This is a genomic window from Curtobacterium sp. MCPF17_051, assembly GCF_003234595.1.
Taxonomy (GTDB): Bacteria; Actinomycetota; Actinomycetes; order Actinomycetales; family Microbacteriaceae; genus Curtobacterium; species Curtobacterium flaccumfaciens.
Window position 1 is genome coordinate 1 of sequence record NZ_QKSE01000015.1, and the last position, 56,147, is coordinate 56,147.

A 56,147-nucleotide genomic window follows, 5' to 3' on the forward strand; every position below is an offset into this window, starting at 1 on the left:
ACCGCCAGCCGCCCCACCGCCAGCCCGGCCACCGCCAGCCGCCCCGCACGCACGACGGCCCGCCCCGGCAGAACCGGAACGGGCCGAAGGAGCGGAGCGAACCGCCGGCGTCAGTGCGCCGCGGCGGGGATGCTCCCGGTCGTGGCGGATCCGGCACGTGCGAGCCGCTCGACCCGCACCGACTGCCGGTTGATGAGCAGGCCGCCGGCGAGGGCGACGAGCACGAGCACCCCCGCCGAGATGCCGAACGCCGCGTGGTAGCCGTCGAGCGTCGCCTGGGCCTGCTGCAGCTTGGTCGGGGCGGCGGACAGCCCGGACAGGCTGTTCGACACCACGTCGGCGAAGATCGTCGACAGCAGTGCCGTGCCGATCGAGCCACCGATCTGCTGCATGGTGTTGACCGTCGCCGAGGCCACACCGGCGTCGGCCCGTGCGACCCCGGTCGTCGCGGTGTTCATCGCGGACGAGAAGATCGTGCCCATGCCGAGGCCGATCACGATCAGCGCCGGCAGGACGGTGCCCGCGTAGGAGCTGTCCAGGTCGGTGCGGAGCAGCAGGAGGAGCCCGGTCGCGGCGACCAGGCCACCGGCGAAGATGAGCACCTTCGGCCCGACGCGCGGCAGCAGGCGGCCACCGATCTGCGTCGCCGAGATCATGATCGACAGCGGCATCGGCAGGAACGCGAGACCGGTCTGCAGCGAGCTGAACCCGAGGGTCTGCTCCAGGTAGTAGGTCAGGAACAGGAAGATGCCGAACATGCCGATCGCGACCAGGCCGATCGCGATGAACGAGCCGCCGCGGTCACGGTCGAGCACGACGCGCAGGGGCAGCAGCGGGTGGGCGACGCGGGTCTCGATGAACACGAACGCGGCGATCAGCACGACGCCGCCAGCGAGCATGGCGATCGTGACGGGGGAGTCCCAGCCGTTCGTCTCGGCGTTCGAGAAGCCGTAGACGACGCCGACCAGCCCGAGCGTGATGGTGATGACCCCGAGGACGTCGATGCGCGGACGCTCGACCTTCGGCGGGCGCTCCATGAAGACCAGGGCGCCGATCACACCGAGCACGGCGAAGACGACGTTGACGTAGAGGCACCAGCGCCACGAGGCGTACTCGGTCAGCACGCCGCCGAGCAGCAGGCCGATGGCCGCACCCGAGCCGGCGATGGACCCGAAGATGCCGAACGCGCGACCGCGCTCCTTGGGGTCGCGGAACGTGGTGGTCAGCATGCCGAGTGCGGACGGGGCGAGCAGTGCGCCGAAGACACCCTGCAGCGCGCGGGCCGCGACGAGCAGGCCGAACGAGTCGGCCAGGCCACCGAGCACCGAGGCGACGGCGAAGCCGACGAGCCCGATGATGAAGGTGTTCTTGCGGCCGAACAGGTCGCCGAGACGACCACCGAGCAGCAGCAGCGAGCCGAACGCCAGCGAGTACGCGGTGACGATCCACTGTCGCTGGTCGGTGCCGAAGTCCAGGTCGGCCTGGGCGGAGGGCAGGGCGATGTTCACGATGGTCGCGTCGAGCACGACCATCAGCTGTGCGAGGGCGATGACCGCCAGGGCGATCCAGCGGTGGTTGCTCTTGGCGGGGGTGGTGCCCGGAGTCGTGGGTGCTGTCCCGGTGGGGGTCGGCACGGTGTGTTCTGCCGTCACGGCAGCCTCCTTCGAGAAGGTTGGAGGGTGGGGTGGAGGTGCGCGCCGTCGGGCACTCCGGAGATGTGGTGGTGACGAAACCGGATGCGGGGCATCCGTTTGTGGTCAGTGTAGACCGAAACGGAAGGAGTGCATCCACTTGTTCCCAGAAAGTGCAACTACGGTCGGATCGTGAGCACCACCGACTCTGCGTCCGACCTCGAGCGACCGCTGCGCGCCGACGCAGCGCGCAACCGCGAGCTGATCCTGCAGACGGCGCGCAAGTGCTTCGCGGAGCGCGGGCTCTCCGTCACGTTGAACGACATCGCGCACGAGGCCGGCGTCGGGGTCGGCACCGTCTACCGACGCTTCGCCGACAAGGACTCCCTGATCGAGGCGCTGCTCGCCACCAAGTTCGAGGCCATGAACGACGCCGCAGCGCGTGCCGCGGACGTGTCCGACCCGCGTGAGGCGCTCCGGGTGTACCTGATGGGCGTCTTCGCGTTCCGTGCACGCGACCGTGCCCTCGCCGACGCCATCGTCCGTGCCGGCAAGGCCCGTCCGTCCATCGTGCAGGAGCGCGACCGGCTCGAACGTCAGGTCGCCGCGATCATCGGCCGTGCCGAGACCGCCGGCGTCGTCCGCCCCGGCTTCGACTCCCGGGACCTGCCGATGCTCACCGCGATGGTCGGTGCGGTCGCCGACGCCACCCGCGAGCACGACCCGGACGCCTGGCGCCGCTACGCGGAACTCCTGATCCAGGGCGTCCTGCCGGGCACGGGCGACACCGCGCCGATGCTCGGCGACCCGCTGGACCGCGAGTCGATCGAGCGCGCGCTGCACGCGCAGTCCTGACCAGGGACCCACCGGAGGCCCGTGGCGGCGCCGCCACGGGCCTCCAGTCCGGCGGCGGTCGCCACCAGAGCGGCCAGCGCGACGGGCGCGGCCGGACCGGCCGGACCCGCGGGACCGGCTACAGCCAGCTGGGGATCCAGTAGTGCGACCGGACGAAGTCCCACGGCACCTGCATCGCCGTCCACATCGGGTACCAGTAGACCGAGGCCAGCACGACGACGCCCAGGTACACGCCGACCCACAGGATCGCCCGTGACCGGCGTGACCGTTCGTCGCTCCGCCTGCCGAGCACCAACCCGATCGCGGCGGCCAGCGCCATCACCATGTAGGGCTCGAAGGCGATCGTGTAGAACTGGAACACCGTCCGGTCGACGTACATCAGCCAGGGCAGGTACCCCGCCGCGACGCCGAGCAGGACGAAGCCGTACTCCCACTTCCGGCGCAGGACCCAGAGCACGAGCAGCGCCACCGTGGCGATGACCGAGGCGTACCAGATGAACGGGTTCGCGATGCCGGTGATCGCCTCGCCGCAGCGGTTCGCCCAGCAGCCGTCCTGCCCGGCGTCCGTGCCGACGTAGAACATCGACGTCGGGCGCTGCATCACGAGCCAGAGCAGCGGGTTCGCCTGGTACGAGTGCGGGGTGTGCAGTCCGATGTTGAAGGCGTAGATCTCCGACTGGTAGTGCCACCAGTTCTGCAGGCTGTCCGGCACCCAGGCGAGCATCCCGGTCCAGCGTTCGCCGCCCGAGGACAGCCAGTTGCGGTCCCAGCCGTCCTTCGACACGAACCAGCCCGTCCACGACGCCACGTAGGTCACCGCGGCGATCGGCACGGTCAGCAGGAACGACACCGGTGCCTGCTGCAGCAGCGCGCTCGACGACCAGAACTCGACCCCGGCGCGGCGGCGCATCATCATCTCGCTCAGCACGGAGTACACGGCGAAGAACGCCAGGAAGTACACCCCCGACCACTTCGTCGCCGCTGCCAGCCCCAGGGCCAGGCCCATCGCGAACAACCACGGCCGCCACCAGAGCACCGGACCCCACAGGGTGGTCCGGCCGGCGGCGGCGCGGGCGGCGACCCACTCGTCGAGTCGCCGTTGACCCTGCCGACGGTCGAGCAGCAGCGCCCCGAACCCGAGGATGACGAAGAAGGTCAGGATGCCGTCGAGGAGCGTCACCCGCGACATCACGATCGCCTGCCCGTCGATCGCGAGCAGGAAGCCGGCGAGCGTGCCGATCATCGTCGAACGGAACAGCGACCGGGCGATCACCGCGGTGAGGAACACCGTCGCGATGCCGAGCACGGCCACCGTGAAGCGCCAGCCGAACGAGTTGTCGGCCCCGAACAGCAGCATCCCGAGGCCGATGAGGTACTTGCCGAGCGGCGGGTGCGCGATGAACTCCGCGGCGCTCGTGAAGATGTCCGTCTCGCCGCGAACGAACCGGTCGTCGGTCGTCGGGGCGGTGTCACCGCTCGGGTTCGCGGGCCAGGTGCCCTCGTACCCGAGGTGCACGATCGACCAGCCGTCCTTGACGTAGTAGGTCTCGTCGAACACGAGCGAGTGGGGGGTGCCGAGGTTCACCAGCCGCAGCACGGCGGCGAGCAGCGTCACCGCGAGCGGACCCGTCCACCGCCACACGGCGACCCGCTGCGACGTGGAGAGCACCCGCCCCCACCAGTCGTCCAGGCGCGAGCCGACCGGCCGGTCGGGCACGGCCGTGCGGTCGTCGGTCAGCTCGCTGGTCATCGCTGAGCATCCTACGGATCGACCGCACGTCCCCGCTGCGACGGCGGTGCTCGCGCCGCGCGGCCGCGCCGGAGTCGCCGTGCGGGGACAATGGGTGCGTGATCGTCCTCGCAGCAACGCCCATCGGCAACCTCGGGGACGCCTCGCGCCGTCTCGTCGAGACCCTCTCCAACGCCACGGTCGTCGCGGCGGAGGACACCAGGACCGCCATCCACCTGATGCGCGCCCTGGGCATCGAGAACCGTCCGCGGCTCATCGCCCTGCACGAGCACAACGAGCGGGCGAAGGCGTCCGAGGTCGTCGAACTCGCCCGCGACGAGGACGTCGTCGTCCTCACCGACGCCGGCATGCCCGCGATCAGCGACCCCGGTTTCCCGCTCGTCGAGGCCGCCGCGGCCGCCGGGGTCACCGTCACAGCCCTGCCCGGGCCGTCGGCCGTGCTCATGGCGCTCGCCGTGTCCGGGCTGCCCACCGACCGCTTCACGTTCGAGGGGTTCCCGACCCGCAAGGCCGGGGAGCGCCGCCGGGCGTTCCAGGCGCTGGCGGGGGAGCAGCGGACGATGGTGTTCTTCGAGTCGCCGCACCGGCTGGCCGAGACCCTGGCGGACATGGCCTCCGGGTTCGGGGGTGACCGCCGCGCCGCGGTCTGCCGCGAGCTCACGAAGCTGTACGAAGAGGTCCGTCGCGGGCCGCTGGACGAACTCGTCGCGTGGGCGTCCGAGGGTGTGCGTGGCGAGATCTGCATCGTCGTCGCCGGCGCCGCGGAGGCCACCGAAGAAGCCACGCTCGACGACGGGGTGCGCTTGGTGCTCGAGCGGGTGGCCGCCGGCATGCGCATGAAGGAGGCCGCCGCGGCGGTCGCGGACGCGACCGGGCTGTCGAAGCGGGACCTCTACGAAGGGGCGCTCGCGGCGCGCTGAGCGGGCACGTCACGTTCGCGTCCGCCGGTCTGGAGGCGCGGGGCGGGCCCGTCACGGGCCTCCACGACCCGGTTCTCCACAGTCCACCGCCGCACGCGTCATCGGGGTTCCGTGCGCCCGTAGGATGGTCCGCATGTCCGCCGGGTCCTCGTTCAGCATCACCACGCCGATCTTCTACGTGAACGACGTGCCCCACATCGGGCACGCCTACACCGAGGTCGCCGCGGACTTCCTCGCGCGCTGGCACCGGCAGCGCGGTGACGACACCTGGCTGCTCACCGGCACCGACGAGCACGGGCAGAAGATCCTGCGCACCGCCTCGGCGAACGACGTCTCACCCAAGGAATGGGCCGACCGCCTGGTCAACGACGCCTGGAAGCCACTGCTCGACACGGTCGACGTCGCGAACGACGACTTCATCCGCACCACCGACGAACGGCACGAGCGTGGCGTGACGGCGTTCCTGCAGAAGCTCTACGACGACGGCTTCATCTACGCCGGCGAGTTCGAGGGCTTCTACTGCGTGGGCTGCGAGGAGTACAAGCAGCCGAGCGACCTGGTCGCCGGGACCGGTGCCTACGAGGGCCAGCAGGTCTGCGCGATCCACTCGATCCCGGTCGAGGTACTGGCCGAGCGCAACTACTTCTTCCGGATGTCCGACTTCGAGCAGCGCCTGCTCGACCTGTACGAGTCGAACCCGCTGTTCATCCAGCCCGAGAGCGTCCGCAACGAGATCATCTCGTTCGTCAAGCAGGGGCTCCGCGACCTGTCGATCTCGCGCTCCAGCTTCGACTGGGGCATCAAGATCCCGTGGGACAGCGACCACGTGCTGTACGTGTGGTTCGACGCCCTGCTCAACTACGTCACGGCGCTCGGCTACGGCACCGACGACGACGAGGCCTTCCGGCGCCTCTGGCCGAGCGTGCACATCGTCGGCAAGGACATCGCCCGCTTCCACGCCGTCATCTGGCCGGCGATGCTCATGGCCGCCGGGCTGCCCGTGCCGGAGCGCGTCTTCGGCCACGGCTGGCTGCTCGTCGGCGGCGAGAAGATGTCCAAGTCGAAGCTGACCGGCATCGCGCCGTCGGAGATCACCGACACGTTCGGGTCCGACGCCTTCCGCTACTACTTCCTGCGCGCCATCACCTTCGGGCAGGACGGCAACTTCAGCTGGGAAGACATCTCGGCGCGCTACCAGGCCGAGCTCGCGAACGGCTACGGCAACCTGGCGTCACGCCTGGTCGCCATGCTGCAGAAGTACTGCGACGGCGAGGTCCCCGCGCGCGGTGCGCTGACCGAGTCCGACCAGGCGATCGATGCCCTGGCCGTCTCGGTCACCGAGCGTGCCGACGCCGCCATCGCCGCCTTCGCCCCGCACGAGGCCATCGCGAGCGTGTGGGAGCTCGTAGACGCCCTGAACGGGTACATCACCGAGCAGGCGCCGTGGGCCCTGGCGAAGGACGATGCCAACCGCGAGCGCCTCGGGACCGTCCTGACCACCGCGCTCCGCGGCCTCGGCATCGTCACCGTCCTGCTGTCCCCGGTCATGCCGAAGGCGACCGAGAAGCTCTGGGCCTCGATCGGCGCCGGCGGGTCCGTCGCCGAGCAGCGGGTCGACCGTGCGTTCGAGTGGCAGGGTGCGTCGCACGTGGTGCCGCTCGAGAGCGGGCTCTTCCCGCGGATCGAGCAGGTCTCCGCGTGACCGACGCCGAGTCGCACGTCCGGTCCCGCGGTGACGGGGCGTCCGGTGGGTCGAAGCGCGACCTGACGTACCCGCCGCTGCCGCAGGCGCTCGTCGTGCCGGTGTACGACAACCACACCCACATGGAGATCGCCGACGGTGTCGGCGACGGGGGTGACGGTCCGCTCGAGTACCGCGAGCACCTGGACCGTGCCTCGAGCGTCGGCGTGCGTGGAGTCGTGCAGGTCGGCACGGACCTCGCCACCTCGGAGTGGTCCGCGTCGATCGCCGCTCGGGAGCCCCGGGTCCTGGCAGCCGTCGCGTTGCACCCGAACGAAGCGCCCGTGCTGCAGGAACAGGGGCTGCTCGACGAGCACCTCGCCGGCATCGAACGGCTCGCCGCGCTGCCGCGGGTCCGGGCGATCGGTGAGACCGGCCTCGACTTCTTCCGCACCGGCGAGGACGGCCGCGACGCCCAGGTCCGTTCGTTCGAGGAGCACATCCGCATCGCGAAGGAGCACGACCTCGCGCTGACGATCCACGACCGCGACGCACACGACGCCGTGGTCGAGGTCCTCGACCGCGTGGGTGCCCCGGAGCGGACCGTCTTCCACTGCTTCTCCGGCGGCCCGGACCTCGCCCGGCTCTGCGCCGAGCGCGGCTGGTACATGTCCTTCGCCGGCACCGTGACGTTCAAGAACGCCGCACTGCTGCGTGAAGCCCTGGTCGTCGCCCCGCGGCACCTGATCATGATCGAGACGGACGCGCCGTTCCTGACGCCCACCCCGTTCCGCGGTCGCCCGAACGCGCCGTACCTCATCCCGCTCACCCTGCGGTCGATGGCGGAGACGCTCGGCACGGACGCCTCGATGCTCGCGGCCCAGATCGCCTCGAACACCGAGCTCGTCTACGGCGCGTGGGACGCCGAGCCCGTGACGGTGGACGAGTAGTCGTGGGCGCACTGCTCGGCCCGGCGGAGATCCGGGAGCTCGCGGCCGAACTCGACGTCACCCCGACGAAGAAGCTCGGCCAGAACTTCGTGCACGACGCCAACACCGTGCGGCGGATCGTGTCGGTCGCCGGTGTGACCCCGTCGGCTCAGGTGCTCGAGATCGGTCCGGGGCTCGGGTCGTTGACGCTCGGGCTCACCGAGACCGGCGCCCCCGTCACGGCCGTCGAGATCGACAAGCGCCTGGCTGCCAAGCTGCCGTCGACGGTGTCGTCGATGCAGCCGGAAGCGTCGCTGACGGTCGTGCAGCAGGACGCCATGACCGTCGCCGCCACGGACCTCGACATCGAGCCGACGCACCTCGTCGCGAACCTGCCCTACAACATCTCCGTGCCCGTGCTGCTGCACCTGCTCGCGACCTTCCCGTCGATCGAGCGGTCGCTCGTGATGGTGCAGGCCGAGGTCGGGTACCGGCTCGCCGCCGGCCCCGGCAGCAAGGTCTACGGGTCGCCGAGCGTCAAGGCCGCCTGGTACGGGTCGTGGAGCACCGCCGGGTTGGTCAGCCGTCAGGTCTTCTGGCCGGTGCCGAACGTCGACAGTGTCCTGGTGGCGTTCGACCGGCACGAGCCACCGGGTGACGAGCTCCTGCGGTCGCGGGTGTTCACGCTGGTGGACGCGGCGTTCCAGCAGCGACGCAAGATGCTGCGGCAGAGCCTGTCCGGCGTGCTCGGCGGCAGCGCGCACGCGTCCGAGGTCCTGGCAGCGGCGGGCATCGACCCGACCGCTCGGGGCGAGGCGATCGGTGTCGACGACTTCGTGCGGCTCGGGCGGACGGTCCTCGCTGCTGCCGAGTGACATCTGGCCAACGGACAGGCAGCGAAATACGGAATGTTCGGTTGCGTCCGCTCGGCGCTCCTACGGTTGACTCCATCGACCAAGGAGGCACCGTGCGACCAGCCGAATCACCCCGCCCGCTCCACCGTGTCCCGACCGAGGCGCAGGCCGCAGAGGGACGTCCTCGAGCGCTTCGGCGAGCTGACCTCGACCATCAGCGAGCAACGAGCATCTCCACTGCGGCGGAACGTCGAGCCCTCTTCGCCGGCACCCCGCGACCGGAGGGCACGTTCGAAGAACGTCGCGAGCGCCGGCGGCGAGCGTCCGAGTTGATCGATCCGGACTTCTGGGTCGAGCCGACCGCGGCGTTCCACAGTCGACTCTGACCGTGTTCGATCGACTCGAGCCGCATCAGTTCGACGAGCACCGGGTCCTCGAGTTCAACGACTGCGCCGCCCGGCCGGACGTCGTCCTCGTCGACTCCAGTTTCGTCCGGAGCGCCCTGCGCCGATGCGAGCGTCAGGATGCCGAGGTGGTCACGTTCCTCGATCACCTCGACCTGGTCGGCACGGAGATCCTGTACAGCGCCTACACGGAGTTCGAGGTGCTGCAGGCTGCTCACGGGATGGGTGCGGAAGCCGCTGGTCGCCACGTCGCTGCGTGGAGGGAATTGCTGCGGTCGACTCAAATGCACTGGGTCGGGATCGATGCTGTCAGCGACGAGGTCCCGCACCTCATGGAGCAGTTCGGACTGACCGTCTCGGGTGCCGTGCACGTCGCAACAGCGGCGAACTGGGAGGTCGACGGCTTCGTGACGGTCGATCCGGCATTCGGGGCGGTCGACAAGGAGCGCCTGCCGCTGCTCATCGACGCCGGGGGCGCGAGGCAGGCCCGTCGCTTGCGGGCGCGATCCGGTCCTGACCTGACCTGACTTGGCGGTGCTCCGCACGCCATGCGCTCTACGATGACGGCATGACCGACGGAACGGTTCGCTCGCACGCACAGGGGATGGCGCCCGACCGTGTCCTCGCCGCGACGGGCAGGTCACCGGACGAGTGGCACGCCCTGATCGACGGCGCAGACGGAACCACCATCGGGCACGCGGCGATCGCGTCCTGGTTGATCGGTCAGGGCGTCGAGCCGTGGTGGGCGCAGGGCATCACCATCGGGTACGAACAGGCCCGCGGGCTCCGCATCCCCGGTCAGCGCACGGACGGCACCTTCGCGGTGTCGGCCTCACGGCAGGTCCCGGGTGGACGAGAGGCCGTGCTCGACTGGATCGTGCCGGTGTTCACGGCGGCACTCGGATCCACGCCGACGTCCGAGCGCCGCGGCGGCAAGCGCCCCTCGGCCCGCTGGACCTTCGCCGACCGCGAATCCGTGCTGCTCAACACCGAGGACGGTCCGAAGCCGGACACCGTCCGCATCTCGGTGCAGCGGGAACGGCTCACCGGCCCCGAGCGGATGCCCGACGCGAAGGCCGAACTGCAGCGGCTCCTCGCCGCCCTCTGACACCGCGAACGGGAGAGCGCGAGCCGCGCGCGCACGCCCCTACGATCGACTCCGTGCCCCGTCGACCCGTCAGCCGCCTCGCCCTTGCCATCACCCTGATCGCCGTCCTCGGTGGCATCGCGATCATCGTGCTCTCGGTGCGTGACCTCGGGCAGCGTCCGACCGACGACGTGGTCTGGGTGCGGCTGCTGGCAGGTGCAGCGATCATCGGCTGGGGCGTCGCCTTCGGCATGCTCGGCCGAGATGACGCGGACGCCGACGGCGCCGCCGCCGCCGATGCCGCCGACGTCGACGCAGACCGCACCGACGCCGTGCTCGCCTCCACGTCCGTCTCTCCGGTCCAGCGAGCGACCACGGTGTTCATGTGGACCGCACTCGGGGCGTGGGCCTACGAGGTTCTCCGGTCGTGGTTCGGATGGACCGTGTGGGAATCGGCGCTCGGCCTCGTCGTGGTGTGCGGCCTCCCCGTGCTCAACCAGTTCCTCGATCGGGTCATCGCCGGACGCGAGGCCGGCGACGCCTCCGATCCGGAGAACGCCGCCGGCTGAACCTGCTCGCCGGGCTCAGTGTCCCGCGCCGGCCATCATCTCGAGGATCTGCTGGTGGTTGCCGTTCCGCTCGGCGAAGCGCAGCGGGTGCACGTTCTGCACCAGGATCTCCGGGGCAGCGCCGGACTCGATGAGCGCCATGACCTCGTCGGCGAAGGCGTCGAGCGGCATCCCGCCGAAGTCGGCACCGCCCATCAGGTCGGTCGACACCGCCGGGGGAGCGAGCTCGAGCACCTCGACGGACGAACCGACGAGCTGCTGACGGAGGGCCTGGGTGTACGAGTGCACCCCGGCCTTCGTGGCGTTGTAGGTCGGCGTCGCGGTCAGTGGGACGAACGCGAGGCCGGAGGTGACGGTCATCAGCGTCGCGGCGGGCTGCTCGAGCAGGTGCGGCAGGAACGCGTCGATGAGCCGGATCGTGCCGACCAGGTTCGTCTGGATGGTCTCGATCGCGTCGTCCATGTGGTCGGAGGAGCGCAGGTCCTCGTTCCGCATGATCCCGGACATGGTGATCAGGGTGTTCAGCGAGGGGTACGCCTCGAGCACGGTGGAAGCGGCCGACGCGATCGAGTCAGCATCGCTGACGTCGATCTGCACGGTGCCGAAGCCGTGCGCGGCGGCGAGGGAGTCGAGGAGCGCCTGGCGGCGCCCGCCGATGACGACGGTGCTGCCGGCGGCCTGCAGACGCTGGGCGAGGGCGAGACCGATGCCCGAGGTCGCGCCGGGGATGAAGACGGTGGAGTTCGTGATGTCCATGACCACCACGATGCTCCGTGGACAGGGTCGCAACCAGAGCGCGGTCATCGGGGGATCGGCGATCCCTGGCACCCGGGCAGGAAGCGGACGATGATCGACCCATGGACCGTGCCGCGCTCGCCGACTTCCTCCGCCGTCGCCGTGAGCTGCTGCGCCCCGAGGACGTCGGCCTCGGGCAGGGGCCACGACGCCGGACCCCGGGGCTCCGCCGTGAAGAGGTCGCTGCCCTCGCCGGCATGTCCGTCGACTACTACACGCGACTCGAGCAGCAGCGCGGACCGCAGCCGTCCGAGCAGATGATCGCCGCGATCGCCCGGGCTCTGCGCTGCAGCCTCGACGAGCGCGACCACCTGTTCCACCTGGCCGGGCAGAACGCCCCGACGCGCATGCACCGCGCCGACCACGTCGACCCGGCGATCCTGCGGGTGCTCGACCGGCTCGAGGACACCCCGGCGATCGTCGTCAGCCACCTGGGCGAGACCCTGGTCGAGAACCGGCTCGCGGCGGCGCTCCTCAGCAGCTCGGTCGACCTGCCGGGCAACCGGCGGTACCAGGCGTGGCGGTGGTTCGTGACGGGTGAGGAGCTCGCGAAGTACGCACCCGAGCAGCACGAGCGGCTGGGGCGGGTGGTGGTCGCGTCGCTCCGGGCGACCGTCGGGCTCGCGGGCCCGGGAGACCGCCGGGCGACCGAACTCATCGCCGAGTTGCAGGCGCGCAGCCCCGAGTTCCGCGACCTCTGGGCCAAGCACGAGGTGGCCACACGCTGGTCGGACAACAAGACGATCGTGCAGCCGGAACTCGGGCGCATCACCGTCGACTGCCAGGTCTTGCACACCGACGACCAGGCGCAGGCACTGCTGCTGTTCACCGCGCCTCCAGGATCGGAGGACGCGCAGAAGCTCGAGCTCCTCGGCGTCGTCGGACAGCAGACCTTCGCCGGCTGACGACCTCGCACCGTGCGAACAGCGCCCCGAGAAGCAACGCCACGTCACACACTTCGCCGCGTGCGGTATACCGTGCCTAGGGTGGGGGCGTGAGCACTCCGCGCGTGTACGTCATCCACGAGAACCCCGAGTGGTTCCCCCCGCTCGCCGCCGCCTTCGAGGCCGAGGGCGTCCCGGTCGAGGAGATCCTGCTGACCGAGGGGCAGATCGACCTCGCGACCGAGCCGGCACCCGGCGTCTACTGGAGCCGCATGTCCGCGAGCTCCCACACCCGTGGCCACGAGCACAGCAAGGAGTACACCCGCGCGGTCCTCGGCTGGCTCGAGCGTGCCGGCCGCCAGGTGGTCGGCGGCAGCCACGTGCTCGAGCTCGAGGTGTCGAAGGTCGCCCAGCACGGTCTCCTGCAGCAGGCCGGGTTCGACGTGCCGCGGACGACCGCCGTGTTCGGCACGACGACACTCAAGGACGCCGCCCGCACCTTCACCGACGGGCAGGACGTCCCCTTCATCACGAAGCACAACCAGGGCGGCAAGGGCCTGGGCGTCCGGCGGTTCGACTCGCTCGCCGAGTTCGACGCCTACGTCGACAGCCCCGAGTTCGAGGCTCCGGTCGACGGCATCACCCTGCTGCAGGAGTACCTGACGGCCCGCGAGCCCTTCATCACCCGCGTCGAGTTCGTCGGTGGCGAGTTCGTGTACGCCGTCCGCGTCGACACCAGCGCCGGCAGCTTCGAGCTCTGCCCCGCCGACGCGTGCGAGGTGCCCCAGGTCATCGCGGGTGCCGTCTGCGACGTCCCCGGCACCGAGACCGTCGGCGCGCCCCCGGCGTTCGCCGTCCGGACCGAGATCACCGCCGAGCACCCGCTGGTCCAGCAGCTCCGCACGTTCCTCGCCGACCAGCGCATCACCATCGCGGGCGTCGAGTTCATGGAGACGACGGACGGCCGCACCGTCGTCTACGACATCAACACGAACACGAACTACAACCCCGCGGTCGAGGAGTCCGCGCCGGCCTCCGGCCCGCGCTCCATCGCGAAGTACCTCGGTGGGCTGCTGGAGACGCAGTACGCGGCGCAGCTCACGGCCTGAGAACGCAAGAACCACCGGACAGGAGGCCCGTGGCGGGCCCGCCACGGGCCTCCCGTCCGCCTTTCCCACACCCCCAAGGAACCAACGTGCGATTCGGATACTGGACCCCGCTCTTCGGCGGCTGGCTGCGCAACGTCGACAACGAGAACATGCCGGTCACCTTCGACTACGTGAAGCGCCTGGCGCAGCGCGCCGAGCGGATCGGCTTCGACCTGACGCTCGTGCCGGAGCTCAACCTCAACGACATCAAGGGCACGGCGGCGCCCTCGCTCGAGGCGTGGTCGCTCGCGGCGGCCATCGCGGCGACGACCGAGCGCCTGGAGATCATGGCGGCGATGCGTCCCGGGTACCACCTGCCCGCGGTGACGGCGAAGCAGGCAGCGACGATCGATGACATCTCGTGCGGCCGGTTCACCTTCAACGTCGTGAGCGCCTGGTGGGCGGAAGAGGCGAAGCAGTACGGCGGGATCTTCTCGGAGCACGACGACCGGTACAAGCGCACCGCGGAGTTCGTCGAGGTCATGAAGGGCCTGTGGCGCGAGACCCCGTACTCGTTCTCGGGCGAGTACTACGACATCGAGAACGCACACCTCGAGCCGAAGCCCCGCGTGACGCCGCGCATCTACGCCGGTGGTGAGAGCGAGGCCGGCAAGGCCGCGATCACCGGGTACGCCGACGCCTACGTCACGCACGGCGGCACGGTCGAGGAGCTCCGCGCGAAGATCGACGAGATGAAGCAGCGCCGCGTCGACGCCGGCCTGCCGCCGTTCGAGGCGTTCGGCATGGCCGCGTACGTCATCGTGCGCGAGACCGAGGAAGAGGCGCAGGCCGAACTCGCACGGATCACCGACGTGCAGCACGGCAAGGCGTACGAGTCCTACCAGGACTTCATCTCGAAGTCGCAGCTCGAGCACGTGCCCTCGCTCGAGGACTACTCGGTGTCGAACCGCGGCCTGCGCCCCGGTTTCGTGGGGACGCCGTCGCAGGTGGCGGACCGCATCCGGGAGTTCGAGGACGCCGGCGTCGACACGCTCCTGCTGCAGTTCTCGCCGCAGCTCGAGGAGATGGACCGGTTCGGCGAGCAGGTCATCCCGCTCGTCCGGCAGTCGGTCGGGGCGCAGTCCTGATGGGTGCCACGCCGACCGACGCGGAGGACGGCTGGGCGTTCGAGACCCGCCAGATCCGCGCCGGCTTCAAGGCCGACCCGGGCTGGGGCGCGAACGTGCCGCCGATCGCACAGAGCGCCGCGTACGTCTACCCGTCGGGCGAGGACGCCGCCGCGCGCTTCATGCTCGACGCCCCCGGCCACACCTACACGCGGGTGAACAACCCGTCGGCGGCAGCCCTCGAACGCCGGATCGCCGACCTCGAGGGCGGGATCGGTGCGCTGGCGTTGGCCTCCGGGCAGGCGGCGACGTCGCTGGCCGTGCTCGGTGTCGCACGCGCCGGTGACCACGTGGTGTCGAGCGCCTCGCTCTACGGCGCGACCTACACGTTGTTCGCGTCGACCCTGCGGGACCTCGGCATCACCTTCACGTTCGTGCAGGACCCGACCGACCTGTCCGAGTGGGCGGCGGCGGTGCGTCCGGAGACGAAGGCGTTCTTCGGCGAGTCCATCCCGAACCCCCGCGGGGACGTCCTGGACTTCGCCGGAGTGGCCGGGGTCGCGCACGGGGCCGGTGTGCCGCTCATCGTCGACAACACCATCGCGACGCCGTACCTGGTGCGCCCGATCGAGCACGGCGCCGACATCGTCGTGCACTCCGCGACGAAGTACCTGGCCGGACACGGCAGCGCCATCGCCGGGCTCATCGTCGACAGCGGGAACTTCGACTGGGCGGCCCACGCCGACGCCTACCCGCAGCTGGCCACGACCGAGCAGTCCGGCTTCGCGAACACGAACTTCGCCGAGAAGTTCGGGCGACGGGCGTTCATCCAGCGCACCCGCTCGAAGCTGTCCGCCGACCTCGGGCCCGCGATCGCACCGTTCAACGCGTTCCTGGTGCTGCAGGGCATCCAGACGCTGTCGCTCCGGATGGACCGGCACGTGTCGAACGCCGCCACCGTGGCGACCTGGCTCGACGCACACGACCAGGTCGAGCACGTGCACTACGCCGGCCTGCCGGACTCGCCGTGGCACCACCTGCAGCAGCGCTACGTGCCGAAGGGGCCGTCGGCGGTGCTGTCGTTCGACCTCGCCGGCGGGGTCGCCGCGGGTCGACGGTTCGTGGCGGCGCTCGAGCTGTTCGACCACGTCTCGAACCTCGGTGACGTCCGCTCGCTCGTCGTGCACCCGGCATCGACCACCCACGTGCAGATGACCGCTGCCGAGCGGGCGGCCGCCGGGGTGGGGGACGGTCTCATCCGCCTGTCGATCGGCCTCGAGCACATCGACGACATCACCGCGGACCTGGCGCGGGGGTTCACGGCAGCCGCAGCGGGATAGGTTGGGCGCATGACCACGTTGGCCGCACCGACCCGCGTGCGGACGCGCGCCCCCGGCAAGATCAACGTGTTCCTGTCCGTCGGGGCGTTGCAGGACGACGGCTACCACGACGTCGCCACGGCGTACCAGGCGGTGTCCCTGTACGAGGACGTCACCGCCGAGGCCGCCGACGACTTCTCGGTCACCTTCACGGGGCCGATCGACACGAGCACCGTGCCGGTCGACGAGTCGAACCTGGCCATCCGTGCGGCCCGGCTCGTGGCCGACGCGGCCGGACACCGCGGTGGGGTGCGGCTGACCATCGACAAGCAGGTGCCCGTCGCCGGCGGCATGGGCGGTGGGTCCGCGGACGCCGCGGCGACCCTGCTCGCCGTCGACACGCTCTGGGGCACCGCGCTCGGTCGCGAAGAGCTGCTCCGGCTCGCCGCGCAGCTCGGCGCCGACGTGCCGTTCGCCTTCGCCGGCGGCACCGCCGTGGGCACCGGCCGCGGTGACGAGCTGAGCCCCGCGCTGGCCAAGGGTGAGTTCCACTGGGTCCTCGCCCTGAGCGACGACGGGCTGAGCACCCCCGCCGTCTACCGTGCGCTCGACGAGCACCGGGAGCGGTACCGAGCCGACATCTCCCCGGCGCCGTCGCACCCCGTGGTCGAGGCCAACGTGCTGCAGGCCCTGCGCGCGGGCGACCCCGACCTGCTCGCCGACTGCGTCCACAACGACCTGCAGGCACCGGCCATGCGGCTGCAGCCCCGGCTCGCGGCGACCCTGGAACTCGGTGAGAAGTCCGGTGCCCTGGCCGGCCTGGTGTCCGGAAGCGGACCGACGGTGGCGTTCCTGGTGGGTGACCGCGACGCCGCGCTCGAACTGCAGGTCGAGCTCAGCGCCGCCGGGCTCGTCGCACTCCGTGCCACCGGCCCGGTGCACGGCGCACGCCTGGTGCACTGACCCGACGCCCCGGCGCAGCCGTCGGCGGCTGGACCGCCACCGTCAGCGGTTGGACCGCCACCGTCAGCGGCTGTACTTCCAGAGGATGACCGTCCCGGTGTGCCAGTAGCGCACGACGTGGAAGCCCTCGGCCACGAGGGTCTCGGTGACCTGCGGGCGGATGTTCCGCGACTTGCCGCCGACGAACCACACGGTGTCGATGCCGGAGATCCGCTCGGGCACGGTCGTGGCCACGTCGCCGTTGACGTTCCAGAGCTGTCCGCGTTCGGCACCGGTCTCGGCGACGGCGAGGTCGCGCATCCCGGTGAAGGCTTCGGGGTAGGAGTCGGCGATGACCTGCGCGGTGGTGCCCGGGTGCTCCCAGACGCTGCCGAAGACGACGCCCTCGTTCCGGTCGGTGCGCCGGTCCCGCTCGCGCTCGATGATGGCCGCCGCGTTCGCCCAGTGCGAGTCCTGCTTGGCGTGGGGCAGCCGGACGATCGTGCTCGTCGGTGCCGACACGAGCAGCATCCCGACGACCGCGAGCGCCAGCCACCGCCGGGGTCGGATCGCCGTGATCGCCAAGCCGATGAGCAGCGCGACGAACGGCAGGCTCAGGCTGGCGTACTTCGGGGAGTACAGGTGCTCCCCGGCCGCGGTCGCACCGACGAGCAGTGCGGTGGGCAGGATCGTCAGGGGGACGGCGACGCGCACGGCCTGCAGCCGCAGCAGGTCGCGGGCGGCCGGGGCAGGACGTCGGGCGGCACGCACGGCGAGCACGACGCCGATGATCATCAGCACCCACCCGAGCACCGCGTACGGCCAGACGGCACCGAACCAGGCGGTCGCGACGACCTGGCGCAGGGTGGCCCACCCGACTCCGGTGATCCAGCCGACCTGCTTGGCCTGCCCGGCGGCGAGGACGATGAACGGCGACACCACGAGCGCGGCCCCGACGGCGGCGACGCCCCAGCGCACGAACGCGGCGCGGTCGACCATCGGCGCAGCCACCGGACCGCTGCGCTGCGAGAGCACGGCGTCGCGCCGTGCGGCACGGTCGGCGACGGCGGTCCAGAGGAGCACGACCCCGTGCGCGACGACGGCCAGGGCCAGGTAGACGTTGAACAGCACGGCGACCACGGCGAGCAGGCCGTAGACGACCCACCACCGGGTCGCGTGGTGCCGGATCCGGGTGCGCCGGACCGCGGTGATCCCCACGAGGGTCAGCGCGACGGCGAAGGTCGTGACGGTGGCGTACGGTCGCCCCTCGGTGCCGGCCCACGCGACGCGCGGCAGGACCAGGAACACGATCCCGGAGACGACGCCGAGCCGCACGCCGCCGAGACGACGGCCGAGGGCGACGACGAGCCCGGCGGAGACCCCGATGGCCAGCGCACTCGGGAACCGCAGCGTGAACGGCGAGTACCCGACGAGCGTGAACCAGACGTGCATCACGGCGTAGTACAGGCCGTGGACGGCGTCGACGTTCTGCAGTTCGGCCCAGAGCGCCGGCCAGCTCCGCTGTGCGCTCGCGATGGTCGCGGCCTCGTCGTACCAGACCGACGGCACCCAGTTGAAGGCCGCTGCGACGACGACGCCGAGCGCACCGACGGTGATCTCGGGGGTCCGTGCGAGGGCCCGGACGGCGGCCGCGACGAGCCCCAGCGAGCGCGCGCGCGCCGACGCGTCCGACGTCGTGCGTCGGACCGGGACGGTACCGGTACGCGGGGAACTCACGCCCGCGACCGTACCGATCGGCTCTGGGGATCCGCCGCGTCCGGGCGCTGAACTCTCACATGCAGGAGTTCGGTGCGACGGGCCAGAATGACGGGATGGAACCCCTCGTCGCCCCCGCCGCCGCGCTCTCCCCGGGCCGGACGCAGCTCGGTTCGCGGACCGCCGCGCTCGCCGACGTCGGGGTCACCGGGCTGCGACGCCTGGCCACTTCGCGCGTCCTCGTCGTCGGGGCCGGCGGGCTCGGGGCCCCGGTGGTCGCGTACCTCGCCGGGATCGGTCGGCTCACGGTGGTCGACCCCGACGTGGTCGACGCCTCGAACCTGGCCAGGCAGACGCTCTTCACGGCCGCGGACGTCGGCTCGCCGAAGGCGCAGGTCGCGGTCGCCCGAGCCGTCGCGGTCGACCCCGAACTCGACGCGGTCGCCGTGGTCGCGTCGTTCACGCCGGACCTGGTCGCCGGACACGACGTCGTGGTCGACGCCGCCGACTCGGTCGTGGTCACCCGGGCCGTCTCGGACGCCTGTGCCGCGGCCGGCGTGCCGTTCGTGTGGGGCACCGTGCTCGGCCACGACGGGCAGGTCAGCGTCTTCCGCGACGCCGGGCCGGACGGCGTCGACTTCCACGACCTGCACCCCGACGCCCTGCCCGACGAGGGCTCGTGCGCCCTCGACGGCGTCGTCCCCGCACTGTGCGGCGCGGTCGGTGCGGTCATGGCGGGACAGGTCTTCGCGTTGGTCACCGGCACGGGCGACCCGCTGCTCGGACGCGTCCTGACCGTCGACGCCCGCCGGTGGCGCTGGACCGAGAGCCCCGTCCGTCGCGGGCCCGCCTCGCGTCGACCGGCACCCGCATCCGCCGTCACGACGCGGCGCATCGCGCCGTCCGCCCTGGCCGCCAGGGTGGCGGACCCGTCGGACCCGCTGGTCGTCGTCGACGTCCGGACCGACGAGGAACGCGCAGCCGGCTTGGTCGCCGGTGCCGTCACCGACGACACCGGTGCGGACGAGGTCGTCGTCTACTGCGCACGCGGGCCCCGTGCGGACGCGTGGGCGGCGCGGCAGCCGGCCGGGAGGCGCGTGGCGGTCCTCGACGGCGGCTTCGAGGCCTGGCGTCGCGAGGGGCTGCCCGTGGCGATCGAGCACCGGTCCTGACCCAGCCCACTCACCCTCACCGGGTCTGGCACCGCATCCGCGGATAGGATCGGGGGATCATGACGCAACTGCGGGTACGGGACGCTGCGGCCTTCCTCGGGATCAGTGACGACACCGTTCGACGGCTCGTCGACGGGGGCACCTTCACCCGGGCCACGGACGACGCGGGGCGAGCCGTGGTCGACGGTCGCGAGGTCGCCGCGTACGCACGGGATCGCAGCTCCGAGCTGACCGACCCTGCGTCCGCGGTGAAGAGCTCGGCGCGCAACCGCTTCGTCGGGATCGTCACCGCCCTGGTCGTCGACACCGTGATGGCGCAGGTCGAGCTGCAGTGCGGCCCGCACCGCGTGGTGTCCCTGATGAGCGCCGAGGCCGTCCGCGACCTGGGGCTCGAGGTCGGGTCCGTCGCGGTGGCGTCCGTCAAGGCCACGATGGTCGCCGTCGAGGCCGCCGCCCATCAGGAGGACCCCCGGTGATCCGTCTCCGGCCGTTCGCGGCGCTGGCCCTCGCCGCCACCGTCGCCCTCGGGCTCGCTGCGTGCACGGCTCCGGACACGGGCTCGGGGGCGTCGACCCCGGCGGGCTCCGACACCGAGGGGCCGACCGGTTCGATCACCGTCTTCGCCGCCGCGTCCCTGCAGCAGACCTTCACGACCCTGGGCAAGCAGTACGAGACCGCGCACCCCGGCGCCTCCGTCGAGTTCTCGTTCGCCGGCTCCAGCGACCTCGTCACCCAGATCCAGAACGGCGCTCCCGCCGACGTGTTCGCCGCGGCGGACCAGGCCAACATGGCGAAGCTGACCTCCGATGACCTGGTGACCGGGTCGCCGCGGGCCTTCGCCACGAACACGCTCGAGATCGCGGTCGCCCCGGGCAACCCGCGGGGCATCGGTGGCCTCGACGACCTGACGGCTCCGGGCATCCAGCTCGTCACGTGCGCCGCCCCGGTGCCGTGCGGTGCCGCGACGGCGAAGGTCGAGTCCGCATCGGGCATCGATCTCGAGCCGGTCAGCGAGGAGCAGTCCGTCACCGACGTGCTCGGCAAGGTCGAGTCCGGTCAGGCCGATGCCGGACTCGTCTACGTGACGGACGTCCGAGGGGCCGGCGGCAAGGTCGACGGCGTCCCGTTCGACGAGTCGAGCAAGGCCGTCAACACGTACCCGATCGGCGTGCTCCGGGAATCCGGGGACCCGGAGCTCGCGCAGGCGTTCTCGGAGTACGTCCGCTCCGCCGCCGGGCAGCGCGTGCTCTCCGACGCGGGCTTCGGGAAGCCCTGACCCGTGGCTCCGCGCGCTGACGGACGCCCACCGGTCGCGTGGTGGCTCCCGCTGCCCGCGGTGCTCGGCGGGCTGTTCGTCGTCGTGCCGGTGCTCGCGATGCTCGGCCGGGTGGACTGGTCGTCGTTCGTCGGGCTCGTGACCTCGGCCGCGTCACTGACCGCGCTCGGGCTCAGCCTCGGCACGGCGCTCGCGGCCACCGGCGTCGCGTTCGTCCTCGGGTACCCGCTCGCCGTGCTGTTCGCGCGGTCGGCGTCGCGCTGGGTCGGCGTCGCACGAGCCGTCGTGCTCCTGCCGCTCGTGCTGCCGCCGGTGGTCGGCGGCCTCGCGCTGCTCGCGGCCTTCGGTCGGCTCGGCGTCGTCGGGGCCTTCCTCGACGACCACGGGCTGCGCATCGCGTTCACCACGACAGCGGTGGTCATCGCGCAGACCTTCGTCGCGATGCCGTTCCTGGTGTCCTCGGTCGAGGGGGCGCTCCGCGTCGAGGGCGACCGCTACGAGCGGGTCGCCGCGACCCTGGGGGCCGGGCCGACCCGGACGTTCCTGACCGTCACGACGCCGCGGGTGCTGCCGGGGATCGTGTCGGGGCTCGTGCTCTGCTTCGCCCGGGCGCTCGGCGAGTTCGGAGCCACCCTGACCTTCGCCGGCAGTCTGCAGGGGGTCACGCGGACCTTGCCGCTCGAGGTCTACCTGCAGCGCGAGGTCGACCCGGACACCGCGGTGGCCCTGGCGGTCGTGCTCGTCGTGGTGGCCGTCGTCGTCATCGGGGCCTCGTCGTTCCGGACCCGCGGAGCCCTGACATGACGGCCGAGGGCGCGGCGGGTGTCCGGGCGCGCGTCGTCGTCGGGTCGCGGGACGTCGACGTCGCGATCGAGGTCCGCGCGGGGGAGTGCCTGGCGGTCATCGGGCCGAACGGTGCGGGCAAGTCGACGGTGCTCGAGGCCCTGGCCGGACTGCTGCCGATCGAGTCCGGGCGGATCGAACTCGACGGGGTCCAGGTCTCGAGCCCACGGCACACCGTGCCCGCGCACCGTCGTCGGATCGGACTCGTCGCGCAGCGGTCCGACCTGTTCCCGTTCCTCGACGTCGTCGGGAACGTCGCCTTCGGACCCCGAGCCGCCGGAGCCGGTCGCGCCGCGGCCCGGCAGCTCGCCCGCCACGCGCTCGACGCCGTCGGGGCCGCCGAACTGGCCACCCGCGACCCCGGAACACTCTCGGGCGGTCAGGCGCAGCGCGTCGCGATCGCCCGCGCGCTCGCCACCGACCCGGCGGTCCTGCTGCTCGACGAACCGACCTCGGCGCTCGACGTCGGCGCGCAGGACGAGGTCCGCGCGGCACTCCGGACCGCGGTCGCCGGCCGGCCCGCGGTGCTCGTCACCCACGACCCGGTCGAGGTCGTCGCCCTGGCCGACCGCGTCGTCGTGCTCGAGGGTGGACGGGTGGTCGAGCAGGGCACCCCCGCCTCCGTGCTCGGTCGTCCGACGAGTGCGTTCGCCGCGACGTTCTCCGGACTCGCGCTGGTACACGGGACCGCCACCGGGGGTGGGATCGCGATCGACGGCGTTGGCGAGCTGGCGTCGGGGGCGCACGCCGTGCCTCCCGGCCGGCCCGCCCTGGCCGCCTTCCACCCGTCGGCCGCCGTGCTGACGCGGGACGGTGCGGGAGCTGCGCGCACCGTGTCTTCGCTCGAGCCGCGCGACGGACTGGTGCGGGTGCGGGCCGGTGACCTGGTGGCGGACCTGACGCTCGCGCGGCTGACCGCGCTCGGGATCGCCCCCGGCGACGCGGTGCGCATCGACGTCCCCGCAGCCGAGGTGGCGGTCTACGCTCCCCGCGGTTGAGGAACGGGCGCCGAATCGGGCGTACCTGGTCGGATCGGGCGTACCTGGTCGGATCGGGCGTACCTGGTCGGAAGTTCGCATCAGGTATGCCCGAAAGCACCAGGCATCGCGGGCGTCCTGGGAAGGAACGTGCGCCGCTCAGCCGCCGGCGAAGGGCGGCATGACGTCGACGATCTCGACCCCGTCGAGCGAGGTCGCCCGCTCGCGCGTGGTCACGCCGTCGACCAGGTACGAGCAGCGCTCCTGCAACGCACTCCAGCGTGCCGGGTCGGCCGCGTCGATCGCGCCGAGGGCGGCCTCGATGGTGGGGCCTGTCGTGGTCAGCGAGTCGGCGCCCACGGCGGCGCGGGCAGCGGCGAAGAACCGGATCGTGGTCATGCCTCAGCCGCCGATCGCACTCATGCCACGCGTCGGGTGCACGAGCTCGTCGCTGTCGTCACCGTGGTCGCGCGGCTTCGCCCACATCGCGAGCCGCCAGAGCTCGGCGACCTGGTCGTCGTCCGCCCCGGAGCGCATCGGTCCGAGCACGTCGGTCTCCTCGTCGGAGAACAGGCAGCTGCGCACGTGGCCGTCGGCGGTCAGCCGGGTGCGGGTGCAGTCGGCGCAGAACGACTCGGTGATGCTCGCGATGATCCCGACGGTGCCGAGCGGCTCACCGGTGACGGCGTCGTGCACGCGGTACCGCTCGGCGGGGGCACCGTCGCGCGGCGCGTCGTCCGGCGTGAGCGCGAACGACGTCGCCAGCAGCGCGCGGGTCTCAGCGGCGGTGATCATCGAGGTGCGGTCCCAGGCGTGGTCGGGGTCCAGGGGCATCTGCTCGATGAACCGCAGCTCGTAGCCGCGCTCCAGACACCAGCGGAGGAGCTCCGGGGCGGCCTCGTCGTTGATGCCGCGCAGCAGCACCGCGTTCACCTTGATGTCGAGGCCGGCGTCGTGTGCGGCCGACAGCCCGGCGATCACCTTGTCGAGGAACGGGCGTCGGGTCACGGTGGTGAAGACGTCGGGGTCGACGGTGTCGAGCGACACGTTCACGCGCCGCAGTCCGGCGTCGTACAGCCCCTGGGCGCGGTGGGCGAGACCGATCGCGTTCGTGGTGAGCGAGAGCTCCGGGGCGTCGGGCAGCGCGGCGCACCGGGCGATCACGTCGACCAGGTCGTGCCGGAGCATCGGCTCGCCGCCGGTGAACCGGACCTTGCGGACGCCGAACCGCGATGAGCCGATCCGGACCAGGCGCTCGATCTCGGTCGCCGTCATCAGGGCCTCGTCGGGCGCGAACGGCAGTCCGGCCGCGGGCATGCAGTAGGTGCAGCGCAGGTTGCAGCGCTCGGTCAGCGAGACCCGCAGGTCGACGGCGCGACGCCCGAAGCGGTCGACGAGCCCAGCGGGAGCCGGGTCCACGGAGCCGGTCGTGCCGAGCAGGATCGCGGGTGCCATGGTCGTCAGCGTACGTGTTCCACACGCCGGAACGACAGCCGCTCCCACCACCGCCGCCACTCCGACCGCTCCGTGCGCAGCAGCGTGACGACCACGATGACGGCCACGGCCGCGAGCAACCACCACCGGTAGGCATCCGCTGACGGCCACACTCCGCGCAGCGCGATGGCGAGCCCGATCGAGAGCCACTCCCACCGGCCGGACAACACCACGAACGGGATGAGCAGCAGCGCGTACCAGGGGTAGCGCGGGGTCACTGCGAGGAAGGTCACGCCGATCATCAGGACCTCGCCGGACCACGGCCGTGACGGGTCGGACAGCCGCCACGCCACGAACGCGGCGGCCAGCACCAGGAGCCCGACCACCACCGTCCCCGCGTCGCCCTTGACCACGAGCGACACCAGCGCGAACCGGGAGCCGTCCTCGTAGCCCTCTTCGCTCAGGTAGCCGGGCAGGTACCCGAGCACGTCGAGCCCGGTCGTCAGCACGTAGGGCACGTAGAGCAACCCGAACACCGCGATGCCGATCGGGATCGCCCACCACGCCCGACCGCGGCCGAGCAACGGCGGGTACACGATCGCCGGGATGAGCTTCGTCGCGGTCGCGGCCCCGAGCGCGATGCCGCCCCAGATCGGTCGCCCGAACGCGACGAGCACGACACCGGCCGTGGCGAGTGCGGCTCCGACGACGTCGACGTGCGAGTTGGTGACCGCCTCGGACGCGACGAGCGGCGACCAGGCCCAGAGCGTCGCCCACCAGGTCGGCCGGCCGATCCGGCGGAGCACCAGGACGAGCCCGACGGTCACACCGAGCGACACGAGCAGCCCGGCGACCTGGAACGGCAGGTACTGCGCGCTCGCCGGCACGAAGAACCGCACGGCGGCGAACCAGAGCTGGGCCATCGGCGGGTAGATCGTCGTCACGTCGGGCCGGTTGATCGCGGTGCAGTGTCCGTCCGCACCGTCGCCGAGCCCGCGGAACCGGGGCTTGATGTCGTCGCACGTGCCGTTGACCTTCTCGGGGAACAACCAGTCGGGTCGGAGACCGGACAGTGCCGTGGACTGGGGGGTGTGCGCGTAGGGGGAGACACCGGCATGCTGGACGATGCCGTCCCACGCGTACCGAGCGGAGTCGGTGCTCGTGTTCGGCGGGCCGACCAGCGCGGCGATGCCGATCACCACCGCTCCGCCGATGACCATGGTGGTCATCCACCGGACGGGCACGAAACGCACCGCGAGCACGGCGATGACGAAGACGGTCCAAGCGATCAGCGTCCACGCAACGAATGCAGAACGATGGCCCGATCGGAGGAACCCCAGATGCGTGACGCCGACGGCGATGACGCCCGACAGGGCGAGTACCCCCACGACGGCCAGCACCGTGCCGATGCGGGCGGCGGTGCCGTCGGCCAAGGACGGTCGGAAGGCACGCAGTCGGTCGCTCATGGTCCGTCGAGGCTATCCGGCGTCCAGCGCCTGCTGCACGACGGACGAGCAGCTCTGGCGTCCCCCAACCGCAACGCCCGCTCGGCGGTGGTGCTCGGGCGCCTGCTCGGCATCGCGTTCCTGATCTGCTTCGGCACCGGGATCTACAGCCACCTGCTGCAGGAACCGCTCGGCTGGATGCGGTTCCCGACCCGTCCGACGCAGCTGTACCAGTTCACGCAGGGCCTGCACATCACGACCGGCATCGCGATCATCCCGCTGCTGCTCGCCAAGCTCAACACCGTCATGCCCGCCCTGGTGCAGGTGCCGCCGGTGCGCGGTGTGCTGCACCTGCTCGAGCGGCTGTCGATCGCGGTGCTCGTGTCCGCGTCGATCATCCAGGTCGTCACCGGACTGCTCAACACCTACCAGTGGTACCCGTGGCCGTTCCCGTTCCGGCAGGTGCACAACGCGATGGCCTACGTGATCATCGGGTCGCTGGTCATCCACATCGCCGCGAAGCTGCCGGTGATCGCCCGCTACTGGCGGAAGCGCGACTCCTACGACGCGCACGGCCGGTTCGTCGCGGATCCCGCTTCCGGCAGTGAACTGCTCCCACCAGGCCGGGAGGCCCGACATGGGGCTGCCCCGAGCGCTGCGGTCTCCGAGACCGCCGGGTCCACCGCCCCCGGCCTGCTGGGCCGCGTGTTCCGCTGGATCGACGGCGTCGACGCCGCCCCGAGCGGCGGCGCCGAGTCTCGGCCCACCGGACCGGAATCGGCCCCGGAAACCCGCGAGGTGGCCGAGGAGCCGAGTCTCGGCCAGCCGGAGGCCGATGCGGCGGAGCCGAGCGGGGCCTCCAGGCGGACGCCGGACGCAGCTGTCGGACGACGTGAGCGGATCGCCCGACGCGGGTTCTTCGCCGGCGTGACGGCGGCGACCGTGGGTGTCGTCGCGCTCACGGCGGGACAGTCCTCGAAACTCGCCGAACCGTTGAACGTCTTCGGCGCCCGCGGCCGCGGCATCGGTTCGCACGGTCTGCCGGTCAACCGCACCGCGCGTGCCGCCGGCGTGCTCGCCAGCGCGACCGCCGCCGACTGGACGCTCACCGTCGTCGGCCACGACGTGAGCCGCACCTTCGTGCGAGCCGAACTCGTCGCGCTCGGCACCGCGCAGGTCGACCTGCCGATCTCGTGCGTCGAGGGGTGGAGCCAGATGGCCACCTGGAAGGGCGTGCGGATGCGCGACCTGCTCGACGCCGTGCAGGCGCCACAGGGGTCGCACGTGCGGGTGACGAGCCTGGAGCGGCACGGCGGCTACCGGATCATGGACATGGGTCCGGAGTACGCCGAGGACCCGACGACGCTCATCGCCCTCGAGCTGAACGGTGCGACGCTCGACCTGGACCACGGGTTCCCGGCGCGGATCATCGCTCCGGGGCGGCCCGGTGTGCTGCAGACCAAGTGGATCGAGAAGATCGAGGTGCTCCGGTGAAGGCCGCGCGGATCGTGCTCGTGGTGATCGGCGTGCTGGTCATCGCGTTCGGGGCGTCCGTGCTCGTGACGTCCGTCAAGCCGAACCGCATCGGCGGGCTCGGGGTGTGGCTGCTGGCGGCGGTGGTGCTGCACGACGCGGTCCTGTCGCCGTTCGTGGTCGGTGCCGGGCTGCTGCTGCGTCGGGCCGGACGCTCGCTGCGGGCCTGGGTGCTCGTCGTCGTGCAGGCGGCGATCGTGCTCGGCAGCGTGCTCGCCCTGGTGGTCCTGCCGGAGATCGCGGCCAAGGACCACGGGCAGAAGAACCCCACCGTGCTGCCGTTCGACTACGGTACGCGGCTGCTGCTCGTCGAGGGGGCGTTGCTCGTCGTCGTGGTGGTGGTGCTCGTGGTCGGGGTGGTGCTGGCCCGTCGGCGTCCGTCCGGTCCGTCTGGTTCGTCCGGTCCGTCTGGTTCGTCCGGTCCGTCCGGTCCGTCCCGTCCGTCTGGTCCGTCCGGTCCGTCTGGTTCGTCCGCCGTGCGCACCACTGGTTGACGGGACAACCTTTCGGTATGATCAGGTCATGACCGACGAGACCCCGTGGCTCACCCGCGAGCAACTGCGCGCGTGGATGAAGCTCGTCGCCGTCATGGAACTCCTGCCGGCGGCGCTCGACCAGCAGCTGCAGCGCGACGCCGACCTGACGCACTTCGACTACATGGTCATCGCGATGCTCTCCGAGACCGACACCCGGACCCTGCGGATGTCGGCGCTCGCCTCGGCCACGAACGCCTCGTTGCCGCGGCTGTCGCACGTGGTGTCCCGCCTCGAGAAGCGGGGGCTCGTGACCCGGTGCCCGTCGACCTCCGACCGCCGGGCCACCGACGTCCGCCTGACCGACGCCGGCTACGCCACCATCGTCGAGGCTGCTCCGGACCACGTCCGCACCGCCCGCCGGGTGGTCATCGACGCGCTCTCCGACGAGCAGGTCGCGCAGCTCGACGGCATCGCGGCCTCGCTCCTGACACGGCTCGACCCCGAGGGGCGCTTCGCGGCGCTCACCTACCCGCGCGAGGACGACGACACCGCGATCTGCGAGGCTCGGTTGACGGGAACGGCGTCCGACTGACGCCGGTCGTGGCCCTCGTCACGCTCGCTCGGCTGTGCCCGTCACTGCAATAGGCTCGCCGCATGACCGACCCCGCCGCGCCGTCCGACACGTACTCCTACCTCGGACCCGCCGGCACCTTCACCGAGGCGGCCCTGAAGCTCGTCGAGGCCGCCGCCGGCAAGCCCTGGCGGAGCGTCAACAACGTCGGTGAGGCCCTGGACGACGTCATGTCCGGCCGGTCGATCGGGGCCGTCATCGCGATCGAGAACAGCGTCGACGGCGGGGTCAGCGCCACGCAGGACGCCCTGGCCAGGATCCCCGGCGTGCGGATCGTGGGGGAGTACCTGGTCCCCGTCGACTTCGTGCTCGTCGCCCGACCCGGCACGACCCTGGCCGACGTCCGCACGGTGAACGCACACCCCGTCGCCTACGCGCAGACCCACAACTGGCTCGAGACCAACCTGCCCGGCCACGGCCACATCCCGGCGTCGTCGAACGTCGCCGCGGCGCTCGCCCTGCTCGAAGCGAACCCGACCGCCGACGCCGCCGTCGCGCCGCCCGGCATCACCGACCACCACGACGTCGTCGTGCTCGCATCGTCGATCGGTGACAACGCCTCGGCGGTCACCCGGTTCGTCCTGGTGTCCAAGACCCTCGCCCTGCCCGAGCCGACCGGCGCCGACAAGACCAGTGTCATCGTCGAGCTGCCCGCCGACCACCCCGGCGCCCTGGTCGACATGCTCGAGCAGTTCGCGACGCGGGGCATCAACATGGGGCTGCTGTCGTCGCGCCCGATCGGGGACGAGCTCGGCCGCTACCGGTTCGTCATCGACCTCGACGGGCACGTGCGCGACGAGCGGGTGGCGGACGCGCTGCTCGGCCTGCGTCGGTTCAGCCCGCGCGTGACGTTCCTCGGGTCGTACCCGCGTGCCGACGGTGCCCGCCCCGAGGTGCCCGCGCGCTACTCGGACGCCGCGTTCGTCGAGGCGCGCGACTGGCTGCGGGCCATCGTGTCGGGCGAGCCCGGGGCGCGGTAGCGCGGCGCGGTGGGGCGCGGCGCGGCGCGGTGCGGCGCGGCGCGGTGAAGCCGTGTGATGCGAGGTTCCGTAGTCCGTGGGAGCCCGCGGCCATCGCACGGACTACGGAACCTCGCACGGGGCGTCCGGAGCCCGAGCGACAGGGTCAGGGCACCTGGCGCGAGCCGTGGCGGTCGTCCGCCGGGTCCGGCACGCGCACGGAGAGTCCCATCGGGTCGATCCGCGAGCGGAAGGCGATGACCTCGCCCACCGGGTCGCCGTCGATCTCGAACTCGTCGGGTCGCTCGAGCCGTGCCGTGAACTCCTGCCCGCGCAGGTAGCGCAAGGGGCGTTCCTCGCGGGACTTCGAGACGATCTTCTGGCCGACGGCGGTCTTGCCGAGGGTCGAACGACGGAAGGCCCGCAGGATCCCGTTCTCCCAGAACACCCGGGCGCCGATCCGAACCCAGCCGAAGAACCCGCGCGGACGCATGACGGCGATGTCGAACACGCCGTCGTCGATCTCGGCGTCCGGTAGCAGGATCGCGCCGGCCTGCAGCATGCCGCAGTTGCCGACGATCAGGGAGTGCGCCCGGAGCGAGCGGTTGCCGTCGTCGTCGAGCTGGTACCGGAACTCGAACGCGTTCGCGTCGCGGACCGACCGGAACAGGGAGTCGACGTACGCCAGCCAGCCCACCTTCTTCTTCAGCTCGGGACGGGTGTTCACGAGCATCCGGGCGTCGAGCCCGAGGCCCGCCATCACCAGGAAGCCGAAGCGTTCGCGCTCACCGCCGGGGCGCTCGACCTTGAGCATGCCGAAGTCGATCTTGCGGTCGTCGCCGTGGAAGATCGTTCGGACGCTCGCGCCGAGGTCGTCGAGGGGCAGCTTCATGTTGCGGGCGAGCAGGTTTCCGGTGCCGCTCGGCAGCAGTGCGAGGGTCGAGCCGGCCTCGTGCACGACCTCGGCGACCGCGCGGACCGTGCCGTCACCACCGGCCGCGGCGACGACGTCGGCACCGGCCTCGATCGCGGCGCGGGCCATGCCGCCGCCCGGGTCCTGTTCCGACGTCTCGAACCACAGGGTGTCGGCCCAGCCGGCTTCCTGCTGCTGTTCTTCGACGGTGCGCTTGAGGGTCGGCAGGTGGACCTTGACCGGGTTGTAGACCACCGCGGCCGTCCGCTGCTCGGTGGGGAGGGCGTCCTGATCCGCGGGCGCGGTCTCCGAAGGGGTCGACATGCCTCCACGCTACCGATCGAGGCTGCGTGCGGTTGCCCCCGTCTAGGATGGGGCGGTGATCGATCCACAGCTGCTTCGCGACAACCCGGACGTCATCAAGGCTTCACAGCAGGCGCGCGGTGCCTCCGTGGCCGTCGTCGACGAAGCCGTCGCCGCTGATTCCGCCCGCCGCAGTGCGATCACCTCGTTCGAGTCGCTCCGCGCCGAGCAGAACGCCTTCGGCAAGACCGTCGCCAAGGCCCCGAAGGACGAGAAGGCCGCGCTCGTGCAGCAGGCGCAGGCGCTCGCCGCGAAGGTCAAGGAGGCGCAGGCCACCGTCACCGCGGCCGAGGACACCTTCAACACCGTCGTCCGCGGCATCCCGAACGTCGTGCTCCCCGGGGTGCCCGAGGGCGGCGAGGACGACTTCGTCACGCTCCGCACCGTCGGCACCAAGCCCGAGTTCGACTTCGAGCCGAAGGACCACGCCGACCTCGGCGAGCACCTCGGCATCATCGACATCCCGCGTGGTGTGAAGGTCTCCGGGTCGCGCTTCTACTTCCTGCGCGGCATGGGCGCCCGGCTCGAGATCGCGCTGATGTCGCTCGGCCTCGATCGTGCCATCGCCGCCGGCTTCGAGCCGCTCATCACCCCGACGCTCGTCCGCCCCGAGACGATGGCCGGCACCGGCTTCCTCGGTGAGCACGCTGCCGAGGTCTACCGGCTCGAGGCCGACGACCTGTACCTGACCGGCACGAGCGAGGTCGCCCTCGCCGGGTACCACGCGGACGAGATCCTGCAGTTCCCGTCCGAGGACGACCCGGCCCTCCGCTACGCCGGCTGGTCGACCTGCTACCGGCGCGAAGCCGGGTCGGCGGGCAAGGACAACCGCGGCATCCTCCGGGTGCACCAGTTCAACAAGCTCGAGATGTTCGCCTACGTGCACCCGGACCAGGCCGAGGCCGAGCACGAGCGCCTCGTCGCCCACCAGGAGCAGATGCTCCAGGACCTCGGGCTCCACTACCGCGTGATCGACGTCGCCGCCGGTGACCTCGGCACGAGCGCGGCGAAGAAGTACGACATCGAGGCGTGGGTCCCGACGCAGGGCACGTTCCGCGAGCTCACCTCGACATCGAACTGCACGACGTTCCAGGCCCGCCGCCTCGACATCCGGTACCGCACCGAGAGCGGCAAGACCGCTCCGGTCGCCACCCTGAACGGCACCCTCGCCACCACCCGCTGGATCGTCGCGATCCTCGAGACCCACCAGCAGGCGGACGGTTCCGTGGTCGTGCCCGAGGTCCTGCGCCCCTACCTCGGTGGCGTCGAGGTGATCGAGCCCCGATGAGCACCCAGGGACGGTTCGTGGACGGCACCTCGCAGGGCGCGGGCAGCGACGCGCCCGCCCGCACCAAGCGCTGGCTGGTCGCGCTCGACATCGACGGCACCACCATGCGTGAGGACGGTGTCATCACCGAGGCAGTCGTCGCCGCCGTCCGTGACGCCGAGGCCGCCGGCCACGAGGTCATGCTCTCTACCGGCCGCAGCGAGGGCATGACCGTGCCCCTGCTCGAGACCCTCGGCATCCGGCCGAAGTACCTGGTGTGCGCGAACGGTGCGCTCATCCTGGCCCGCCGCGCCGACGGCTCCTACGTGCGCGAACACGTCGAGCGGTTCGACCCGTCCGAGGTGCTGCAGACCATCCACGGAGCGCTCGAGAACGCGGCGTTCGGCGTCGAGGACGAGACCGGGCACTTCCTGTTGTCCGGCAACTTCCCCGACGACACGATGACGGTGGAGGGCGAGCACGTGCCGTTCGAGCAGCTGCTCGGCGTCGAGGCCACCCGCGTCGTCGTCATCTCGCCCGGCCATGACACCGAGGACTTCCTGCAGATCGTCGAGCAGATGGGCCTGCACAAGGTCTCGTACTCCGTCGGCTGGACGTCGTGGCTCGACATCGCTCCCGAGGGCGTGACGAAGGCCACCGCGATGGAGCGCGTGCGCGAGTGGCTCGACATCCCGCGTTCCCGCGTCTTCGCCGCGGGCGACGGCCGCAACGACATCGACATGCTCCGCTGGGCCTCGACCTCCGGCCGCGGGGTCGTCATGGGCCAGGCCCCCGACGACGTCGTCGACGCCGGCAACGAGCTCACCGGTGGCATCACCGACGACGGCCTGGCAGCGGCGCTCGACTCCCTGCCCCGCTAGTCCGCGCTCGCGCGCACCCCTGCCTGGAGGCCCGGGTAGACTTCCCGGGACGCGATCACGTCTCGCCACGTGGTCGCGTCACTGGAGGGTTGTCCGAGCGGCCGATGGAGCCTGTCTTGAAAACAGGTGGGCAGAGATGTCTCGTGGGTTCGAATCCCACACCCTCCGCGATGGCACCTTTCGGAATCACGAAGGTGTCTTTTTACGATTTTTCCTGCCGATCCGCGTGCTTGCGCGGTTCTGCGGCGGGCTTTCCCGCGCAGACGGGTGAGTTCCCACGGAGCTTTTCCGTGCGCGCCAAGCTTGCCCGTGCTCTTGTAGGACAGGCATCGGCCGGGCTGACCTGGGGTTTTCTTGCCCACCGGATGTGGGTGTCAGCCGTATGCAAGTTTGCGGTGCGGGCTGGACTCGACGGAGTCTTCTGGTCGGTGTCACAGGGGCTCGTTCGTCGACGAGGCGAGACGGAATCCACGACCGGGAGCGTGTCGGGCCGGGCCGAGGACGTCGTCGGCGTTGTCCTCCGCATGGCGCCGTTCGAGCAGCGATGCGGCGTGGAGGTGCTCGATACGTCTGCTGCTCGGTTGGCTGGTGTGTTGCCGAAGCGAGGGCGCGTGTGGTCCCCGGACGCCCGCTCCGCGGCCCCTTGTGATTCCGGGTCTGGCGGTCGCCGACGCGCTTTCGTTCGAGCGTTGCGTGCGGACGGCGTTCGTCTGTTCGGAGACCGTGTGGTGCCGGTCGATGGTGATGTGCGGGCCGCGCTTCGACGGCAGTGGGCGACGCAGCACGCGCAGTGGCGCAGTCGCGAGCGGGCCGCTCTCGAAGTGTTGGATGCGGGTCTTGATCTCCGGGTGTGGGGTCACGGGGATTCGATCGACCCAGCGAAGGTGCGGCCGAGGTTCGTGCTCGTATCCGAGGTGGAATCAGCGGACGCCGCTCTCTGGCGGTGGGTAGTTCTCGGAGCGGGTGTTCCGGTGCGCAGGGGGACGAGGCGTCGACTGCGCGTGCTCGTGGTGGACGACGGCCACGACGGCCGTCTGATCGGCGTGCTGGGCGTCGGCGAAGCGTTCGAGCGTCAGCCGTTGCTGCACGCTTGGTGCGGCATCGATGGTGGTGCCACCGGACCGGACCGCGCGTGGCTGTTGCACTCATTCGAAGCGGTAGGACCCTACGCCGGCATGTTCGGTCGGAAGCTCCTGGCTGCCCTCGCCACGAGTGCGGAGTTCCACGAGCTGATCCGCGAGCAGTCCGGCTCGGGTGGGCATGGGTCGCTGTGCGCGATGAGGGGCCCGGGATCGCAGCCGACGATCGCGTTCGCGTGTTCGACCGGTTCTTCCGAAGCCGCGAGGAGCAGCAACGCTTCCCGGGTACCGGTCTCGGTCTGTCGATCGCGCGGCAGATCGTCGAAAGCCACGAAGGCAGATTGCGATTGACGAGCCGAGGCGCGGCGGGATCAACGTTCACGTTGTGGCTGCCGGAACGCGCGATGCTCGGAGCCCGTGTCCGAAGTGAAGAGCCACCCACCGGCGATCCGCTTTCCTGACGGGCGCGGCATCCTGCCCCAAGATGCGAACGGAGAGGCTCGATCGTGCGCCCATTCAGCATCGCGAGGGCCACGTCTGCGGTGCTCGGGCCCGCTGCCGCCTGACGGCAGTCGGAGGTGCTCCGACAGGACGGTGGCGGCCTTTGTCCGCACTCATCACCAGTTCCGGGCACTGCCTTCTCCTGGCCCCCATCCGAAGCCGCCCCTGCCCCGCGGTGCTGTACCCACCGAGAATCTGTTTAGGCTGATGCGATGGATTCTGAGGACGTCGACGCTGCCTGGTTCGCTGCCTTTATGGAGAAGGAGCGCGACAAGCTCCTGCAAATCCAGGGCCGAGAGGAGCTGCGTCGGGGTCGTGCCGTACTCATCGAGGCGGCCGGAGCACTGGATGCCATCGTTGTCGCCCGAGGAGGCGTGGCCGCTTCGATCGATGACGCCTTCACCCCTTCTGAGACACTCCCGCCATCCAGTTTGATCCGAACGCAACTGCGCCTCGCGCTGCACTATCTCCAGACCGCGGACACCGATCCCGCTCCCAGCCTGTCGTCGTTTGTTGTGCTCCGCGTGGCAATCGAATGTATTGCGACCGGCCATTGGCTTATGCCGTCAAATCGCCGGGAAGCAATCCTTCGCGCTCTGAAGCGCATGTGGTGGGACACGCAGAGTGCGGCCGAGATGGCAGCCGTTGCCGACGGACGTTCGGATCCGTCCGAGGTGCAGGCGCTCAGAGAAAAACTCGCAGCGATTGTCGGACCGATGAAGCGTGTCGACCTCGATTCCGTCACCGGAAGTCAGCGTCCGCAGCTCTCCGGAATAGTGCGCGAGGCAAGCCGGTCGCTGCGCGAGGAGAATCCGACTGTCCTGCAGTCGGCGTGGATGCTGTGCGCCGCCCTCTCGCACGGCAACGTACCGGTGTCGGCCGGCGTCGGGATGGCGCCAGCGCTCATACAAGATCCCTCCCAGCACCTGATCAACCTGCCGGTGTTCGCCTCGGTCTGGTCGGTGGTCGTGGACGACTTCAGCACCGCTGTGCGCATGTTCGAGAAGTACGCGACGACGCAACACCAACATCAGGGCTCGAAAGACGCAGCGTCATCCTGAACCCTCAGCTCCGGAAGCGTCCGACGATGCTCCTGGCCGATCTTCTGGGGAGTTGAGGGTCGGATCCCGCGCCCATAGATAAGGTGCCGCGTTCAGGCGGAAGCACTGGGTGCGGCTGCATCCCGAGTTTGGGCGACGGACATCTGCGCGGTCGATCCTGTTGGCACGTCGACGACGTCCTTCGCCACCGAGTTGCCTCGCGGCTCCCCAGTTCTCACCAGCAACGAGATCGAATTCAACCCGCTGGCCGCGACGTCCAGCAGCGACGGCACGGAGCTGGCAGGAACAGGCCACACCGGGCCCGGCTGACTCGACCTGTCGCACGAACACAGCGCCGCGTGTCGACACGTTCGGGGGAGGACGCGCAGCAGAATAGTCCTGTGGATCCTTCAGCTGTGGTTGTCGACACGAACGTCTACGGCTCGAACGGCGAGTTCCGGGCGGGTTCGTTCGCCGCCGACGCCCGCCTCTGCGAAGCGAACGAGGTCGACGTCTGGGTTCCCGAAGTGGTCGTGTGGGAATGGGCAGAGCACGCGCACACGCGAGCAGTCACTGCTCACACGGCTTCGACGCGCGCCTGGTCGGTCTTGAAGGATGCGAACGTCCGCGGTCTCGAATGGGTGGTACCCGATGTCGACCGGCTCGTAGACGGGATTCGCTCCGCCATCGAAGCGCACCCTAACGCCCACATCGTCGATTGCGAGCCCGACAACGCGTTGCTCGCATTGCGGGATCAGGTCCTGCAGCAGGGCGCAGGTTCCAAGAAGGAGGGGATTAAAACCGGGGCGGCTGACTCTGCGTGGTTGCGGGACGTGGCATCGCAGAACGGGGGCGACCTCGACGGCCTCCTCATCCTTACAGGAGACCGCTCTGCCGTCGAGGGAGTGTGTGCGAGGGAGGCGTGGTCGACTCCTCAGATCGCGCCGTCGTTGCGGGTAGTGGCGCCCGACTTCGCGTGGGTCAAAGTTCCATCGGCATCCGAGCTGGCGACCCTCAACGCGAACCTCACTGCTTCTCTGCCCTGGCCAGCCGCCTTCGACGACAGAGCAGCCGTCGAGGTCGACCTCACTGCAGTCGATGTCTCGACCGTTCCCATCGAGATCACCGATGAGGACGATTTCTTCCTCTACAGAGACATCCGGACGGAGGTGACACTCAGTCAGGTGTACGAAATCCTCACGGTGAGCGAGCCCCAAATCTCCACCGATGGTCACCTCCTCACAGCGCATATCGACGGTGTTGCCGAAGTTTGGGCGCAGGAGCCCACGATGGATCGCGACGGGGTGCTTGCCTGGACCACCGTCGATCACGAAGCTGCGGTGAGTTTTGATGTCGCCGTGCGCCTCGGCGCCGACGGGCGGATCGTGTCGATCACCGGCTCCTGATGGGCGTCCGTCATCCAAAACGGACCATCTGCGAGATCCGAGGGTCGTGCGACCCGCAGGGAATGGCCGTCCTCGAGACCGATACCCCCCACTCGCGCGCCCTCATCCGTGAGCACCACCGTCGAGTCCACCAACGCGTCAGAATGACGCGCACGCAACGTGGCGTCTCTGCCACCGTCTAGAAGGCCAACGGTACGGAGGGGGACGAACCCTCAACTCAAGAGACAATTGATCGGCATCGCGCCGTCTTCGCCCCCAAGGCGATCTCAACGAGCGGCGCGCCGGTGGGTCTGCCCCGGCGCTAACCATACGTCGAGTGTCGAATGCGGAACGCGAATGCAAACGCGATCGACATGAATCATGACATTGGGTAACTCGGCTGTCCCGCATCGCGCTGCAAAATCCTGATCAGCGCCCGACTCTTTCGAGCCGCAGGTGGGATCGAGCAGTCAGCAACGGCTCCGCGATACATGGGCGAGCGACGCGACCTACCGGGGACTATCCGTGGAATCTCCATCTGCGTGTTTGCGGTGCGTTGCGACGAAGTCGCGCGCATCGTTCAATGCAATCTGAAACAGGTGCTCGTTCGTTGCGGGCCAGGCTGATGTCGACGGCGACAGGGCCGGGACGTTGTCGATGTCCGCGCCTAATGCGGCGGCGATGTCTTCTGGGTCAAACAGCTGAGTGAGCAAGCCCTGATCGGTGCGCCGCAGCAGAGATATGCCCGGATTGGCGCTCGACTGCATAGTGGGGACGAAACGAGCGAGAATGTCGAGGAGTCGCCAGTCGCCGTCGACCCATTGTGTGCGCAGCCAGCGCTTGGCTGCTCCCGGTTCGATAGCGTCCCACAGGAACAGCATCTGCATGTATTCCACGTCCGCTTCGAGGGCGCCCGCCGGTCGTTGGTCGCGAAGTTCCGCAACGAGCATGCCGGGAAGGGCAGCCTGCATTTCGAGCCAGCGCTGCTCGACCATTGCAATTGGAACCCGACCGTACATTGCGGTGAAGTCGCGCCCGGACTCAAGGCTGCTGCCGAATTCTATGGCGACTCGTCTTCCGCCGTCACTCGCCTGCAGCTGAGTGAGTATGAGAGGGAAGGTGGATGTGGGCAACCGAAGCATCGCCCATCGAATCAGCGGGAAGAGGGTCCACCGTCTGAATTCGTCGTCGACGTCTGAAGGAATGAAGTGGTCGATGAGCCATGACGTGAATGCGGTGGCGTTGGGTTGGCGTTCCTGAAGCTTTCGGCTTACAAGCGCGCTATGTGAGCGTAAAATGCGCGCGAGATCGTCTAAGGCGGCTGGGTGGAACCCGCCGTCGTTGAGGACCTCTACTGCGCGGTCGATCAGCTGATCTGAGACATCGTTTTCGGGCACGAGGTAGGCGAAGTACCGGTGGAAGTAGTCCGGATTAGACACTCTCCGAGGCTCGAGATCGGCGCTCCCGGACGCGTATCGGGCCTGCTGCTCAACGAGGTCACTTCGCACGGCGGGGAACAGCGCGCCGAGGACGAATGCGACGTCGCTCGCGTCAGACGCTGCGACCCCGGTTCGCTCGAGACGAGCGATGAGATCGTCATGGCGCGTCTTTCCGTCCGACTCGTTCGCGGCGGTTGCCCATGGGTCCTTCGGCTGCGTACCGAGCGTCCACTCGCGGTGGTCGTAGACCATCGCGTATACGCGTGGTTCGGCAACGCGTATCCACGTGAGTAGCAGGAAGTCGATGACGTCGACGTCCCGTGCAACGTCTGGGGTGAGGACGCCGAGCTGCGCGAAGAAGCGACTGATCGAGCGGACCGTTCGAAGTCGTCGCGCGATGGCTTCGTTGTACACACGGTCAAACCGGTCCCGATCCAGCGCGGTCAAAGCCAACCCCAGACGTTCCTCGAGTGCTTCGAGATGCTTGGAGACCAGCTGCGCGGCTTGGTCGGGTCGGAGGGGAGGCAGGTCCAGCCGCACCTGCACGATCTTCTCGAGGTAGTCCTTCGCTCGGTGCTGACGGGCGCCCACCAGCGGAGTACGAGTGAGCACGTCGAGCAGTGTCGTTTCGTCGTAGCTGAGGAGGTAGAACACGTTCGGGAGTCGGCCGACCAGGCGCACGAGCTTGGCGACGAGCACCAGCTCCTGCGGGTCCAGCCGATCAAGGTCGTCCATGACGACCAGGACCGGCGCCGGCGCTTCGCGCAGCGCCGCGGCCGCTTCCTTATACGCGCGCGTTGCGGAGTGGTTCACATCGACGAGGTCCGCGATGCCGTGCATGGCCGCAGCACCGTCGACGCCGGTGAAGGCGCCCATGATCCCGGCGACCGGAGCGATGGAACGACTCAACCGCGCGATCGCCTTCCGAGCTGATCGCGTCTTTTCAGAGTCTGGCAGCGCCGCGTGAAGCTCCTCGAAAAAGCCCAATTGGATTGCGGCTTCGTCCGGGTACGCCCATGGGTTGAAACGGGCGACCTGCCATGCCCTCGGTTGGGCATGAAGCTCTGTCTCCACGAGGTGCAGGATGCTGGTCTTTCCGCTACCCCACGGTCCGATGAGCCCGAAGACACTTGACGATCCCGCGGACGCGGCGGCGTTCAGAGCGCCAATGACCTGTTGAACGAACGGGCCGCGGGTGAGGCGGTCGGCGTCGTCCGAGCTGATGGGGTCGTCGGAGAAGTACGAGGTGCTGCTCATTGCGCGTCCCGCGGTCCACCATTGGATGCTGCCGCTTCCCACTGGTCGACGATCCCCTCGGCGTAACGCTCTCGTGTTGCCTTCCGTGCTCCGCGCAGCACCTCACTTGAGATGCCCCCCAACTCGAAAGCAGCGCGACCCTGCCAGTTGTGTCGAAGCGCGGCCGCGACGAGCTGCGCCGCGGTGAACGTGTATCCACGGTCGCGGAGCCGCTGCAAGCCATCGATCACCTTGGAGCGATCGCGGCGGTCGATAAGGGCCGTGCTGGAGTTGACAGAGTTGGTGAACGTGGCGACTGCCGCTTCGACGACCGGGTCGATCACAGGTAGGAGGTTTGCTGGTGCCGCGCCGGCGAGCAGGAGCGGCCTGTAAGCGTCGATCCAGGGGACATGGGTCTCATCGGCGCCGACGAGCGCAATTCCGGCCGGCGAGTCTCTTTCGAGTCTGAGGAGGTGCTCCAGGTCTGGGTAGTACGAGAGCTGGGGACCTTTCGACGTCGAATTGGCCGGCGAGTGTCGCCACGCTGCGAAGGCGCCCTCGCCGGAGCGATGTAGTTCCGCGAGCACAACGTTCTCATCCAGAACGTTGCGGTGAGGAATTTGGATTCCGAGCCGCTGAGATGTGTCGAGGCCATTCGCCCACTCCACAGCGAGCCTGGTGGCTTCGGCAGGTGAGACGTCGGCGGCAACATATGCGCGAGGAGTACCGCTGCGGTCAGGCTCGAACATCATGCGCACAGTGTGGCCTGGACTGCTGAGATTGAGAAGCGCATGAACCGCCGACCTATCTGCTCGGAATCCCCTCGGCGACAGAACGTTGGAGTCGGCGGTCATGTCGCGGCTTCGTCTTCCGCTTCGCGAACGGTTCTGATCGCCACACGAGTCGCTCGCCACGACGGCCGCACCTTATGGCCGCTGGCCTCGGATGGTGCCCTGGCGTATCGGCTCCGGACTGGCGCAGAGGCTTCCCGCGGCGGTGCGCGGGGTGGATGGCTGGCGAGGCCAGGCATGCCCCCCGCCGCGGAGCGGGCATGACTCGAGGCGTCGCCGAACTGAAACCTCAAATCGAACGCTGAATGATTTTTGCTGCTACAGTCGAACCTGTGGATAACGCGGAAGTGCAGGGAGACACGGTCTCGATGCTTCGTGCTGCCCGTGGGCTCTCGCAGGCGGCGCTGGCTGCTGCGGCCGGCATCCCGCAGAGCCGCCTGTCCCGAATAGAGCAGGGCCTGGAGGTGGTTCCGGCGTCCGCTGTCTCGGGGCTTGCAGTCGCCCTCGATGTACGGCCTGAGACGCTTGGAGTGCGGGCGGAGGAGTTCACCTCTGCCAGAGTGTTCCACCGGAAGCGCGCAAGTCTGCCGGTGAAGGTGGACCGCCAGGTTCGCGCCGACGCTGCCGTCCGCCGTTTCCAGGTTCGCCGAGCCCTCGGTGAGGCGCTTCCCGCCGTGCGGATCGCGCACGATCCGCTTCCCGATGACGGCACCTACTCGCCCGTGGATCGGGCCACTGAGCTGCGACGGCGCCTTGGGCTTGGTGTCGAGCCGATCCCGTCGATGACCGCGGTCCTGGAATCAGCGGGTGTGATCGTGCTCCCGGTGAACCTCGACTCCGTGAAGTTGGACGCGATCGGGGGCTGGCCGGAGCAGGGGGCGCCCATCATCCTGGTGTCAACGCATGCACCCGGTGACCGGCAACGATTCACTCTCGCACACGAACTCGGCCACGCGGTCCTGCACGATGGGGCCGGCGACAACCAGGAGGCCGAGGCGGACCAATTCGCGTCCGCATTCCTGCTGCCGTCCGCGATGGCTCGCACCGAGCTGCAGAACCCGACGCTCAGCACGTTGGTGGCGCTGAAGGCACGGTGGGGGATGTCAATCGCCGCGCTCGGGCGGCGCGCCCGCGACCTCGGGCTCATGACCGACCGCGAGTACCGCGACTTCAACATCCAGCTCAGCACGACCGGGATGCACCGGAAGGAACCGGTCGAGATCCCCACGGAACACCCGACTCTGATCCGCGACACCCTCGAACGCATCACCCGAACTGGCACCACCCTCGACGACATCGCGGCGCGCGCCGGGATGAGCGTTGACTCCTTCATCCGCTCCTACGTGGAGGCACCATGAGCAACCCGATCATCGCCACCGCCCCCAGCGCATTCGCGCGCGGCCCTGAACCGCAGCGCCGCACGTCCAGCGACAGTCTCGCCGGGATCCGTCACCGACTCCTTATCGGTGCCGCGAGCGACAGCTTCGCCGTCGCATCGCACCTCGATGCGACCAGGAACGGAATCGTCCTGCTGGGCAAGAGCGAGAGCAAGATGCTCCGGAAGCTCCGCGAGACGTATCCGGACCTCCCGATCCTGGTCGACCGCGCCCCCTACGACTCCGCGACCGCCACCGCTGACGCGCCCTTCCCGCTCCCGGAGCGCACCGACCAGCTGCTGCCCACACCGACGCTCCGCGACATCGTCGACGGGCAACTTGCCGAGGGTGCGACCCTCGCCGTCCTCGCCATGGCTTATCTCGCGGCTGAGGACCCGGAGCCGCTACGCGCGGCCATCGCGCAGATCAAGGCGGAGGACATCTCCAACGCGATCCTCATGGTGCCGGCGGACTTCAGCTGGCTGAAGCGCGCCAACCGCAAGCAGTTCATCGCAATCCTGAAGACGTCGCCCATCCCCGTCGCAATCGGATTGAATCACCGCGGCAACGCGCTCCGCGACCCCGATTGCCTCGCCGGCTTCCGCGAGCTGTTCGAGCAGGTCCCTGACGCCATGCCCTGGCGGATCGACCACAACGGACTCGGTGCCATGGCCCTCGGCGCTCCGGCCGCGGTCATCGGCGTCCTCGCCTCCCACCGACACGTTTCCGTGCAGGGCGAATTCTCCCGGACACCGCACGACAAGCACCCGAACGTCTGGGTCGCGACCCTGATGATGTGGGGCAAGGCCAGCGAGTTGCGCCGCAACTACTTCGCGACCACGGATGCACCGGGCTGCGCCTCCGCACCGTGCTCCGGCGACAGCCCCGTCCGCTTCACCGACAGCGCGGCCGACATCGCCGCAGGCAACATGCACAACGTCCTCGCGTTCCTCGACGAACATCGCTCGATGCCGACCGACCCGGACCTCGCCCGCGATTGGTGGCGCACCCGCATCCGTAGTGCCGTCGACGCGACCGCCGCGTTCGGCATGCGGGCTCAGCGCCCGGGACTCAAGCCACCTGCCGACGTCCACAACTGGTTCAACGAACTCCACTGAGCCCGCACAAAGCCCGCCGCGGACAAATGCTCGGCGTAGAGCCCTTCGCAGAACGCCCACCACTCTGCGGTGACCCGCTCGACCTGGAGCTCGTCAGGTGGGCACAGGAGAACGCTCTCCGCCGCCGACGATCCTTGCCGCACACCGATCCCATAGAGATCGGCCATCGCAAGGTCCTGATCGGACACCGCGGCACCACCAGGCAGCAACACCGACCTGGACGCGTACCCGGCCAGCCGGTCCGAGCGGGCAATTCCTGTACCAAACGAACGTGCGGGGACGACCGCCTCGAGCGGTGCAAGGGGTATTGCTCCGACGCGATTACCCCACGGAGACCCGTCGACGTCGTATACCGCGTTGACGAGACCCGTGCCGAGTAACGCTTCGATCCCCGCCGAACCGCCAAGATTCACGGGTCCGATCGTCGTCGTCGGCAGAGACAATGCAGCCGCGAGGGTAGCGACCTCGGTGACGGCACCGATCCCGAGGCTGCCGCGACGATGGTCCTCCTCGACGTCGATCGCGTACCGCAGTGCGAACGGCACTCGCCGCCACGAGGACTTCATCCACCTCGGCTGTGCGTCATCCATCGGAACTCCGTGCAGCGGCGCCGCGTCGATCTGCATCGTCGACCTTCCCTTCCGCTGCTGTGACAAAGACTCGCACCGCGTCCCACATTGGGTGCGGGAGGCGTTCGTACCGTTGTACCCGCTCGACTGCGCTGGAGCGAATCCGCCGAACCAGGTCAACCGCTTCTAGCTTCCGCAACGTCCGATGCACGGTGGACGGAGCCAGGCCTGTCGCCTGCTGAACGCGAGGGCTGTCGAACTCGCGGGCACCAGACACAACCGCCCACGCGATCTCGAGCAGATGGTCGTTGCCGAACAGCGTCTTCGACAGCACAGACAACGACTCCATGCTCCGATCGTACCGAAGTCGGATTCTCGAATCTAGAATCAAGTCAAGCCGACATAGTGCGGTCGCTGGTGACCGTCTCGACAGGCGCCGATCGCCTGGACACCGCGTCCAGTCCTGGCCTTTCACGCGCGTCGACCGGGGCGCGACGGCCACGCCGCGGCTCGAACTTGGTGATTCCCCACCGGAAGATCAGCGAACCTCCGACGGGCGCTAGACCGATCGTCATCCCGCCGTCGCACACAGGCTGTGTAGGGTGACGGCCTCCTGCGTGGCGAGTTGGCGACAAGTTCGGAACGAGCCACGGACACCAAAGCCCCTCAGCAGAAATGTCTGCAGGGGGCCTCGCCGATCAGATTCGCCCCGCAACGTCGGTCCCGATACCGCAACGGTTGCGTCAGGCAATGTGCCGGCGGATCGCTGTGGAGAAGCGCGTATTAGGCTGTCGCCGTGGGCTGGCTTGAGCATGTGCGGTGCTTTTTTTCGACGTTGTCAGCGGGGGAGTGGGTCTCGTCCGGCCTCGCGTTGGCTGCAATCGTCGTGTCCATCGTCGCGCTTCGTCACACGAAGCAGCCACGTCCGTCTATTTCGTCGAGGACGCAATGGGAACTTCCGTTCACCAATCCGGACCCTACAGACGCGTTCGACGAAGTGGAGCCGATCGACGTGATGGTGCTCAACCGCGGTGCCGGAAGCGCGTTCGACGTCGTTGTTTCGTTCCCCGATGCTGAGCAAAGTCAACCGTTAGGCACGATCGGCACTGACATGACACGGACCGCCTCGTTCAACTCACGGAGCTTCCCGGGGGATGCGCCGTACAAGTACGTCGTTTCTTGGCGGGAGTACCCGCCGAGCAAAGGCCGGTCGCGAAAAGTCAAAGGTGCGGCGACGGTTACCGACCCGACGACGTACTCGTGATGCCGCGAGTATCGCGTTCTCGCCAGCTGTCGAAGGTCGCCCGAACTGTCGAGAATTAGCCGACAGTGACCCCCGAGGCGCCCGGGTCTGGTGGGCGGAGGGGGATACATGTCCTCTGCCGTCGAGCGGGCAGCCAAGGGTGCGAAGCCTCGGCCGTAGTCGCGCCGATCCAGGCCCCGTCCGGCGTCTTGGGGTCGCGACTAATGCTGCAGTTTCAGCTCGTCCCACCAGCGGAAGAGCGCGCCACGGGCGATGTGTTCGAATGTCGCCAGGAGCATCGGTGCCTCGTCCGCCATCCAGCTACCGCCGAGACCGCTGGTGCTGAGCCCGTAGGGCACCTCTTGGACGGCATCGTTCAGCTCGATCCGCGGCTCATCGAGCATCGGCAACGGGAACGGCTTGCCTCCATGGAGAGCGTCTGAGCGGTACGCGTAGACACGTCGGGCATGTTGGCGCATCTCTCCCCACTCCAGACTTCCGTGAACTGGACGCACTGACGGTGGCAACGGAGCACATTCCGCGAGGAAGTCGACAAACTTTTTCGTCGCCCGTACCTGCGACGCCATCAGTTTTGCGACCTTCGCCCTCCGGGCCGGTTCAACTGGAGCCAACACCGTCCAAAGCTCCGGCCACAGGGACTCGATGAGTTCCTCTGGAGACGCCGAGATTTTCTGTCGATGGTTCGCTGCGATCTCTACGGCCGTCACAAGGTACAGCCAGGACTGGTTTGGATCCTCGTTCGACCACCACAGGCCGCTCGCGTACGCGCGCGCCGCGCGAACAAGCTCTACCTGATCCTCTTCGCCGATGCGCGGGAAGCTCAACAGACGCTCCAGCAGGCTGAGATCGGCCGCCCTCGACATCGTGGCTGGAATGAACTCCTTCCCGGGACGTCCCGGGGTAGCTAGCGCGGGAACCTCCAGCAGGATCGGCGGGCGCACAGTGCCAGGCTCGTGGAAGCCGGAGAGCCGACTCGTCCCGGCTGCCCTCAGCCGGACTCCCAACGTCAGCGCAGCGAGTGCCGCTATCTCGTCGCTGGGAGTCCCGCCGTGGTAGGACTTCGAGTCGGAAGGGGCCAGCTCGCCGTCCACGACGAGTCGCGGTGCGAGGTCAGCGTGTGCACCCGACATGAGCTTCAGCGCGAGGCGGACGCTTGCCGCGCTCTCCTGCTCGAAACCCACGACAGTTGAAAGAGAGTAGGGGCCGTGCTGCGTCGGGACGCCGACGAAGTAGCGGTCCGAGTACAGGTCGTCCTCCATCCGCTCCAGCTCCACGTCGCCCGCGGCATGGGCGTTCCAGTTGATCCACGCGTGTGTTCCCATCGTCGAAGGATCGCAGACGCCCTCGTCGCACGGGAGCCCAAACTGCGACGCCGACGCCGACGCCGACGCCGACGCCAACGCCCTTGCCTGCACCAGTGCTTCGGCGAGGTCAGAGAGTGCGCTCGCGAGTGGCGCCGTCGCCGCGGAATGGCCCCTCACTAGCCTGGCCATATGCAGGAGCACCCAATCGCGGTATGCAAAGCCGCCGCCGCGCTCGAGCAGAGGCCAGCACCTGGGCGGCAGGATCAGAAACCGCAAACCCCCGCGATGGACACACGGTTGCGCCCACTCCGCCTCGACGACGCGGCTGTCCTGGCTGCGGTCATCACCGAGAACGCCGACCACCTGCGACCGTGGGAACCGGCGCGAGCGCCGTCGTACTACACGGAGTCCGGGCAGCGGGACGTCATCACGCAGACCCTCGCAGCGCAGCGGGCCGGCAACGCGGTGCCGTTCGTCATCGAGTCGACCGACGGGGAACTCCTCGGCCGCATCACGCTGAGCGGCGTCGTCCGCGGTGCCCTGCAGTCCTGCGCGATGGGCTACTGGATCCGCGCCGACCGTACCCGCCAAGGTCACGCGTCCCGTGCCGTCCGCGCCGCTGCGGCCCACGCGTTCGACGTGCTCCGTCTGCACCGCGTGCAGGCCGAGACCCTGCCCGAGAACGTCGGCTCGCAGCGCGCCCTCGAGTCGGCGGGCTTCACCCGCTACGGCTTCGCGCCGGAGTACATCAAGATCGACGGGGTCTGGCGCGACCACGTCATGTTCCAGCTCCTCGCGCCGACGCCGGCCCCGTGATCGAGGTCGTCGAGTACCGCACGGCCTGGCCCGAGCGGTTCCGGCAGCTGTCCGATGCGTACGCCGCCGCGCTCGACGACGCCGACGTGCCGTTCCGGAGCATCGAGCACGTGGGCAGCACGTCCGTGCCGGGCCTGGCGGCGAAGCCCGTGCTCGACGTCGACGTCGTGGTGGACGCTGCCGACGTCCCGGCTGCGGTGGCGGCGATGGCGATGATCGGCTTCGAGCCGCGCGGTGAACTGGGGGTTCCGGGTCGGCAGGCGTTCCGGGCTCCGGAGCGCTTCACCCCGACGAACACCTACGTCGTGGCGGCCGGGTCGCTCGCGCTGCGGAACCACCTGGCCGTTCGCGACGTCCTGCGTGCCGACCCGGCGCTCCGCGACGAGTACGCCGCCGTGAAACGCCGGGCGGCCACCGAGGCCGAGGACATCGACGACTACATCGAGCGCAAGAGCGACGTGCTGAGCCGGATCCTCCACGCCGGTGGCCTGGCTGACGACGAGCGCGCCGCCATCACCGCCACGAACCGTCGGATCACCGACCGCGGCGCGGGCGGCTGACCCGACGGGAACGAGCCTCAGGCGCTGGCGAGCATCGGGTAGAGCGCGGTGAGCGGGGCGCTCAGGCCGGCACGGACGTCGCGGCTGACCTGGTCGGCGAGGACCTCGTGCTCCCCGGCCTCGACGGCGTCCCAGATCGACCGGACGATGTCGGCGGGATCGGACTTCTCGACGTCGAGCCCCTCGGTCATGCCGGTGTCGGTGTAGCCGAGGTGGGCGCCGACGACCTGCGTTCCCTGCGGAGCGAGCTCGAGTCGCAGGGAGTTCGTGAGCGACCAGAAGGCGGCCTTCGAGGCCGAGTAGGCACCGCCGAGTGCGATCCAGCTGAGCACCGAGTGGACGTCCACCAGTGTGCCGCCGGCGATGGTCGGGGCGAAGGCCTTGGCGACGCGGAGCGCACCGAAGACGTTCGTCGCGAAGAGGCGCTCGACCTCGGCGACCGAGGTGTCGAGCAGTGGTTCCATGCCGCCGATGCCGGCGTTGTTCACGACGATCGTCGTGTCGGCGGCGGCACGGGCTGCGGCGTCGACGCTCTCCTGGCTCGTGACGTCGAGGGCGAGGGGGACGATGCGCTCGTCGTCCCAGGTGCGCGGGTTCCGGGCGGTCGCGTAGACCTTGGTGGCGCCACGCTCCAAGGCCTGGCGGACGAACTCGGCGCCGAGGCCGCCGTTCGCTCCGGTGACGAGGACGACGGCGTTGGTGAGGTCGGTCATGAGTGCTCCAGACAAGAGAAGTTGAGTACGGAAACCGAACCTAGCACGTTGTGTCCGGAAATCGAACCCAGCTAGGATGAACCCATGCTCGGCATCCTCGGCGGCGACGAGCGCTGCCCCATCGCACGCTCCCTCGACGTCCTCGGCGAGAAGTGGACGCTCATGATCGTCCGCGACGCCATCGGCGGCTCGACCCGCTTCAGCCAGTTCCAGCAGAGCCTCGGCATCCCGCGCGAGGTCCTGACCGCACGGCTGGCCTCACTCGTCGACGGGGGAGTGCTCGAGCGCACGACCTACAAGCCCGAGGGGGCACGTGCCCGCGAGGAGTACGTGCTGACCGACGCCGGCCGCGACCTGTCGCTCGTGCTGCTCGCCCTCGGCGGCTGGGCCGACCGGCACCGCCCGTCCGAGCGGGCCTCGGACCTGCGCTTCGTCGACGCCGAGACCGGCGAGGCGGTCGAGGCCGCCGCCGTGACGGTGGATGCGCAGCAGCGCATCTCGACCACGCGCCTCCGCGCCGTCCTGGAGCCAGCGTCCTGAACGCGACCAGCTGACGGACAGGAGGCCCGTGGCGGCCCCGCCCCGCGCCTCCAGTCCGCTTGTTGGGTGCGTCAGCGACGCACGTCGCACCCGCAACTCGCGCCGAGGACCAACTCGGCGGGGACCAGGTCGCGGTGCCACTGGTTGTCGGCGTCGAGGCCGAGTACGCGGTCGACCGCGGCGACCGCCATCGTCTCGATCGGCTGCCGGACCGTGGTGAGCTGCGGGTTCGTGTAGTCCGCCTCGGCCGCGCCGTCGAACGACACGATCGCGACGTCCTCGGGGACGCGCAGACCGAGTTCCCACAGTGCGCGCATCACGCCGATCGCCTGCATGTCGGAGCTGACGAAGACGGCTCGGGGTCCGGTCTCGTCGGCGAACATGCGGAGGCCGGCTTCGTAGCCTCCGCGCCGGGTGAAGTCGGTGCGGACGATGGGGCCGTCGGGCAGGCCAGCCTGGCGCAGGGCACGCATCCAGCCCTGCTCACGGAGCTCCATCGAGCCGGTGTGTCCCATCACGAGGCCGATCGAGCGGTAGCCGTGCTCGACCAGGTGCTGAGTGCCGTCGAGGGCGCCGCGCAGGGCGTCGACGCCGATGCTCGCGTACTCGGGGACCTCGAAGAACGTGTTGAGCAGGACCATCGGCAGGCCGGGGTCGGTGACGGTCGACAGGTCCGGGTGGGTCATGATGCTCGTCACGATGATGCCGTCGACCTGGCGGGCGGAGAGGCTGCGGAGCCGCTCGCGTTCCTGGGCGGCGTCGCCGTCGCTGTTGGCGAGCAGGACGTCGTAGCCACGTGCAGCGGCGGCGTGGGTGACGGCGACGGCGAGCTCGGACCAGAACGGGTTGTCGAGTTCGGGCACGATCAGGCCGAGCATCTTCGACGAGCCGGTGCGCAGGGCCTGGGCGCTGGCGTTCGGACGGTAGCCGAGGACGCGGATGGCCTCGCGCACCCGGGCGGCGGTGGCGGCGGCGACGGGGCGCGGTCCGTCGTGCACGACGTAGCTGACGACGGAGGTGCTGACCCCGGCGTAGCGGGCGACGTCCGCACGGGTGACCGCCCTCGGGTTCGTCGGGACGGTCACGGCAGCCACCTTCGTCGGGTCCGGGAGCGTCGTTCGGGTGCCGGCCCACGACGGACCGGCACCCGAACGACACATGTTACTCGGACGCGATCGTAGCCGACGACGTGCTGCCTGCTGCCGTCGGTGCGCTTGCCGTCGCAGCGCTCGTCGTCTCCGGGGCGTCGCCGAAGTCCGGCACCTCGAGTCGGGCGCCGCCCTGCAGCGCGGACTGGTGGGCGATGATGCCCGGCAGGGTGAAGCGCGCGGCGGTCCAGGCGTTCACCGGCGGCAGGGTCCGGTCGACGACGGCGCGGACGAAGTCGTCGGCGAGGAACTGGTGGCTGCCCTCGTGTCCGGTCGGCACGCCGTCGTACTCGGCGGGCAGGCGGTCGGTGTCGTGCACCTCGGCGTAGCCGGAGACGAACGCGTCGCGCAGGGACGGGTCGACGTCGGCCAGGCGCGGGTCGTCGAGGGACATCGTCGCCTGGGTGTCGATCTTGTCGCTGATGTCGTACGAGTCCTCCTTGTCCTGCCAGACGCTGGTCTTCGCGAGCTGCTCGAAGCTGGCCTCGGTGCCGAAGTAGCGGAAGCGCGACTCACGGATGTGCGACGGGTAGCCGACGCGACGCATCTCGTTGATGCGCATGACCCCGCCGTTGTCGAGCTCGAACAGGGCGGTGGCGTTCGAGAAGTCGTTGTCGAACTGGCTGACGTCCTTGTCGAAGACGCCGTCGCCGCGGTCGTCCTTGACACCGATGCAGCTGACGCTGACCGCGTGCCCGGGGATCGCGCCGAGGACCCCGCCGACCGAGTGCGTCGGGTAGAGCATGGGCGGGTAGCTGGCGGTGCGCTTCCACTCGTCGCCCCCGCTGTACTGGTACGCGGCGTAGAAGCCGAGGTCCATGTCGTGCACGTAGTCGCCCTCGGCGTAGAACACCCGGCCGAAGGCACCGGCGGCGACCTGCTCGCGGGCGAACACGGTCGCGGGGTTGTAGTAGCTCGTTTCGCCCATCATGTAGGTCAGACCGGTCTCGCGGACCGCCTGGATGATGTCGCGGATCTCGTCGACGGAGATCGCCATCGGCACGGCGGAGTACACGTGCTTGCCGGCGCGCAGGGCCTTGACCACGAGCGGACCGTGGGTCCAGCGCTGCGTGAAGATCGCGACGGCGTCGACGTCCGAGGCGAGGACGGCGTCGAAGTCCGGGAACGTGCCGTCGAGGTGCTGCGTCTCGACGAGTTCGGACGCCCGCTCGTCGACGAGGTCCGTGACGTAGACGCGGTCGACGTCGGGGTGGAGCTTGAACAGCTTGGCGAACTGAGGGGCGAACTGGCCCGCGCCGACCATTCCGACAGAGATCATCAGTGACCTTTCCAGGGTGTGGGATGCGTCGCCGAGCGGGTCGCTCCGATGCGATCGAGCGCCATCCTGACACACGTGGTCTACACGTGACAACCCCGGTCCACAGCCCGGAAACCGGGTCTTGCGAGCGGTGGTCCCCACGTGTAGATTCCCGGCTCACGGACTGCTGCACGTCAGTCCACCGCAGACGAAGGAGTCGCGATGGCAACCGAGAGCCCTGTGTCGTCACCCTTGACGACCGCCAGCACGAGACGGAGGAGTCGGTCCGCCGACCTCGCCCGTGCCCGCACCACCGCACCGAGCCGCCGCCCAAGGAACGACCTGTGGCTCGCGCTCGTCTTCATCGCCCCGGCAGCCGTCGGTTTCGCGGTGTTCCTGGCCTGGCCGACCGTGCGGGGCATCTACCTGAGCTTCACGTCGTACAACCTGCTCACCGAGCCCGAGTTCACCGGCCTGCAGAACTACGCCCGCCTGGTGCAGGACTCGATCTTCTGGCACTCGATGGTGGTGACCGTCGAGTACGTGCTCATCAACATCGTCATCCAGACCGTCGTCGCGCTGTTCATCGCCGTGATGATGCACCGCCTGACCAAGTCGACCTTCGTGCGCGGCATCGTGCTCGCGCCGTACCTGGTGTCGAACGTCGTCGCCGCCCTCGTCTGGCTCTGGATCCTCGACACCCAGCTCGGCATCGGCAACGAGATGCTCGCCGCACTCGGGCTCGACCGCATCCCGTTCCTGCAGAGCGACGTCTGGGGCATCCCCTCGATCGCGCTCATCAACGTCTGGCGGCACGTCGGCTACACGGCGCTGCTCATCTTCGCCGGCCTGCAGTCGCTGCCCGAGACCGTGTACGAGGCCGGACGCATCGACGGAGCGAGCGAGTGGAAGATGTTCTGGCGCATCACGGTGCCGCTGCTCCGCCCCATCCTGTCCCTGGTGCTGATCATCACCGTGATCGGTTCGTTCCAGGTGTTCGACACCGTCGCCGTCACCACGCAGGGCGGCCCCGCGAACGCCACGAACGTCGTGCAGAACTACATCTACAACCTGGCGTTCGGCCGGTTCCAGTTCGGCTACGCGTCCGCGGTCTCGGTCGCGCTCCTCATCGTCCTCAGCATCATCACGATCATCCAGTACCGCCTCACCCGCTCGGGTGAGTCCGACCTGGACTGAACGGAAGCGCCATGACCACGACACTCACCCGTTCCGTCACCACGTCCCGCCCGCCGCGGATGGGCGCCGGCCACCGTCGTCGCCCGTCGCTCGGCCGCGTGCTCGCCTGGGTCGCGATGATCCTCGTCATCGTCGTCACCCTGTTCCCGTTCTACTGGATCCTGCGCACCGCGCTGTCGTCGAACACCGCGATCAACTCCGACCCCACCTCGCTGCTGCCCGTCGGGTTCAGCCTGGGCGGGTTCGAGCGGGTCTTCGGCCTGCAGTCCACCGAAGAGGCGTTGGCACAGGGCGGCTCCGGCGCCGCGCTGAACTTCTGGCGGTACCTGCTCAACTCGATCCTGGTGTCGACGCTCGTCACCGTCGGCCAGGTGTTCTTCTCGGCGGCGGCCGCCTACGCCTTCGCCCGGCTGCGCTGGCCCGGTCGCGACAAGGTGTTCGGGGTGTTCCTGGCGGGGCTGATGGTCCCCGCGATCTTCACACTGCTGCCGAACTTCACGCTCATCAAGCAGCTCGGGCTCGTCGACAACCTGCTCGGCATCGCCCTGCCGACGATGTTCATGACCCCGTTCGCGGTGTTCTTCCTGCGGCAGTTCTTCCTCGGCATCTCGAAGGAGGTCGAAGAGGCGGCGCTCATCGACGGCGCCGGCAAGGTGCGCGTGTTCTTCCGGCTCGTCATCCCGATGGCGGCCGCCCCGATCGCCACGCTCGCCGTGTTGACGTACATCACGAGCTGGAACGACTACTTCTGGCCGCTCATGGTGTCGTACACCGACAACTCTCGGGTGCTGACCGTCGCGCTCGGCGTCTTCAAGTCGCAGACCCCGCAGTCCGGCACCGACTGGGCCGGGCTGATGGCCGCGACCCTGGTGGCGGCGCTCCCGATGATCCTGCTGTTCGGCGTCTTCGCCAAGCGGATCGTCAACTCCATCGGCTTCTCCGGGATCAAGTGACCCGGCTGTCGGACAGGACGAACACCATGACGAACCAACTGACCCGCCGCACGCTCTTCGCCGGCGGCGCCTCCGCCCTGGCCCTCGGCGCGCTCGCCGCCTGCTCGTCGCCCGGTCGCCGCACGACGAACCGGTCGGGTGCGCGCACCGTGAGCTACTGGCTCTGGGACGCCAACCAGCAGCCCGCGTACCAGGCCGTCGCCGACGCGTTCCACCGCGCGAACCCGGACATCACCGTGCAGATCACCCAGCTCGGGTGGAACGACTACTGGACCAAGCTCACCGCGGGCTTCATCGCCGGCACCGCGCCCGACGTCTTCACCGACCACCTGACGAAGTTCCCGCAGTACGCCGACCTCGACGTGCTCTACAAGCTCGACGAACTCGACGCCACGAAGAGCATCCGCGACGACGACTACCAGTCCGGGCTCGCCGAACTGTGGAAGGGCCAGGACGGCCACCGCTACGGCTCCCCGAAGGACTGGGACACCGTCGCGATGTTCTACGACGAGAAGGCGATGGCGAAGGCGGGGGTCTCCGCCGAGGAGCTCGGGTCGCTCGAGTGGAACCCGGACGACGGCGGCACGTTCGAGCGGATGCTCGCGCGGCTGACGGTGGACTCGAAGGGCCGACGCGGCGACGAGGACGGCTTCGACAAGGACGACGTCGCCGTCTACGGCATCTCGTCGAACGGCTCGGGCGGTGACGGCTTCGGACAGACCCAGTGGTCGCCGTTCACCGGATCGGTCGACTGGTTCTACACGAACGAGAACCCGTGGGGCGACAGGTTCCGCTACGACGAGCGGGTCGTGCAGGACACCCTCGCCTGGTACTACCGGCTGGCCGAGAAGGGCTACATGGCGAAGTACGGGGTGTTCTCCACCACGACCGGGCCCGAGGTCCAGCTCGGCGCCGGCAAGTGCGCGCTGTCCTTCAACGGCTCGTGGATGATCGGCTCGTACCTGGGCATGGAGGACCTCGACGTCGCGGTCGCGCCCACGCCGATCGGCCCGTCGGGTCACCGTGCCTCGATGTTCAACGGGCTCGGCGACTCGATCACGAAGCAGGCGAAGGACCCCGAGGCCGCGGCGAAGTGGGTGGCGTTCCTGGGCAGTGATGAGGCGCAGCGGATCGTCGGCGAGAGCGGCATCGTGTTCCCGGCCCGTCCCGCGGGCACCGAGGCCGCCGTGGCGTCGTTCCGGAAGCGCGGCCTCGACGTCTCGGCGTTCACCCGGCAGGTCGAGGAGGACACCACGTTCCTGTTCCCGGTCACGAAGAACCCCGCCGACGTGCAGGCGTTGCTGCAGCCCGCCTTCGACGACGTCTACGCGAACGGCAAGCCGATCTCGACGCTGACCGGGGTCAACGAGCAGGTCAACAACCTGCTCGCCCTCACCTGATCGACGCCCTGCTGGTCCGCCCGTCGTCCGCATGCCGCGCCGTCCGGTGCGGTGTGCGGACGACGCGTTGACCGTGCCGCCGACCACGATCCAGACTGCAGGGGATGACTTCCCTCACCTCCCTCGTCTACATGTCCGTCGCCGTCGACGACCTGACCGACGACCAGCTGGTCGCCATGCTGCGCGAAGCGCGCCTCCGCAACCACGCGCTCGGCGTCTCCGGGCTCCTGCTCGCCAAGGGCGGCCGCTTCATGCAGGTGCTCGAGGGCCCGGTCTGGAGCGTCGAGGACCGCTTCGCCGCGATCGAGCGCGACCCGCGGCACACCGGCGTGAAGTCGCTGTCGCGTGAGTCCATCAGCACGCGTCGGTTCGACGGCTGGGCGATGGCGTTCGGCAGCCCGACCGGGGACGAGCTCCGTGACGAGCCCGGCTTCAGCACCTTCCTGAGCGACCGCACCGGTCTTCCGACCGGGGTGGCGGGCACGCCCGCCGACTGGCTGCTCCGCTGGTTCCGTGGGCGCGACCTGCAGGACCTGCCCGAGGAGCGCGTCACGCTCGGCCGGCACGCGGCCTGAGACGCACCACCCCTCGGACTGGGCCCACGCCGCCGGTTCCGGGCCGACGCGCCAGCGGCGGACCGGCCGTGCCGGTGGGGAGTGGCGCGGTGCCAGCTGGCACCGTCCCTCCAGACTGTGAGACTGGTCCCGTGGAACGACGTGAGCAGATCCTGGTGGCCGCGGCGGAGGAGTTCGACCGCGTCGGCTTCGCCGGCGCGACGATCGCGGGCATCGCCCGCACGGCGGGCGTCTCGCAGGGCACGCTGCACTTCCACTTCCCGACGAAGCTCGCCCTGGCGCTCGGCGTCATCGGCGAGCAGAACGCCCGCACCTTCGACGTCGTCAGCCACACCGACAGCTCACCGGTCGCCGCGCTGGTCGGAGCGTCGCACGGCATCGCCGACCTGCTCCGGACCGACCCGATCGTGCGGGCGGGCATCCGGCTGTCGCTGGAGCGCGGCGAGTTTCAGACCGCGACGCTGAGCTTCTACGAGCAGTGGATCGGCGGGATCGTCGACGTGTTCCGGTTGGCGATCGCGAGCGGGGAACTCCGGACGGACCTGACCGCGGAGCAGCTCGGATCAACGGTGGTGCCCTACTTCACCGGCGTGCAGCTCGTGTCCGACGTCCGGACGCGGCGCACCGACCTGATGCCGGCGGTGGCGACGATGTGGCGCCTGGTGATCGCGGCGACGGCGGACCCGAAGCACCGCGACCGGCTGCTCGCGGTCGTCGAGGACGCGTTCGGCGCTGACTGAACCGCTGGTACGGCGCTGCGGACGGGTGCGGCGCTGCCGGCGGGTCAGCGGTCGTGCAGCTCGCGGTCGCGGAACCACTTCAGCAGCCAGGCCGCACTGGTCCGGTCGAACGATCGCGGGAAGTCCATCGTGCCGGACAGGAACGGGCTGAAGCCGTCCTCCGAGCGGACGTCGTCGTCGTCCAGCGCCCGGTAGGCCATCGACCAGCCGTCGAAACGTCGGCGCTCGATGTCCTCGCGCACCAGTGACTTGACCTCACCGTGACGTCGGTCCTTCGCGATCACGTCGTACCGGTCCTGCACGCTCCACGCCGGGCCCTCGAGCAGCTGCATGAAGCGGCCGCCCTTGGCGAGCAGGAGCCCGGAGACCCCGAGCGCTTCGTTGCGCAGCCGGGACTCCGCGAGCAGCACCGCCATGGCCTGGT

General features: G+C 69.7%; 55 protein-coding genes and 1 tRNA gene (1 of these 56 running past the window's edge). 39 read left to right on the plus strand and 17 right to left on the minus strand.

Annotated features, from left to right (window positions below; all coding sequences use genetic code 11):
• Positions 1-110 precede the first annotated feature (110 nt).
• Positions 111-1,652, minus strand: a complete 1,542-nt coding sequence (locus DEJ35_RS12510; RefSeq protein WP_111122902.1) for an MFS transporter — start codon at positions 1,650-1,652, stop codon at positions 111-113.
• A gap of 171 nt (positions 1,653-1,823) precedes the next feature.
• Here DEJ35_RS12510 and DEJ35_RS12515 point away from each other — a divergent pair, with 171 nt between their 5' ends.
• Positions 1,824-2,486 carry a TetR/AcrR family transcriptional regulator gene (locus DEJ35_RS12515; RefSeq protein WP_181420151.1) on the plus strand — a complete coding sequence of 221 codons (663 nt, stop codon included), beginning with the start codon at positions 1,824-1,826 and terminating at the stop codon, positions 2,484-2,486.
• A gap of 118 nt (positions 2,487-2,604) precedes the next feature.
• On the opposite strand, the gene DEJ35_RS12520 is transcribed toward DEJ35_RS12515, so the two are convergent.
• Positions 2,605-4,236: a dolichyl-phosphate-mannose--protein mannosyltransferase gene (locus tag DEJ35_RS12520; RefSeq protein WP_111192844.1), complete on the minus strand. Its 1,632-nt coding sequence runs from the start codon at positions 4,234-4,236 to the stop codon at positions 2,605-2,607.
• A 98-nt stretch (positions 4,237-4,334) separates the two neighbouring features.
• On the opposite strand from DEJ35_RS12520, the gene rsmI reads away from it, so the two are divergent.
• The 7 genes from rsmI to DEJ35_RS12560 all read left to right on the plus strand — a co-directional run bounded on the left by rsmI (position 4,335) and on the right by DEJ35_RS12560 (position 10,680).
• On the plus strand, positions 4,335-5,156 hold the full coding sequence (rsmI, locus tag DEJ35_RS12525; RefSeq protein ID WP_111091126.1) for a 16S rRNA (cytidine(1402)-2'-O)-methyltransferase: 822 nt from the start codon (positions 4,335-4,337) through the stop codon (positions 5,154-5,156).
• A 133-nt stretch (positions 5,157-5,289) separates the two neighbouring features.
• Positions 5,290-6,858, plus strand: coding sequence for a methionine--tRNA ligase (metG, locus tag DEJ35_RS12530; protein WP_111192845.1), 1,569 nt, complete (start codon positions 5,290-5,292; stop codon positions 6,856-6,858).
• Complete coding sequence (locus DEJ35_RS12535) at positions 6,855-7,787, plus strand: TatD family hydrolase (protein ID WP_110862405.1); 933 nt, start codon at positions 6,855-6,857, stop codon at positions 7,785-7,787. The genes metG and DEJ35_RS12535 overlap by 4 nt, the downstream gene beginning before the upstream one ends.
• A 2-nt stretch (positions 7,788-7,789) precedes the next feature.
• Entirely contained in the window at positions 7,790-8,641 is an 852-nt protein-coding gene (rsmA, locus tag DEJ35_RS12540; protein WP_111192846.1) for a 16S rRNA (adenine(1518)-N(6)/adenine(1519)-N(6))-dimethyltransferase RsmA, read from the plus strand.
• A gap of 367 nt (positions 8,642-9,008) precedes the next feature.
• Positions 9,009-9,551 carry a hypothetical protein gene (locus tag DEJ35_RS12550; RefSeq protein ID WP_146244795.1) on the plus strand — a complete coding sequence of 181 codons (543 nt, stop codon included), beginning with the start codon at positions 9,009-9,011 and terminating at the stop codon, positions 9,549-9,551.
• A 41-nt stretch (positions 9,552-9,592) separates the two neighbouring features.
• Positions 9,593-10,132: a hypothetical protein gene (locus DEJ35_RS12555; RefSeq protein ID WP_146244796.1), complete on the plus strand. Its 540-nt coding sequence runs from the start codon at positions 9,593-9,595 to the stop codon at positions 10,130-10,132.
• A 53-nt stretch (positions 10,133-10,185) separates the two neighbouring features.
• The gene (locus DEJ35_RS12560) at positions 10,186-10,680 is read left to right on the plus strand and encodes a hypothetical protein (protein WP_111192850.1); all 495 of its coding nucleotides are present in this window, start codon (positions 10,186-10,188) and stop codon (positions 10,678-10,680) included.
• Positions 10,681-10,695: 15 nt separating this feature from the next.
• Here DEJ35_RS12560 and DEJ35_RS12565 read toward each other — a convergent pair whose 3' ends face one another.
• The gene (locus DEJ35_RS12565) at positions 10,696-11,436 is read right to left on the minus strand and encodes an SDR family oxidoreductase (protein WP_111192851.1); all 741 of its coding nucleotides are present in this window, start codon (positions 11,434-11,436) and stop codon (positions 10,696-10,698) included.
• A 101-nt stretch (positions 11,437-11,537) separates the two neighbouring features.
• Here DEJ35_RS12565 and DEJ35_RS12570 point away from each other — a divergent pair, with 101 nt between their 5' ends.
• The 5 genes from DEJ35_RS12570 (at position 11,538) to DEJ35_RS12590 (ending at position 16,856) form a co-directional block, all read left to right on the plus strand.
• Positions 11,538-12,380, plus strand: a complete 843-nt coding sequence (locus DEJ35_RS12570; RefSeq protein WP_111192852.1) for a helix-turn-helix transcriptional regulator — start codon at positions 11,538-11,540, stop codon at positions 12,378-12,380.
• A gap of 89 nt (positions 12,381-12,469) precedes the next feature.
• Entirely contained in the window at positions 12,470-13,468 is a 999-nt protein-coding gene (locus DEJ35_RS12575) for a RimK family alpha-L-glutamate ligase (RefSeq protein WP_111192853.1), read from the plus strand.
• Between the two features lie 86 nt (positions 13,469-13,554).
• Complete coding sequence (locus DEJ35_RS12580) at positions 13,555-14,595, plus strand: LLM class flavin-dependent oxidoreductase (RefSeq protein WP_071406522.1); 1,041 nt, start codon at positions 13,555-13,557, stop codon at positions 14,593-14,595.
• Positions 14,595-15,914: an O-acetylhomoserine aminocarboxypropyltransferase/cysteine synthase family protein gene (locus DEJ35_RS12585; protein WP_111192854.1), complete on the plus strand. Its 1,320-nt coding sequence runs from the start codon at positions 14,595-14,597 to the stop codon at positions 15,912-15,914. Before DEJ35_RS12580 ends, DEJ35_RS12585 begins: the two co-directional genes overlap by 1 nt.
• Positions 15,915-15,923: 9 nt before the next feature.
• The gene (locus DEJ35_RS12590; protein WP_111091133.1) at positions 15,924-16,856 is read left to right on the plus strand and encodes a 4-(cytidine 5'-diphospho)-2-C-methyl-D-erythritol kinase; all 933 of its coding nucleotides are present in this window, start codon (positions 15,924-15,926) and stop codon (positions 16,854-16,856) included.
• Between the two features lie 63 nt (positions 16,857-16,919).
• Here the strand turns inward: DEJ35_RS12590 and DEJ35_RS12595 are convergent, their stop codons facing one another.
• Positions 16,920-18,572: a glycosyltransferase family 39 protein gene (locus tag DEJ35_RS12595; protein WP_111192855.1), complete on the minus strand. Its 1,653-nt coding sequence runs from the start codon at positions 18,570-18,572 to the stop codon at positions 16,920-16,922.
• A 95-nt stretch (positions 18,573-18,667) separates the two neighbouring features.
• Here DEJ35_RS12595 and DEJ35_RS12600 point away from each other — a divergent pair, with 95 nt between their 5' ends.
• Genes DEJ35_RS12600 through DEJ35_RS12620 form a run of 5 tightly spaced genes read left to right on the plus strand, consistent with a single transcriptional unit; the run spans position 18,668 to position 22,840 of the window.
• Positions 18,668-19,723 carry a ThiF family adenylyltransferase gene (locus DEJ35_RS12600; RefSeq protein ID WP_181435577.1) on the plus strand — a complete coding sequence of 352 codons (1,056 nt, stop codon included), beginning with the start codon at positions 18,668-18,670 and terminating at the stop codon, positions 19,721-19,723.
• A gap of 59 nt (positions 19,724-19,782) precedes the next feature.
• Positions 19,783-20,199 (plus strand): molybdopterin-binding protein, encoded by a 417-nt coding sequence (locus tag DEJ35_RS12605; RefSeq protein ID WP_111192857.1) that lies wholly within the window; start codon positions 19,783-19,785, stop codon positions 20,197-20,199.
• Positions 20,196-20,999 carry a molybdate ABC transporter substrate-binding protein gene (modA, locus tag DEJ35_RS12610; RefSeq protein ID WP_375342442.1) on the plus strand — a complete coding sequence of 268 codons (804 nt, stop codon included), beginning with the start codon at positions 20,196-20,198 and terminating at the stop codon, positions 20,997-20,999. The genes DEJ35_RS12605 and modA overlap by 4 nt, the downstream gene beginning before the upstream one ends.
• A gap of 3 nt (positions 21,000-21,002) precedes the next feature.
• On the plus strand, positions 21,003-21,803 hold the full coding sequence (locus DEJ35_RS12615; RefSeq protein WP_111122913.1) for an ABC transporter permease: 801 nt from the start codon (positions 21,003-21,005) through the stop codon (positions 21,801-21,803).
• Positions 21,800-22,840 (plus strand): ABC transporter ATP-binding protein, encoded by a 1,041-nt coding sequence (locus tag DEJ35_RS12620; protein ID WP_111192858.1) that lies wholly within the window; start codon positions 21,800-21,802, stop codon positions 22,838-22,840. The genes DEJ35_RS12615 and DEJ35_RS12620 overlap by 4 nt, the downstream gene beginning before the upstream one ends.
• 138 nt (positions 22,841-22,978) lie before the next feature.
• On the opposite strand, the gene DEJ35_RS12625 is transcribed toward DEJ35_RS12620, so the two are convergent.
• From DEJ35_RS12625 to DEJ35_RS12635, 3 genes are read right to left on the minus strand one after another with little or no spacing between them, the layout of a single operon-like run.
• A complete protein-coding gene (locus tag DEJ35_RS12625) occupies positions 22,979-23,218 on the minus strand; it encodes a MoaD/ThiS family protein (RefSeq protein WP_111122915.1) in 240 nt (79 codons plus the stop codon).
• Between the two features lie 3 nt (positions 23,219-23,221).
• Entirely contained in the window at positions 23,222-24,274 is a 1,053-nt protein-coding gene (gene moaA, locus DEJ35_RS12630; RefSeq protein ID WP_111192859.1) for a GTP 3',8-cyclase MoaA, read from the minus strand.
• A 5-nt stretch (positions 24,275-24,279) separates the two neighbouring features.
• Positions 24,280-25,719 carry a glycosyltransferase 87 family protein gene (locus DEJ35_RS12635; protein ID WP_111192860.1) on the minus strand — a complete coding sequence of 480 codons (1,440 nt, stop codon included), beginning with the start codon at positions 25,717-25,719 and terminating at the stop codon, positions 24,280-24,282.
• Between the two features lie 87 nt (positions 25,720-25,806).
• Here DEJ35_RS12635 and DEJ35_RS12640 point away from each other — a divergent pair, with 87 nt between their 5' ends.
• The 4 genes from DEJ35_RS12640 (at position 25,807) to pheA (ending at position 29,318) form a co-directional block, all read left to right on the plus strand.
• Positions 25,807-27,192, plus strand: coding sequence for a molybdopterin-dependent oxidoreductase (locus DEJ35_RS12640; RefSeq protein WP_111192861.1), 1,386 nt, complete (start codon positions 25,807-25,809; stop codon positions 27,190-27,192).
• Positions 27,189-27,725 carry a hypothetical protein gene (locus DEJ35_RS12645; RefSeq protein ID WP_111192862.1) on the plus strand — a complete coding sequence of 179 codons (537 nt, stop codon included), beginning with the start codon at positions 27,189-27,191 and terminating at the stop codon, positions 27,723-27,725. The genes DEJ35_RS12640 and DEJ35_RS12645 overlap by 4 nt, the downstream gene beginning before the upstream one ends.
• Before the next feature lie 28 nt (positions 27,726-27,753).
• Positions 27,754-28,299, plus strand: a complete 546-nt coding sequence (locus DEJ35_RS12650; protein WP_110862455.1) for a MarR family winged helix-turn-helix transcriptional regulator — start codon at positions 27,754-27,756, stop codon at positions 28,297-28,299.
• 62 nt (positions 28,300-28,361) lie between these two features.
• Positions 28,362-29,318 carry a prephenate dehydratase gene (gene pheA, locus DEJ35_RS12655; protein ID WP_111122919.1) on the plus strand — a complete coding sequence of 319 codons (957 nt, stop codon included), beginning with the start codon at positions 28,362-28,364 and terminating at the stop codon, positions 29,316-29,318.
• Between the two features lie 145 nt (positions 29,319-29,463).
• Here the strand turns inward: pheA and DEJ35_RS12660 are convergent, their stop codons facing one another.
• Positions 29,464-30,534, minus strand: coding sequence for a diacylglycerol kinase family protein (locus DEJ35_RS12660; protein WP_110862422.1), 1,071 nt, complete (start codon positions 30,532-30,534; stop codon positions 29,464-29,466).
• A gap of 55 nt (positions 30,535-30,589) precedes the next feature.
• Here DEJ35_RS12660 and serS point away from each other — a divergent pair, with 55 nt between their 5' ends.
• From serS to DEJ35_RS12690, 6 genes are all read left to right on the plus strand, one after another.
• Positions 30,590-31,861, plus strand: coding sequence for a serine--tRNA ligase (serS, locus tag DEJ35_RS12665; RefSeq protein ID WP_111192863.1), 1,272 nt, complete (start codon positions 30,590-30,592; stop codon positions 31,859-31,861).
• Positions 31,858-32,721 carry an HAD family hydrolase gene (locus DEJ35_RS12670; protein ID WP_111122920.1) on the plus strand — a complete coding sequence of 288 codons (864 nt, stop codon included), beginning with the start codon at positions 31,858-31,860 and terminating at the stop codon, positions 32,719-32,721. The genes serS and DEJ35_RS12670 overlap by 4 nt, the downstream gene beginning before the upstream one ends.
• 83 nt (positions 32,722-32,804) lie before the next feature.
• Positions 32,805-32,889: transfer RNA gene (locus DEJ35_RS12675), tRNA-Ser, on the plus strand.
• A gap of 1,102 nt (positions 32,890-33,991) precedes the next feature.
• Positions 33,992-34,261 (plus strand): ATP-binding protein, encoded by a 270-nt coding sequence (locus DEJ35_RS17720; protein WP_220036896.1) that lies wholly within the window; start codon positions 33,992-33,994, stop codon positions 34,259-34,261.
• Positions 34,262-34,513: 252 nt separating this feature from the next.
• Entirely contained in the window at positions 34,514-35,362 is an 849-nt protein-coding gene (locus DEJ35_RS12685) for a hypothetical protein (RefSeq protein ID WP_111192865.1), read from the plus strand.
• A gap of 395 nt (positions 35,363-35,757) precedes the next feature.
• Positions 35,758-36,747, plus strand: coding sequence for a hypothetical protein (locus tag DEJ35_RS12690; RefSeq protein ID WP_111192866.1), 990 nt, complete (start codon positions 35,758-35,760; stop codon positions 36,745-36,747).
• Between the two features lie 488 nt (positions 36,748-37,235).
• Here DEJ35_RS12690 and DEJ35_RS12695 read toward each other — a convergent pair whose 3' ends face one another.
• Together DEJ35_RS12695 and DEJ35_RS12700 are read right to left on the minus strand one after the other, a co-directional pair.
• Entirely contained in the window at positions 37,236-39,422 is a 2,187-nt protein-coding gene (locus DEJ35_RS12695; RefSeq protein WP_111192867.1) for a P-loop NTPase fold protein, read from the minus strand.
• Positions 39,419-40,153, minus strand: coding sequence for a hypothetical protein (locus DEJ35_RS12700; protein ID WP_146244797.1), 735 nt, complete (start codon positions 40,151-40,153; stop codon positions 39,419-39,421). Before DEJ35_RS12700 ends, DEJ35_RS12695 begins: the two co-directional genes overlap by 4 nt.
• 371 nt (positions 40,154-40,524) lie before the next feature.
• On the opposite strand from DEJ35_RS12700, the gene DEJ35_RS12705 reads away from it, so the two are divergent.
• Both DEJ35_RS12705 and DEJ35_RS12710 read left to right on the plus strand, forming a co-directional pair.
• On the plus strand, positions 40,525-41,550 hold the full coding sequence (locus DEJ35_RS12705) for an ImmA/IrrE family metallo-endopeptidase (RefSeq protein ID WP_181435578.1): 1,026 nt from the start codon (positions 40,525-40,527) through the stop codon (positions 41,548-41,550).
• Complete coding sequence (locus DEJ35_RS12710; protein ID WP_111192870.1) at positions 41,547-42,686, plus strand: hypothetical protein; 1,140 nt, start codon at positions 41,547-41,549, stop codon at positions 42,684-42,686. The genes DEJ35_RS12705 and DEJ35_RS12710 overlap by 4 nt, the downstream gene beginning before the upstream one ends.
• Here the strand turns inward: DEJ35_RS12710 and DEJ35_RS17065 are convergent.
• Together DEJ35_RS17065 and DEJ35_RS17350 are read right to left on the minus strand one after the other, a co-directional pair.
• Entirely contained in the window at positions 42,626-43,312 is a 687-nt protein-coding gene (locus DEJ35_RS17065) for a hypothetical protein (RefSeq protein WP_146244798.1), read from the minus strand. The two genes, DEJ35_RS12710 and DEJ35_RS17065, sit on opposite strands and share 61 nt — an antisense overlap.
• Positions 43,269-43,604: a helix-turn-helix domain-containing protein gene (locus tag DEJ35_RS17350; protein ID WP_181435579.1), complete on the minus strand. Its 336-nt coding sequence runs from the start codon at positions 43,602-43,604 to the stop codon at positions 43,269-43,271. The genes DEJ35_RS17065 and DEJ35_RS17350 overlap by 44 nt, the downstream gene beginning before the upstream one ends.
• A 447-nt stretch (positions 43,605-44,051) precedes the next feature.
• On the opposite strand from DEJ35_RS17350, the gene DEJ35_RS17070 reads away from it, so the two are divergent.
• Positions 44,052-44,519: a hypothetical protein gene (locus tag DEJ35_RS17070; RefSeq protein ID WP_146244799.1), complete on the plus strand. Its 468-nt coding sequence runs from the start codon at positions 44,052-44,054 to the stop codon at positions 44,517-44,519.
• A 200-nt stretch (positions 44,520-44,719) separates the two neighbouring features.
• Here DEJ35_RS17070 and DEJ35_RS12715 read toward each other — a convergent pair whose 3' ends face one another.
• The gene (locus DEJ35_RS12715) at positions 44,720-46,024 is read right to left on the minus strand and encodes a hypothetical protein (protein WP_111192871.1); all 1,305 of its coding nucleotides are present in this window, start codon (positions 46,022-46,024) and stop codon (positions 44,720-44,722) included.
• A gap of 96 nt (positions 46,025-46,120) precedes the next feature.
• Between DEJ35_RS12715 and DEJ35_RS12720 the strand changes: the two genes are divergently transcribed.
• Both DEJ35_RS12720 and DEJ35_RS12725 read left to right on the plus strand, forming a co-directional pair.
• A complete protein-coding gene (locus DEJ35_RS12720) occupies positions 46,121-46,639 on the plus strand; it encodes a GNAT family N-acetyltransferase (RefSeq protein ID WP_258378479.1) in 519 nt (172 codons plus the stop codon).
• A complete protein-coding gene (locus DEJ35_RS12725; RefSeq protein ID WP_111192873.1) occupies positions 46,636-47,199 on the plus strand; it encodes a GrpB family protein in 564 nt (187 codons plus the stop codon). The genes DEJ35_RS12720 and DEJ35_RS12725 overlap by 4 nt, the downstream gene beginning before the upstream one ends.
• Positions 47,200-47,216: 17 nt before the next feature.
• On the opposite strand, the gene DEJ35_RS12730 is transcribed toward DEJ35_RS12725, so the two are convergent.
• Entirely contained in the window at positions 47,217-47,912 is a 696-nt protein-coding gene (locus tag DEJ35_RS12730; protein WP_111122922.1) for an SDR family oxidoreductase, read from the minus strand.
• 84 nt (positions 47,913-47,996) lie between these two features.
• Here DEJ35_RS12730 and DEJ35_RS12735 point away from each other — a divergent pair, with 84 nt between their 5' ends.
• Positions 47,997-48,452, plus strand: a complete 456-nt coding sequence (locus DEJ35_RS12735) for a helix-turn-helix domain-containing protein (RefSeq protein ID WP_111192874.1) — start codon at positions 47,997-47,999, stop codon at positions 48,450-48,452.
• 71 nt (positions 48,453-48,523) lie between these two features.
• Here DEJ35_RS12735 and DEJ35_RS12740 read toward each other — a convergent pair whose 3' ends face one another.
• Positions 48,524-49,537, minus strand: coding sequence for a LacI family DNA-binding transcriptional regulator (locus DEJ35_RS12740; RefSeq protein ID WP_232536521.1), 1,014 nt, complete (start codon positions 49,535-49,537; stop codon positions 48,524-48,526).
• Positions 49,538-49,613: 76 nt separating this feature from the next.
• Entirely contained in the window at positions 49,614-50,879 is a 1,266-nt protein-coding gene (locus DEJ35_RS12745) for a Gfo/Idh/MocA family protein (protein WP_375231881.1), read from the minus strand.
• Between the two features lie 231 nt (positions 50,880-51,110).
• On the opposite strand from DEJ35_RS12745, the gene DEJ35_RS12750 reads away from it, so the two are divergent.
• From DEJ35_RS12750 to DEJ35_RS12770, 5 genes are all read left to right on the plus strand, one after another.
• Entirely contained in the window at positions 51,111-52,055 is a 945-nt protein-coding gene (locus DEJ35_RS12750; RefSeq protein WP_220032963.1) for a carbohydrate ABC transporter permease, read from the plus strand.
• Between the two features lie 11 nt (positions 52,056-52,066).
• Complete coding sequence (locus DEJ35_RS12755; RefSeq protein ID WP_175475023.1) at positions 52,067-53,008, plus strand: carbohydrate ABC transporter permease; 942 nt, start codon at positions 52,067-52,069, stop codon at positions 53,006-53,008.
• Positions 53,009-53,034: 26 nt separating this feature from the next.
• Positions 53,035-54,408: a sugar ABC transporter substrate-binding protein gene (locus tag DEJ35_RS12760; protein WP_220036897.1), complete on the plus strand. Its 1,374-nt coding sequence runs from the start codon at positions 53,035-53,037 to the stop codon at positions 54,406-54,408.
• A gap of 104 nt (positions 54,409-54,512) precedes the next feature.
• Positions 54,513-54,983, plus strand: a complete 471-nt coding sequence (locus tag DEJ35_RS12765) for a BLUF domain-containing protein (RefSeq protein ID WP_110862432.1) — start codon at positions 54,513-54,515, stop codon at positions 54,981-54,983.
• Between the two features lie 131 nt (positions 54,984-55,114).
• Complete coding sequence (locus tag DEJ35_RS12770) at positions 55,115-55,723, plus strand: ScbR family autoregulator-binding transcription factor (RefSeq protein WP_181435580.1); 609 nt, start codon at positions 55,115-55,117, stop codon at positions 55,721-55,723.
• A gap of 44 nt (positions 55,724-55,767) precedes the next feature.
• On the opposite strand, the gene DEJ35_RS12775 is transcribed toward DEJ35_RS12770, so the two are convergent.
• On the minus strand, positions 55,768-56,147 hold the 3' portion of the coding sequence (locus DEJ35_RS12775; protein WP_110862434.1) for a BLUF domain-containing protein. 49 nt of this gene lie beyond the right edge of the window; the window shows 380 of its 429 coding nt (coding positions 50-429); its start codon lies off the right edge, out of view — the gene reads right to left on this strand; the stop codon is at positions 55,768-55,770.

Excerpts from the sequence above, each read along its gene's own strand:
- DEJ35_RS12625 (WP_111122915.1), bottom strand. The coding sequence starts at position 23,218 with ATGACCACGATCCGGTTCTTCGCCGCTGCCCGCGCCGCCGTGGGCGCC.
- DEJ35_RS12695 (WP_111192867.1), bottom strand. The coding sequence starts at position 39,422 with ATGAGCAGCACCTCGTACTTCTCCGACGACCCCATCAGCTCGGACGAC.
- pheA (WP_111122919.1), top strand. The coding sequence starts at position 28,362 with ATGACCGACCCCGCCGCGCCGTCCGACACGTACTCCTACCTCGGACCC.
- DEJ35_RS17065 (WP_146244798.1), bottom strand. The coding sequence starts at position 43,312 with ATGCAGATCGACGCGGCGCCGCTGCACGGAGTTCCGATGGATGACGCA.
- DEJ35_RS12635 (WP_111192860.1), bottom strand. The coding sequence starts at position 25,719 with ATGAGCGACCGACTGCGTGCCTTCCGACCGTCCTTGGCCGACGGCACC.
- DEJ35_RS12755 (WP_175475023.1), top strand. The coding sequence starts at position 52,067 with ATGACCACGACACTCACCCGTTCCGTCACCACGTCCCGCCCGCCGCGG.
- DEJ35_RS12570 (WP_111192852.1), top strand. The coding sequence starts at position 11,538 with ATGGACCGTGCCGCGCTCGCCGACTTCCTCCGCCGTCGCCGTGAGCTG.
- DEJ35_RS17350 (WP_181435579.1), bottom strand. The coding sequence starts at position 43,604 with ATGGAGTCGTTGTCTGTGCTGTCGAAGACGCTGTTCGGCAACGACCAT.
- DEJ35_RS12760 (WP_220036897.1), top strand. The coding sequence starts at position 53,035 with ATGACGAACCAACTGACCCGCCGCACGCTCTTCGCCGGCGGCGCCTCC.
- DEJ35_RS12735 (WP_111192874.1), top strand. The coding sequence starts at position 47,997 with ATGCTCGGCATCCTCGGCGGCGACGAGCGCTGCCCCATCGCACGCTCC.
- DEJ35_RS12590 (WP_111091133.1), top strand. The coding sequence starts at position 15,924 with ATGACCACGTTGGCCGCACCGACCCGCGTGCGGACGCGCGCCCCCGGC.
- moaA (WP_111192859.1), bottom strand. The coding sequence starts at position 24,274 with ATGGCACCCGCGATCCTGCTCGGCACGACCGGCTCCGTGGACCCGGCT.
- DEJ35_RS12520 (WP_111192844.1), bottom strand. The coding sequence starts at position 4,236 with ATGACCAGCGAGCTGACCGACGACCGCACGGCCGTGCCCGACCGGCCG.
- DEJ35_RS12685 (WP_111192865.1), top strand. The coding sequence starts at position 34,514 with ATGGATTCTGAGGACGTCGACGCTGCCTGGTTCGCTGCCTTTATGGAG.
- DEJ35_RS12620 (WP_111192858.1), top strand. The coding sequence starts at position 21,800 with ATGACGGCCGAGGGCGCGGCGGGTGTCCGGGCGCGCGTCGTCGTCGGG.
- DEJ35_RS12730 (WP_111122922.1), bottom strand. The coding sequence starts at position 47,912 with ATGACCGACCTCACCAACGCCGTCGTCCTCGTCACCGGAGCGAACGGC.
- metG (WP_111192845.1), top strand. The coding sequence starts at position 5,290 with ATGTCCGCCGGGTCCTCGTTCAGCATCACCACGCCGATCTTCTACGTG.
- DEJ35_RS12765 (WP_110862432.1), top strand. The coding sequence starts at position 54,513 with ATGACTTCCCTCACCTCCCTCGTCTACATGTCCGTCGCCGTCGACGAC.
- DEJ35_RS12650 (WP_110862455.1), top strand. The coding sequence starts at position 27,754 with ATGACCGACGAGACCCCGTGGCTCACCCGCGAGCAACTGCGCGCGTGG.
- DEJ35_RS12585 (WP_111192854.1), top strand. The coding sequence starts at position 14,595 with ATGGGTGCCACGCCGACCGACGCGGAGGACGGCTGGGCGTTCGAGACC.
- DEJ35_RS12555 (WP_146244796.1), top strand. The coding sequence starts at position 9,593 with ATGACCGACGGAACGGTTCGCTCGCACGCACAGGGGATGGCGCCCGAC.
- DEJ35_RS12565 (WP_111192851.1), bottom strand. The coding sequence starts at position 11,436 with ATGGACATCACGAACTCCACCGTCTTCATCCCCGGCGCGACCTCGGGC.
- DEJ35_RS12710 (WP_111192870.1), top strand. The coding sequence starts at position 41,547 with ATGAGCAACCCGATCATCGCCACCGCCCCCAGCGCATTCGCGCGCGGC.
- DEJ35_RS12605 (WP_111192857.1), top strand. The coding sequence starts at position 19,783 with ATGACGCAACTGCGGGTACGGGACGCTGCGGCCTTCCTCGGGATCAGT.
- DEJ35_RS12600 (WP_181435577.1), top strand. The coding sequence starts at position 18,668 with ATGGAACCCCTCGTCGCCCCCGCCGCCGCGCTCTCCCCGGGCCGGACG.
- DEJ35_RS12670 (WP_111122920.1), top strand. The coding sequence starts at position 31,858 with ATGAGCACCCAGGGACGGTTCGTGGACGGCACCTCGCAGGGCGCGGGC.
- DEJ35_RS12660 (WP_110862422.1), bottom strand. The coding sequence starts at position 30,534 with ATGTCGACCCCTTCGGAGACCGCGCCCGCGGATCAGGACGCCCTCCCC.
- DEJ35_RS12700 (WP_146244797.1), bottom strand. The coding sequence starts at position 40,153 with ATGATGTTCGAGCCTGACCGCAGCGGTACTCCTCGCGCATATGTTGCC.
- DEJ35_RS12745 (WP_375231881.1), bottom strand. The coding sequence starts at position 50,879 with ATGATCTCTGTCGGAATGGTCGGCGCGGGCCAGTTCGCCCCTCAGTTC.